This is a genomic window from Embleya sp. NPDC055664 (genome assembly GCF_053618075.1).
The window spans coordinates 547,788-604,752 of sequence record NZ_JBSHGZ010000001.1 but is presented as its reverse complement, the minus strand read 5'-3'; the positions used below and the strand labels follow the sequence as shown (position 1 = coordinate 604,752).

Sequence of the window (56,965 nt, the reverse complement as noted above, 5' to 3'; positions counted from 1 at the left end):
GCCAGTCGGCTGGGGATCGCCTTCGGGTCCACGGTGTAGAAGTTGCGGCCGGTCGGCAGCACGTTGACCAGTCCGCGCAGCGGCGAACCGCTGGGCCCGGCCGCGACGTAGCCGCCCTCCAGGGCGTGCAGCACCGCGCCGATCTCGTCCCCGGTGCGGTCCAGGCGCGGCACGATCTCGGTCGCCGCGAACGCCAACACCTCGGCGACGGCGGGCGATTCGCCGCCCAGCACGTCGGCGGTGACGGCCGGCGCCCGGGTCGGGTCCCAGTCGGCCGCCTCCATCGCCGCGACCAGCCGATGCGCCCGGTCCTCGGCGTCGTCGGTCTCGGTGCGCGAGGCGCCGCCGCCCTCGACCAGGCCGAGGGATTCGCGCAACCCCGGCAACGCGGCGGCCCGTCCGCCCCACACCTGACGCGCCCGCAACATCGCGGTGACCAGGTTGATCCGGCCCTCGCCGGTGGGCGCGCTGCCCAGGATGTGCAGGCCCTCGCGGATCTGCGCGTCCTTGACCTCGCACAGCCACCCGTCCAGGTGCAGGATCAGGTCGTCGAACTCGGCCTCGTGCGGCCGGTCGGTGATGCCCAGGTCGTGGTCCAGCTTGGTGGCCTGGATCAGCGTCCAGATCTGGCTCTGCAGGGCCGGGCCCTTGGCGGGGTCGAGCGCCTGCACGTTGGCGTATTCGTCGAGCAGTTGTTCGAGCCGGGTCAGGTCGCCGTACGTCTCGGCGCGCGCCATCGGCGGCACGAGGTGGTCGACGATGATCGCGTGCGCGCGCCGCTTGGCCTGCGCGCCCTCGCCCGGGTCGTTGACCAGGAACGGGTACACCAGCGGCAGATCGCCCAGCACCGCGTCGGGACCGCACTCCGCGGACAACCCCAGGTTCTTGCCCGGCAGCCACTCCAACGTGCCGTGCTTGCCCAGATGTACCAGGGCGTGTGCGCCGAAGCCGCCCGGCCCGGCGGGCGCGTCCAGCCACCAGTAGGCGGCCAGATAGTGATGGCTCGGCGGCAGGTCCGGGTCGTGGTAGATGGCGACCGGGTTCTCGCCGAAGCCGCGCGGCGGCTGGATGATCAGGATGACGTTGCCCGCGCGCAGTGCGGCGAGCACGATCTCGCCCTCCGGATCGCGCGAATGGTCCACGTACAGCTCGCCGGGCGGCGGGCCCCAGTGCTCCTCGATGTTCGCGCGCAGCCCCAGCGGCAGGGTGGCGTAGCGCTCGCGGTAGGCGGCGGCGGAGATCCGGACCGGGTTGCCTTCGAGCTGACCCTCCGTCAACCACTCGGGGTCCTGGCCGCCGGCCGCGATCAGCGCGTGGATCAGCGCGTCGCCGTCCGGGGGTTCCAGGCCGGGCAGCGCGTCGGCACCGGCCGGCGCGCCGACGTCGTAGCCGGCCGCGCGCATCGCGCGCAGCAGCGCGACCGCCGAGGCGGGGGTGTCCAGGCCGACGGCGTTGCCGATCCGGGAGTGTTTGGTCGGGTACGCGGAGAGCACCACGCCGACCCGCCGCTCCGCGGCCGGTACGTGCCGGAGCAGGGCGTGTCGTACCGCGATCCCGGCCACCCGGGCGGCCCGTTCGGGGTCGGCCGCGTAGTGGGTGAGGCCGTCCGCGCCGGTCTCCTTGAACGAGAACGGGACGGTGATCAGCCGGCCGTCGAACTCGGGTACGGCCACCTGGGTGGCCGCGTCCAGCGGCGACAGGCCCGCGTCGCCGGCCTCCCACTCGGCCCGGCTGGTGGTCAGGTTGAGCGCCTGGAGGATGGTGATGTCGAGTCCGGCCAGCGCGCCGACGTCCCACTGCTCGTCGTCGCCGCCCGCGGACACCTCGGCGGGCTTGGCCCCACCGGCGCCGCCCGCCGCGAGCACGGTGACCAGGAGTGCGTCCAATTCGCCGAGCGCGGCGAACAACGACTCGTCGGCGCCGCGCAGCGAGGCGCACCAGATCGGTACCGGACGGCCGCCCGCGTTCTCGATCGCCGTGCACAGGTCGGCCACGAACGCGGTGTTCCCGGCCAGGTGGTGCGCGCGGTAGTACAGCACGCCCACCGCCGGACCGTCGCCGGCGGACGCCGTGCGGTCGAGCCGGCCCCAGGAGGGCACCTCGACGGGCGGCTCGAAGCCGAAGCCGGTGAGCAGCAGCGTGTCGGACAGGAAGCGGTACAGCTGGGTCAGGTTGGCCGGGCCGCCCTGGGCGAGGTAGGCGTGCGCCTGCGCGCTCACCCCGGCGGGCACCGTGGCCAGTTCCATCAGCGCCGCGTCGGCGGCGAGTTCGCCGCTGACCACGACCACCGGGCGCGGTCCGGCGAGCAGCGCGTCCAGGCCCGCCTCCCAGGCGCGTCGGCCGCCGAGCAGGCGGACCACGACGAGGTCGGTGCCGTCGAGGAGCGCGGGCAGGTCCGCCACGTCGACCCGGGAGGGGTTGGCCAGGCGCCAGTCGCCCTCGCTCGCCTTGGCGCTGAGCAGGTCGGTGTCGGAGGTGGAGAGGAGGAGGATCACCGGGAGCCTCCGGCGGGGACGATGCCGCGGGCCGACCGGCGGGGCGTGTGGCCGCCGGGCGTGGGGTGGGCGGGCGTGTGGCCGCCGGGCATACGTCGGCTGGGTGTACGTCGGCTGGGTGTGCAAGAACGCCGGCAGGACGAAATCGTCACCTGGAAGCGCCTCTCCGGGGTCCGCGCCCCATCGGACTCGGGGTGAGACGCGCAGTTCCTGACTCCCGGTCGCGCCGTGGTCGACGTCGGTCGACGTCGTACGGCGGAGCCGGTCACAGTGGCGGGACCGTCCCGGGATCACACCGGGTTCCTGCCACGCCCTCCCCGCGCCGGTAGGGCCGGCGCGGGGCCAGCATTGCTCAGTGGCCCGCCTTGACGCAACATGCCCGGATCGGCGTGGGCGGCGGGGGTGACACATGTCACCGACGGCCGCCGGGCGGCTCGCCCGCCGCGCCCGCGCTCAGCCGCTCTTGCAAACCCGCTCCACGAACGCGCCGAACTCGTCGGCGACCTCGTCCTCGGTCCACTCCAGGGCGGGTTCGGCGACGGTGATCTCCGTGTACGACAGGCCCGGCGGCCCGGGCTCGGTCCAGCGGCCGGTGAGCCACACGCCACGCTCGACGGCGTACTCGACGTTCACCCGGTTGAGCAGTTCGGCCGGGTACGGCAGCCACGCCTGGAACTGGTGGGTGTGCGGGACAGCCGGGAACACCCGGGTCTGCGGCACCCGGGCGAGGCCGGCCGCCACCGTCGCGGCATGCCCGACGCAGGTCGCCAGCCGGGGCAGGGTCTCGGTGAGCGCGGCCAGCGCCTCCAGCGCCATCGGCCAGGCCTGGAACGGTCGCCCGCCGTAGCGGTGGCGCCACGCGTGTGCCTCCTCGATCAGCTCGGCGTCGCCCGCGAGAGCGGCCCCTGCGCTCGCGCCGAGACCCTTGTAATAGGACACGTACACCGAGTCGAACAGGTCGACGATCTCGGTCAGCCCGTGTCCGAGCCCGGTGGCGCTCTCCCACAGCCGGGCGCCGTCCAGGTGCAGCGCGGCGTCCCGATCCCGGGCGGCCTGTACGACGGCGATCAGGTCGTCCCAGGCGGGCAGGACGAAGCCGTGGTCGCGCAGCGGGAGTTCGTAGAAGAGTGTGCCGAACCGCTCGGCGCTGCTCCGGACGTCGTCGGCGGTGATCTGCCCCGGCCCCTGGGCGAGCACGAGCGGCCGGAGCCCGGACAGGACGGAGATCGCATCGCGTTCGTAGGTCAGCGGATGAGCGCGGGGGTGGATGCCGACCACGTCGGATCCCGTGGCTCCGGCGTGGATGCGCAGCGCGACCTGCTGGGCCATCGTGCCGGTGGGGAAGAGCAGCGCGGCCTCGGTGCCGAGCAGCTCGGCGGTCCGGGCCTCAAGGCGGGCGACCGCGCCGCCGTCGCCGTAGGTGTCCGGCCATTCGTCGGGGTCGACGTTCTCCCGCGCGTAGGCGTCGAGCCGGGCCAGCCGCTCGGCGACCGTGGCGGGCCGTACCCCGGACAGGATCCGGCCGCATGCACGGATCACGCGCATGCGGCCGACGTGCTCGTCGTTGCCGATGTATGCCATGGGGGCATCATGCAACGCGCGGGTTCGCTCCGGTACGCACACACGGCCCGCCCCGGGAAGGGACGGGCCGTGTGGGTGGTGCGGCGTGGATCAGACGGTGATGTTCTCCGCCTGCGGGCCCTTCTGGCCCTGCACGGAGTCGTAGGTGACCTTCTGACCTTCGGTCAGCTCACGGAAGCCCTGCGACTGGATCGCCGAGTAGTGCGCGAAGACATCCGGGCCGCCGTCGTCCGCCTGGATGAAGCCGAAGCCCTTTTCCGCGTTGAACCACTTCACGGTTCCAGTAGCCATACAAATCTCCTTCGTGGTGCCGAATGCGGATGTGCACACATGCACATCCACAGGCCGCAACAGCAATTCACTCTTCACACGAATCCGGTTCTGGATAAACAAAAAGCGCCCGACGGTCACGACCGTAAGGCGCTCACAAAATTCATGGGAACCACTACTGCAACTGCCTCGAGGCTAGCACGGAAATGTCGCGGGGCTCGGGAGGCGGAGAAATATTTCCGATCGAGGACCGCGTGTCGGCTACTCGCGGGGCGCCTTCGGCTCGGGTTCCGGCTGCGGTTCCGGCTTCGGCTTCGGCTCGGTGAACCCCAGCTCCGCGAGGATCGCCTCCGTGTGCTCGCCGACCGCCGGGATCGGGCCCATCGCCGGCTCGCGGCCGGCCACCGTGACCGGCGGCAGCAGCGCGCGCAGCGGGCCTGCCGGGGAGTCGACGGTGCGCAGTCGGTCGCGGGCGGCGAGTTGCGGGTGGTCGGCGAATTCGGCGACGGTACGCATCCGGGCGTTGGCGATGCCGACCGCATCCAGGCTCGCCACGATCTCGTCGGCCGTACGGTCCGCGAAGGCCGCCTCGATCAGCGCGGTCAGCCGCTCGTTGGCCGCGACCCGCAGCGAATTGCTGCGAAAGTCCGGATCCTCGATCAACTCCGGCCGCCCGAGCACCCGTTCGCAGAGCGCGGCCCACTCCCGGTCGTTCTGCACACCCACGAAAACCTGCCCGCCGCCACCCACCCGGTACGGCCCGTAGGGCGCGATCGCCGCATGCCGGGCCCCGGTTCGCGGCGGGGGTGTGCCGCCGTAGGTCGCGAAGTAGTACGGGAACCCCATCCACTCGCCGAGCGCGTCGAGCATGGAAACCTCGAACGAGCTTCCCTCACCGGTGAGTTGCCGCTCGTAGAGCGCGGTGAGCAGTCCGGTGAACGCGTACATCGCGGCGGCGATGTCGGCGATCGGAATCCCCGCCTTGGCCGGCTCCTCGGCGGTACCGGTGACCGACAGCAGTCCCGCCTCGCACTGCACGAGCAGGTCGTACGCCTTCTTGTCCCGATAGGGTCCCGCGGTCCCATAACCCGATATTCCGCAAACGATCAGCCGGGGAAATCTGGCCCGCAATTCCGCCGCGCCGAGCCCGAGCCGATCGGCCGCGCCCGGAGCCAGGTTCTGGACGAACACATCGGCCCGGGCAAGCAGTCGATCCAAAATCTCCGGCGCCCGCTCGTCCTTCACGTCGAGCGTCAGACTTTCCTTCCCCCGATTGGCCCAGACGAAGTGGCTGGACAAACCCTCGACGGTCTCGTCGTACGCCCGGGCGAAATCTCCCGCGCCGGGCCGCTCGATCTTGATCACCCGGGCACCGAGATCCGCCAGTTGGCGCGTGGCGTAGGGCGCGGCGATGGCCTGTTCGAGCGAGACGACGGTGACACCCGTGAGCGGTAGGAACACGCCCCCATCCTGACAGAGCCGGGCGCGCGCACGGCCTGTCGGCGGCGGCGAACCCTTCGGTCCGGGCCGAAGCGTCCCGGGGTGATGATGGCGGCATGGACTCGATCGCACGTGCCTCCGATCCGGATTCGGTGCCTCGCCTCGCCGCGCTCGCCGCGCTGCTCGCGGACGAGACGCGGGCGGCGGTGTGCCTGGCCCTGCTGGATCGGCGGGCCTGGACCGCCGGCGAGTTGGCCCGGCACTGCGGGGTCGCGCCGTCCACGATCAGCGAGCACCTGACCCGCCTCGTCGAGGGCGGCCTGCTGGTCGAGGAGCGGCAGGGGCGGCACCGGTATGTGCGGTTGGCCGATGCGGGGGTGGCGCGGATGGTCGAGGATCTGGCCGCGTACACGACGCCGGCGACCCCCCGGCCGGCGGCGTCGCTGCGGGCGCACTCGGCCGGCGCGGCCCTGGCCCGGGGGCGTACCTGCTATGACCATCTGGCCGGCCGGCTCGGCGTGGCAATCACCGACGCGCTCACCGCCCGGGACCTGATCCGCCAGGACGCCGGCTTCGCGATCACCGACGCGGGCCTGACCTGGCTCACGGACCTCGGTGCCGACCTCACCACCTCCGGCAAACGCCCCCTGGCCCGCCCCTGCCTGGACTGGACCGAACGCCGCCACCACCTGGCCGGCACGGCCGGCGCCGAACTGTGCCGGCTGTTCCTGTCCCGTGGCTGGACCGAACGTGTCGGCACGGGCCGCGCGGTCCGAGCCACCGAGACCGGCCGCATCGAACTGGGCCGGATGTTGGGCATTCGGCCGGAGGAGTTCGAGGTGACGGCGGGCGGCACGGCTCCGGCCCGAGCGGAAGTCGGCGGCCTCACACGCGCGTGAACGCCGCCCGGTACCCGCTGGGCGTCAGGCCGGTGCGGCGGAGCAGGTGTTTGCGCAGGGAATCCGTGGTACCGATGCCGCTGTTGTGGGCCACCTGTTCCATGGTCGATGCCGGCGGACAGGCCGGCGGAGGTCAGGATCGGCCCGTCCTCGACGTACAGCACGTCGGGTCGCAGGTCGACGGCCGGGAAGCGGCGGCGGAAATCTTCGGTCATGGTCCAGTACGTGGTGGCCGCGCGCCCGTCGAGCAGACCGGCCTGAGCCGGCACGAAGGCTTCGTGGTCGTCCCGAACGTGCTCGTCGGCACCCCGGCCGCGCTCCCCGACGACCTCGACGCACCGCAGAGTTGGTCCTACAACGGCGACGTCGCCCGCACCCTGGTCGCGGCGGCCCGCTCCCCCGAATCCTGGGGCCGCGCCTGGCACGTCCCGTCGTCCACCGCCTCCATCCGCACCCTGACCACCCACTTCGCCGCTCCGACCAACTCCCCGCCCCCGACCCTGACCCTGTCGATCGACGAACTACACGCGCTGGGACGGGAGAACCCGATCATCGCCGAGTTCGAGGAAATGCTCTACCTGACGGACGGCACCTCCCACCTGGACGCAACAACAACCACCAAGCTCCTGGAGGTCACAGCCACCCCCACGGAAACCGCCCTCATCGAACTGGCCACCTCCACAACCAGGTAGCCCGGCGGACAGCGCGGCGACGAGGGAAGCCCTCCGGGTCCCGGGGGCCGAGTCGCGATACTGAGCGCCATGACACGCACCCCGCTCCCGGACCCGACGGCGGTCCCGTTCTCCCGGATCAAGGTCCGGGTCGGCGCCCTCGTCTTCTGCGGCGCCGAGATCGCCCTGATCCGACGTGACCGTTGCGGCTCCCCGCTCTACGTCCTGCCCGGCGGCAACGTCGTGGACGGCGAGGATTTCACGACGGCTCTACGCCGCGAGCTCGCCGAAGAACTCGACCTCGACGTAGAGCGGGCCGAGGGCGGCGAGCTGTTGTGGATCCTCGACCAGCGCGTCAGCCGCCCGGGTCGCACCCCGCCGCCACGCAAAATCCACCTGCTCCACCGTCTGCACATCACCCCCGAGATCCGCGCCCGCCTCGCGGCGCACGAGCGGGACGAACTCCCCGACGGAAGCCACGAAGTCGGCACGATCGTATGGATCGATTACCGCGAAACCGCCGAACTCCCCGTCTTCCCACCGATCACCGGGCCTCTCACCGCCCTACCCACCCCACATGCCCCCACCACCGACGCCGCCCTGCCCCCGGTGACCGACGAGACATACACCTGGCTCTGACCACCGCCCCACCCGTCGCACGACGATCGCTCCGCTCGGTGGGTGGCGCGTATACCTTCGGCGTATGCGGGCTTGGGGTGGGCGCGGGTGCGTGTGGGTGGGGCTCTTCGTGGTTGTCCTGGTCGGTGGGTGTGGTTTGGCCGGGGGCGATGCGGACGAGGTTCGGCCTACGGACACGAAGGGCTTGCCGGCTCCGGTGCCGGGGCGTGGTGGTGGCTTCGTGGTTCGTTATGAGGAGCCGGCTTTCGCAGATCGGGGGGATGCGGAGTTTCTGCGTGCTCGACGGCCCATGGAGGCGGCGGTCGAGGTGCTCGGGGCATTCGTCGACCCCGGGCGGGAGATCGTCGTCGTCGGGCGTTCCTGTGGTGGGGAGGGCTCCGCGTACGATCCCGAAACCCGTCGGATCGAGGTGTGTTACGACGACGTCGCGGACGAGCGTGGCCTGTTCGAGCGTGGTGGCCATCGGCCGGCCGATGACGAGGTCGTCGCCGTACTCATGGAGACCCTGTACCACGAGGCCGGCCACGCGCTCGTCGACGTCCTGCGGTTACCCCTCGACGAACGGGCCGAGGAGGATGCGGCGGATCGGTTCGTCGCGCTGATGTTGCTACGCCAAGGGGTGGGCGGGGAGCGGCAGTTGCGGGCGGCCGTGGAGGAGTATCGGCTTTCGGCGGCGGAGGCGGGCAGGGCCGAACGCGATGCGAAGGACGAACACGCACCGGATCTCGTGCGCGCCGCCGATCACCTCTGCCGGCTCTACGGCGCCGCCCCCGACCGGAATCCCGACCTGGCGAACACGAGCCTCCTCCCCCGGGAACGCGTCGCCGGCTGCGCGGCCGAGTGGACGAGTGCGCGTGACGCCTGGCTGAAGGACCTCGCGCCCATCTTCCGCCGATAGCGTCGGAGCCCGCCCCGTGGCCGGGTCCGTTGCCGCTCGCAACGCACGACGCATCGACATGGCACCGCCCCGTGGGAATCGTCGATCGAAGACATCCGCGTCGTGGCCCCGTCCACCTGGTTCGGTTCGGCCGTCGCCATCGCCGGCGGCGTTTACGCAACTACCTTGATAGTGAGGGCAGTTGATCGACGCCGTCGCCCGCCGCGCCGTCTCGGGTCAGGAGAAAAGGGCGTGGAGCCTGGGGAGGAGTCGGGCTCGGGTGATGTCCGTGAGGCCGTCGTCCGGTGGGTTCGGATCGGCCGGGAGGTCGATGTCCAGGGCGTCCAGGGCGTCTTCCAAGCCGTCCTCCTGTCCCGTTCGCGCCTCGTACGCCTCTGCGGCGACGTAGGCCAGTTCCTCCCACTGCGGCCATTCGGCGTCGGACCAGGATTCGAACGGCCGGCCGGCCAGACACCGCACCTCCGGCAGGTCGGCGAGCGCGTCCGGGTCCGCGACCACCCGCTCGTAGGCGTCGCGACCCAGGCCGATCACCCAGGGTTGGAAGTACCAGAAGCCGTCGTCGGAGCAGAATCCACCCATGATCCGCGCGGCGGCGGCCCATGACACGCGCGTGTCCAGCGGCCGACGCACCTCGTCCAGACCGATCCGGAAGCCCACGATCTCCGACAGCGGAAGGCCCGAGAGCCGATCGCACAACACGCGCAGGCGTTCGTTCGGGTCGGAGCCGGTCCGGCGGGCTTCCTCGATCAGGTTCCACACGTCGTCTCGATGCACGATCGCCACCCTGCCGGCCGGGTCCGACACAGCGGCCACGACGCCGCCGCGGATGGCCGGTCGGATCGAATCTGCGAGGCCTGTGGCGGAAACATCCTGGCATCTGCAAGGATGACGCTCCGCAGGCGACGGCCCGGCCGCCGCCTGCGTACATCGGCTTCGCTCCGACGGGAGAGGCGCGCGTGACTAGGATCCGGCCGTGAACACGTTCGGGATCGGTGACGCGGCGGCTCTGCTCGGTGTGAGCGCGGACACGGTGCGGCGATGGGTGGACTCCGGTCGACTCGACGCGCGGCGGGACGAGAACGGCCGGCGGGTGGTGGACGGTGCGGCGTTGGCCGCGTTCGCCCGCTCGACGGCTGCCGGCGACGCCCGCGCGGACAGCGAACGGCTCGGCTGGTCGTCGGCGCGCAACCGCTTCCGCGGCATCGTCACCGACGTCCGCAAGGACACGGTGATGGCCCAGGTCGAGATCCAGGCCGGGCCGTACCGGGTGGTCTCGTTGATGAGCGCCGAGGCCGCGGACGAACTCGGCCTGCGGGTCGGCGTACTCGCCACCGCGGTCGTGAAGTCGACGAATGTCATGGTGGAGCGGACCGAGGGCGCGCGCGAGCACTCCCTCGAATAGCTGGGAGTGGGCACAGTGGGCGCAATCGGGATGGTGCGAGCCAGACGGGCGATCGCGGCGACGCTGCTCGCGGGGGCGATGGTGACCCTCGCCGCGTGCGGCAGCGACGACGATGAGAAGAAGAGCGACAAGGCCGTCCCGCAGGCCCCCGGCAGCACGCCCGCCGCCGACGCCAAGCCGCTCAAGGGCACCGTCACCGTGTTCGCCGCCGCCTCACTGACCGAGACGTTCACCGCGCTGGGCAAGCAGTTCGAGGCCGCCCACCCCGGCGTCACCGTCAAGTTCAACTACGGAGGCAGCTCGGCGCTCGCCGCGAGCATCAACCAGGGCGCGCCGGCCGACGTGTTCGCCTCCGCCGACGAGAAGAACATGAAGCTCGTCACCGACGGCAAGAGCGCCGACGGCACACCCACCGCGTTCGCGAAGAACACTCTCCAGATCGCGGTGGCGCCGGGCAACCCGAAGAACATCAAGTCGCTCGCCGACCTCAAGCAGGACGGCCTCAAGGTCGCCCAGTGCGCCCCGCAGGTCCCGTGCGGCGCCGCCGCCAAGACCGCGCTCGACGCGGGCGGCGTCAAGCTCACGCCGTCGACGCTCGAACAGGACGTCAAGGCCGCGCTGACCAAGCTCACCCTCGGCGAGGTGGACGCCGCGCTCGTGTACCGCACCGACGTCAAGGCCGCGGGTGCCAAGGTGGTCGGCGTGGACTTCCCCGAATCCGCCCAGGCGGTCAACACGTACCCGATCGTCCCGCTCGCGAAGGCGCCCAACGCCGACGCGGCCAAGGCGTTCGTCGCCTTCGTGCTGGCCGAGCCCGGCCGCACCGCGCTGACCGCGGCGGGTTTCCAGGCCCCGTGATCGGCTCTCCCCGGGTCCGCCGCGGCTTGCGGGCCGAACGTCCGCGCCGCGGCGGCGCGCCCCTGGCCCTGCTCGTCCCCGGCCTGATCGGCCTGGTGTTCCTGGTGTTGCCGCTGCTCGGACTGCTGATCCGGGCACCGTGGAGCGACCTGGGGAGCCAACTCGGCAGCGGCGAGGTCCGCGAGGCGCTGAAGCTCTCGCTGTTCACCGCGACCATGGCCACCGGCATCGTGCTCGTGCTCGGTGTGCCGCTGGCCTGGCTGCTCGCCCGTACCGACTTTCCCGGGCGGCGCCTGGTCCGGGCGCTGGTCACCCTGCCGCTGGTGTTGCCGCCGGTGGTGGGCGGTGTGGCGCTGCTCCTGGTGCTGGGCCGCCGGGGCATCGTCGGCGAGTGGCTGGACGACACGTTCGGCTACACGCTGCCGTTCACCACCACCGGGGTGATCGTGGCCGAGGCGTTCGTGGCGATGCCGTTCCTGGTGATCAGCGTCGAGGGCGCGCTGCGGGCGGCGGATCCGCGGTACGAGGAGGCCGCGGCCACGCTGGGCGCGTCCCGCTGGACCGCGTTCCGCCGGGTCACCCTGCCGCTGATCGCCCCGGGCGTGGCGGCGGGCGCGGTACTCGCGTGGGCCCGCGCGCTCGGCGAGTTCGGCGCCACCATCACCTTCGCCGGCAACTTCCCGGGCAAGACCCAGACGATGCCGCTCGCCGTCTACCTCGCGCTCGAAACCGATCCGGAGGCGGCGATCGTGCTCTCCCTGGTGTTGTTGGCGGTGTCCGTGCTGATCCTGGCGGGGCTGCGCGAGCGTTGGATGACCACGTCGTGACCGGCCTCGACGAAGCACCCGACGCGACGCCCGACCCGGCACCCGACGCCGCACCCGACGCGACCTCCGGTCTCGACGCGCATCTCGTGGTCGCCCGCGACGCGTTCCGCCTGGACGTACACCTGACCGCCGCGCCCGGCGAGGTGGTCGCGCTGCTCGGCCCCAACGGCGCCGGCAAGACCACCGCGCTGCGCGCCCTGGCGGGCCTGACCCCCCTCGGCGGCGGGCACACCCGGCTCGCCGGCGTCGACCTGGAGGATCCGGGCCGACGCCGCTACACCCCGCCCGAGCGGCGACCGGTGGGCGTGGTGTTCCAGGACTACCTGCTCTTCCCGCACCTGTCCGCGCTGGACAACGTCGCCTTCGGCCTACGCTGCCAGGGCGTCGGCCGGCGCGAGGCGCGCGCCGCCGCGGCCGAGTGGCTGGAGCGGGTCGGCCTGGCCGAGCACGCCGGCGTCAAGCCGGGTCGGCTCTCCGGCGGCCAGGCGCAGCGGGTCGCCCTCGCCCGGGCACTGGCCACCCACCCGCGGCTGCTGCTCCTGGACGAGCCGCTGGCCGCCCTCGACGCGCGCACCAGGGTGGAGATACGCGCCACGCTGCGCCGGCACCTCGCCGACTTCGACGGCGTCGCGGTGGTGATCACCCACGATCCGCTCGACGCGATGGTGTTGGCCGACCGGCTCACCGTGATCGAGGCGGGCCGCGCGGTCCAGGACGGCACCCCGGCCGAGGTGGCCCGGCATCCGCGCACCGACTACGTGGCCCGCTTGGTCGGCCTGAACCTGTACCGCGGCGCCACCTCCACCGGCGGCGTCGAGCTGGCCGCCGGGCAGCGGCTGGTGGTCGCCGAACTCCCGGACGCGGCCGAGGTGTTCGTGGCCTTCCCGCCGTCGGCGGTGACGCTGTACCGCAGCCGCCCCGACGGCAGCCCGCGCAACCTGTGGCAGGTCGAGGTGGACGGCATGGAACTGCACGGCGACACGGTGCGCGTCGAGCTGACCGGCCCGGTGCCGCTGCTCGCCGACGTCACGCCACTGGCCGTCGCCGAACTCGAACTCGCGCCCGGGAAGCCGGTATGGGCGGCGGTGAAGGCCACCGAGGCGCGTGCGTACCCGGCCTGAACACCGTTGCCGCGCGCAATGACGGTGCGAGCGTGCACCATGGTCCCCGTGACGAGCCTGACCACCACCGATGCGACCCGTGCCCGAATGAGTCGCCAACGCAGCAAGGACACCGGCGTCGAGGTCGCGCTGCGCCGCGTCCTGCACGGCATGGGACTGCGCTACCGGGTGCACCGCCGCCCGCTCAAGGGCATCCGCCGCGAGGCCGACGTCGTCTTCGGCCCGGCCAAGGTCGCCGTCTACGTCGACGGCTGCTTCTGGCACGGCTGCCCGGTGCACGCGACCTGGCCCAAGCGCAACGCCGAGTTCTGGAAGACCAAGATCGAGGGAAACCGCACCCGCGACGCGGACACCGACCGGCGAATGGCAGAAGCCGGCTGGTTGGTCGTGCGGGTCTGGGAGCACGAGGACGCGGCCGTCGCGGCGGCCAGGGTTCGGGATGCGGTGATCGCCAGGCGCGCGGCCGGCTAACCTGTCCGCATGGCACGACCCATCACCATGATCGACCTGTTCGCGGGCTGCGGTGGAATGACGTCCGGGTTCGCCGCCGCGAAGGGGTTTCGGCCGGTCATGGCGGTCGAGTGGAACCTGCACGCGGCCGCGACCTACGCCGCCAACTTCGGCGAGGCGCACATGCGCTGGGGCGACATCGCGGAGATCCCGGACCGGGACATCCCGCGCGCCGACGTGATCATCGGCGGCCCGCCCTGCCAGGGTTTCTCCAACCTCGGCAGCCGCAACGTGGAGGATCCGCGCAACAAGCTCTGGAAGGAATACCTGCGCTTCGTGCGTCGGGCCAAGCCCAAGGTGTTCGTGATCGAGAACGTGGACCGCTTCCAGAAGTCCGCCGAGTTCGCGCTGTTGCTCGCCGAGGCGCAGCCCGGCGGACTCCTGGAGGGGTACGAACTGACCGATGCGCTGCTCCCGGCGGTGGACTACGGCGTTCCGCAGCGCCGCAAGCGGGCAATCGTGATCGGCTCGCGGATCGGCCGGATCGAGGCGCCCGAGCCGACCCACGGCCCCGGCCGCCGGCTGCCCTGGAGCACCGTCCGGGACGCGATCGCGGATCTGCCGCGCGTGCCCGGGACGACCAGCCTGCCCACGTCGAAGACCGAGTTCTTCGGCCGCCCGGTGCCCGGCGTGTTCAAGGAGGCCGACCTGCACCTGGGCCGCACGCCGACCGAGCGCTCGCTGCTGCGCTACGACTGCGTGCCACCCGGCGGCGGCCGGTTCGACCTCCCGGACCATCTGCTTCCCGACTGCTGGCGGAACAAGAAGACCGGCACGACGGATGTGATGGGCCGGATGCGCTGGGGCCACCCGTCGCTGACCATCCGGACCGAGTTCTACAAGCCCGAGAAAGGCCAGTATCTGCACCCGCAATGGAACCCGGACGACCCGGCCGACCGGGTCAACCGGCCGATCACGCACCGCGAGGCGGCCCGGCTCCAGTCCTTCCCGGAGACCTTCGTGTGGTGCGGGTCCAAGACCGAGATCGCGCGGCAGATCGGCAACGCGGTGCCGCCGGGGCTGGCGGAGGCGATCGCCCGGCAGTTGAAGCCGAGGTTGCGCGAGGCGGGGTGATCGGCGGTCGGGGTGGTCGGCGCCCGCGACCGGTCAGGTGGGCGTTTCCTCGTCCAGGGCGTACATCCGGGGCGGTAGCTGCTTCTCGGCCCGGTCCAGGTCGGTCCCGTCCAGGTCGAGCCATACCCGATCGCGGCGCTCGGCAGGGCGGTCGAGGCCGCTCGCGGCCCAGGTGAAGATGCCGCACACGGTGGCCCGCTCCCGGTCCGGCGCCTCGATCTGCGCGGCGAAGCAGACGGCGAGCGCGGTGCGGGTGGGGATCAGGTACTGCTCGTCGTCCGGGTCGGGCCGACCGGTGGTGGCCGCGCGTGGGGGTTCGAGGACCTTCATCCAGGTCAGCGTCGCGCCCGGGGCCTGACCCGCGAAGCAGTCGGTGACCGCTTCGCGCAGCGCGGCCGCCGGGTCGTCGCCGATCCAGTCGAGCCAGGCGTCCTGGTCGAGCAGCCTGCCGAAGTCGTCCCGCGGCGGGCCGTGGTGCGGGTTCTCCCGGTACTCCCCGGTGAGCACCCCGTCGGGGCCGACCAGCCACGCGCCGCGGATCGCCTCGCCGGGCACGTATCCGTTCGGGTCGTCGGCGTAGGTCGGGTCGATCTCGGCGACCGAGCCGCCTGGCGACTGCGCGGCGGCGGCGACGAGTCCGGGGTCGTCCGGGGGCTCGCGTCGTACCACGGAACCGGTCACCGGGGGCTCACCCATGCCTACCACTCTCCAGCGCTCGTCGACGGTGTCGGAGGGCTCGGCTCATCCGCGCGGCCCCGGACAGGTCGGCCATTCTCGCGCACGGCCGTGGGGCGGCCGGCCCCCGGGCGACCCGGTCCGGCGCGCCGCTCAGCGACCCCAGGCGACGGTGATCGCCTTCGTGTGCTCGACCGCCTGCTCCCGGGCCGTGGCCGCCTCGGCCGCCCGGCCCAGTTCGTCCGCCAGTCGGGCCCGGCCCAGCCAGTTGTACGGGCTGCTCGGTCGCAGGTTGACCCGCTCGCTCAGGAGGGTGCGGGCCAGGTCGTGCCGGTGCGCGCGCAGGGCCGCCTCGACCAGGGTCTGCTGGATCGCGTCGCGCTGCGCGTGGCTGCCGCCGAAGGTGTTCAGGCGGTGCCGGATCGGGACGAGGATGTCGACGGTGTCCGGATGGCGTCCCTGTTCGAAGGCGACCAGCGCGCGGCACACCGGCAGGCCGACCTCGGCGGTCATCGTGTGGTTGCTCACCCCGGGGTGCGGGTCGGCCAGCCACCGCTGCCGGTCGTGGACCACCGCCTCGGCGTCGGCGATCCGGCCGGCGCCGAGATAGGCCATCACCGCGTGCACGTCGTTGAAGGCGTAGTACGGACCGTCGGCGCGGGCCGCCCACGCGTCGGCCAGGCGGGCCCAGCGCTTCGGCTGTTCGCCGCCCGCGAGGTGGATGCGCCACAACAGGGCGGAGGCGTCCAGGAGTTCCATCGCGGCGCCGATCGAGCGCTCGTTGTGCAGCACGGCGTCGTAGATCGCCAGCGCCCGGTCGATCGCGCCGGCCTCGATCGCGTACAGGCCGTAGTGCCACCAGTTGTGCACGTTGAGGTAGTTGCCGCCGGACCAGTCGCCGACCCGGGCGTCCAGGAAGCGGATGCCCTCGGCGAAGCGGCCCTGCATCTCGTACGTGTGCACCACCGCGTGGATCGCCCACACATCGCGCGGGTGCGCGGCCACGGCGGCCAGTCCGGCCTGTTCGGAACGCTCGTAGTGGCCGGTCTCCTCCAGGCCGAACGCGGACATCCCGAGCAGGGGCCCGTAGTGCGGATCGTCCGGGTCCCACGCGCCCAGCGCGCCGCCGACACGGTCGCGCAGCCGGGTCGCGTCGCCGGTGAAGAAGTCGATCTGATGGCCGATCGCGAGCGCGAGCGTGTCCCGGGGATGCGCCACGACCAGCTCGCGCAGGATGTCTCCGGCCCGGTGGATGTCACCCGCCAACCACGCCTCGGCGGCCTCGAGGTGGGCCGACTCACGCGCATCCCCCCGCACCCCGCCGGCCGCGAACGCCGCAAAACGCTCCCGCGCGGCGGCGGCATCGGCCGGCTCGGTACCAAGCAGCCCGAGATAGGCGGCGAACGCATGCCCCATCGGCGCCTCGGGAGCCGCCGACAACACGCCCTCCACCTCGACGGAAACCTCAGGCCGAAAGAACAACAACGCATCAAGCCCACGCTCGAAGTGCCCGGCCGCCTCCACTCCCATCCCGGACAACCCGAGCCCCTGCCGATCCACCACGCCCACCGAGATTCCTTCCGCCACACCCGAGCCCGAGCCCCACCCCGATTAAACACGCCGCGTGTGCCCGAGCCGGAGCCCATCGGGCGATTTGTCGGGATCGATGCCTTCGTTGCTTCGGGTGGGTCGATCGGATCGGACTCGGGTGAACCGGCGAGACCAATGCCCACCGTCGGCCGTATCGGGTGGATCGTGGGCGCGGCGAGGCTGGGGGCGACCCGGTGTCGGCCGGGACCAGGTCGGCCTCGGGACGTTGCCCATGTTCAGGAATGCTCTTCGTACGCTTGCCGCGCAGCGCATGCGCTTGGCGCTCACCGTGCTGGCGATCGTCTTCGGTGTGGCCTTCGTGGCCGGTGTGCTCACGCTCAAGGACACCATCACGGAGGCCGCCGCCACCTCGGCCGCGGACGACTTCGCGGGGGTGGGCGTGGGGGTTCGCGCCGACTCGGAGCACGGCGCCGGCGATCCCGCGGCCCTCGGGCCCCGGCTGGTGGAGCGGCTGCGTGGGCTGCCCGGCGTGGCGGCCGTGCGCGGCTCCGTCACCGGACCCGCCGTGGTGGTCGACCGCGACGGGGACCTGGTCGGTCGGGTGGAGGAGTCCGCCGGTACCAACTACGCGCCCGGGCCGGAGGGTTCCGATCCGCTCTACCGGCTCGCCGAGGGCCGCGCGCCGAGCGCCGCCGGCGAGGTCGCCCTGGACGAGGCCGGGGCCCGGTCGGCCGGCTACCGGATCGGCGACCGGCTGCGCGTGGTCGCCGGCGGCGGCACCCTGGACGCCACCCTCGTCGGCACCGTGCACGCCGTCGACGCCCGGATCCGGCTCGGCGCCACCCTCACCCTGTTCGACACCCCCACCGCGCAGCGCCTGTTCGCCGCCCCCGACACCTACGACCTGATCACCGTCGCCGCCCGCCCCGGCACACCCGACACCGCGCTCCTGGACGCCGTCCGCCCCCTCGTCCCCGCCGGCGCCGAGGTGGTCACCGGTGCCGCGCTCACCGCCGAGCGCCGCGACCTGGCCTCGGCCGGGACCGCCGGACTGGCCACCGGGCTGCTGGTGTTCGCCGGCATCGCGCTGTTCGTCGGCACGTTCATCATCACCAACACCTTCACCATGCTGATCGGCCGCCGCACCCGCGAACTCGCGCTGCTGCGGGCGGTCGGCGCCACCCGGCGGCAGGTCACCGGCTCGGTGCGCCTGGAGGCGCTGATCACCGGCCTGGTCGGCGCGTTGCTCGGACTGCTGCTCGGGGTCGCGCTGGCCGCCGGTCTGCTCGCGCTGCTGCGCGACACCGACGCCGCACCGCCGCGCGGCCCGCTCGTGGTGCGGCCGGGCACGATCCTGTGGTCGCTCGTGGTGGGCATCGGTGTGACCGTCGCCGCCGCGTGGCTGCCCACCCGCAAGGTGGCCCGGATCGCTCCGATGGCGGCGCTGCGCGCGAATCCGCCGAGCCCGGCCGGGCTGTTCCGACGCAATCTGGCCGGCCTGCTCCTGATCGGCGTGGGTGTCGGCGGCGGTTATGCCACGGTCGAGGCCGCTCCCGGCGGCAACGGCGAGCCGGTTCTGGTCACGGTGTGCGGCGTGGTGGCCGTCACCGGCGTGCTGATGCTGATCCCGCTGCTTTCGGTCGGCGTCATCGGGGTGCTCGCGCGGCCGCTGACCCGGGTGTTCGGGGTGACCGGGACGCTGGCGAGCCGCAACGCGCTGCGTGATCCGCGCCGCACGGCCGCGACCGCCTCCGCGCTGATGGTCGGCCTGTTCCTGGTCACCGGCCTGACCGTGATCGGCGCGTCGCTCAAGGACAGCCTCGACCACGCGGCGGCGCGCGGGCTGACCGCCGACTACGCGGTGTCCACCACGCTGCGCGACCCGATGGCCGCCGCGACGGTGGACCGCATCGGCCGGTTGCCGCACGTCGAGGCGGCGAGCGTGTACCGCACCGTGACCGCGCGGATCGGCGACGCCGAGCAGGAGGTCGCCGCGCTGGACCCGATCGCGGGCCCGAAGGTGATGCGCCTCGACTTCGTCGCGGGCGGCCCCGAGGCGCTGGGCACGGACCTGCTCGTGGAGCGGGTCGAGGCCCGGTCGCGGGGGCTGGGCATCGGCGCGAGCGTGCCGGTGACGTACCCCGACGGCACGTCCGGCACCCTGCGCGTCGGCGGGATCTACCGGGCGAATCCGATCGTGCTCCCCTACCTGGTCTCCACCCGCACCCTCGACCCGCACCTCGAACGCCCGATCGGCCGCCAGGTGTTCGTCAAGAGCACACCGGGCGAGGCCCGGGCCCTGGAAGCGACCCTCAAGGACGCCTTCGGAGCCGATCCGGCCCTGCGCGTGCAGTCGAAGGACGAACTGCGCCGGGGTCTGGGCGCGGCCATCGACCTGCTCCTGAACATCGTCTACGGGCTGTTGGCGATGGCCGTGCTGATCGCGGTCATCGGCATCGTCAACACGCTGGCGATGTCGGTGCTCGAACGCACCCGGGAAATCGGCCTGTTGCGCGCGATCGGCCTGGACGCCCGCCGGGTGCGCGCGCTGATCCGCCTGGAGGCGGCGCTGATCTCGCTGTTCGGCGCGCTGCTCGGGGTCGGGCTCGGCACCACGGTGGGGGTGCTGGCGGTGCGCGGGATCGACCTGGGCAACGTCCCGCTCGGCGCGACGATCCCGTGGCTGCGGATCGCCCTGTTCGTGCTGGGTGCGCTGGGTGTCGGGTTGCTCGCGGCCGCCTGGCCCGCGCGGCGCGCGGCGCGCATGTCGGTGCTCGGTGCGCTCGGGTCCGAGTGAGGTGCCGGTCCGCCCCGGTCGGTGTGCGTCCCCGACTCCCGCCGACTGGCCGGACGCCTGGACGGCTGCCGGTACCTTGGCGAACGTGCACCCGCCACCACCCGCGACGATCGCCCGCGCCGTCGTGTTCGACGTCGTCCTGGCCGGCTCGGTCGCCGTGGTGGCCGGACTGCTCCGCGCGCTCGGCTCGTTCGACGGCGACGGGGTGCATCCGCCGCATCCGCTGCCGTGGTGGGGAGTGCTCGTCCAGGTCGCCGCCGGCGCCGCCCTCGTCCAGCGGCGGCGCCGACCGATCGCCTCCGCCGGCGTCGTCTTCGTACTCTCCCTCGGCGACCCCGTGCTGGCCGGGCCCTTCGCGATCTACGCGCTCGGCGCCTACGCCCCGACCCGGCGCGCCGCGTGGGCGCTCGCCGCCGGGCTCGCGGTGACCATGTGCGAGCCGTGGCGGGCGCAACCGGGGTCGGACGTGTTCGTGGAGCTGTTGGCCGTCGTCACGCCGCTACTGCTCGGGAAGTACCTCGCGTCGCGGCGCGGCCTGATCCTCGCGCTGGCCGAACGCGCCGAGCGGGTCGAGCGGGAACAGGCCGAACGGGACCGGCAGGCGCGGATCGAGGAACGCCGCCGGTTGGCGGGCGAGATGCACGACATGATCACCCACCGGGTCAGCCTGATGGTGCTTCAGGCGGGCGCGTTGCGCACCATCGCCGAACGGGACAACGTGCGTTCGGCCGCCGAGGAGTTGCGGCTGACGGGCTGTCAGGCGCTGTCCGAGCTGCGCGAGTTGGTGGCCATCCTGCGCGATCCCGACGATCCGACGCCGACCGGTACACCCGCGCGGGCCGCGGAGCCGGCCGGTCTGGACGTGTCCGACCTGGTCGCCGACTCGCGGGCGGCGGGCATCGAGGTCGACCTGACGGTGACCGGATCGGCGCCCGCCGACCACGCGCCGGCCGCGGTGCGCGGCGCGCGGCGGGTGGTCCAGGAGGCGCTGACCAACGTGCACAAGCACGCCCCCGGCGCACACGTGACCGTGGCCGTGCGGCACGAGCCCGAGGGCATCGCGGTGACCGTCGCCAACAGCGCCGGTACCCGGACCCCCGACGTCGACCTGGGCACGGGCGGCACCGGCCTGCTCGGGCTGCGCGAGCGGGTCGAACTGCTCGGCGGCCGGTTCCGGGCCGGGCCGGGCGACACCGGCGGGTTCACCGTCGAGGCGCTGATCCCGGTCGGCGAATCCGCCGACGCCCCGCCCCGTCCCATCGCCCACCCCGTGCCCGACGAAGGTGCCGCATGATCCGACTGCTGCTCGTGGACGACGAACGTATGGTGTGCGCGCACCTGCGCACCATCCTCGGCGGCGCCGAGGACATCGACATCGTCGGCGAGGCCTACGACGGCGCCGAGGCCCTGGAACACGTGGTCCGCCATCGGCCCGACCTGGTGCTGCTCGACCTGCACATGCCGGGCGTGGACGGGCTCACCGCGCTGCGCCGGATGGTCCGGCTCGACGCGCCGCCCAAGGTCGTCGTGCTGACCACGATCGACACCGACGACCACGTGCTGCGGGCGCTGCACACCGGCGCCGTGGGTTTCCTGCTCAAGGACACCCCGCCCGAGGATCTGGTCGCGCTGCTCCGGGTGGCCGTCGAGGGCAACACCGTGTTGTCCCCGGCGGCGGCCCGCAACCTGATCGGGGCGAGCGCGGCCCGCGAGACCGCCCGCCGCGAGGCCCGCCACACGATCCGCGACCTGACCGAGCAGGAGACCCGAATCCTCGCCTGCCTGGGAGAGGGCATGTCCAACGCCCAAATCGCCGCCCGGCTGTACCTCACGGAACCGACGGTCAAGGCCTACGTCTCCCGCACCCTGACCAAACTCTCCTGCACCAACCGCACCCAGGCCGGCCTGATCGCCCACAACGCGGGCCTGACCCCCGACTGAACCCCAGCCGCAGCCGCACCTGGACGGTTTGGCCGCCGACGGCGCCCATTCACTAGCCGAGGCGGTCGGTCAGCCAGTCGCCTGTGTCGGGCAGCCAGGCGGCCCGGGTGTTGCAGAGCAGGTGGTCGCCGTGGGGGATCAGCAGGATCTCCGCTTCGGGGGCGTCGTGGGTCACGTGGGCGGCCGGCACTACGCCGGGGGTGATGTCCTCGCCGCCCTCGACCACCCGAAGGGGTGCGTCGATGCGGTCGGCGATGCCGGTGAGGTCGATGTGACGGGTGAACTCCTTTGCGGCGGCCCGGCTTCCGGTGCGTACCGTGAGCGTTTCCCGGACGAACAGCGGGAGTTGCGGCCAGTCCAGGCGGTACGGGCCGCTGACCGCGACGACGGCCGCCACGCGGGGTTCGTGGGCGGCGGTCAGGAGTGCGTAGAAGCCGCCCAGGCTCAGGCCGATCAGTCCGACCCCGCCGCGCGTGTCCAGGTCCGCCCGCGCGTCGAGGGCGTCGATCACCCGGCTCACCACACGGTGGTAGTCGGCCCGCGGCGCGGTGTCGACCAGCACCCCCTGGCCCGGGCCGTCGAAGGAGAAGACGGCCAGGCCGCGGCGCAGCAACGCCTCGTCCACGGCGTGGAATTCCTCCTTGCCGGAGTTCAACCCCGGCGCCACCACCACGACCCGGGGCGGCAGTGCCGCGTCGACCGGTCGGCGCAGCCATCCCGCGAACCCCTTCCCCTCGATCCGCACCGCGCCCGGATCCAGGTATGCGAACGCCCGCCGCATCGCCGCATCGGCCGCGCGCGCCGCCACGATCGTGCCCGCGTGGTCGGCGGCCGGCGGGAACGTCGCACAGTGCAGCCACCGGGCGGCGGTCCGGAACGCCTCCCCCGCCGACACCTCGTAGCCGCTCGCCGCGCACCGCTCGCCCACCCTCAGGTACGCCTCGCCGACCCGGCGGAACGCGGCCGGCCACTCGGCGAGCGTGTCCGGATCGGTCGCCGTGACCCGGTCGTACTCGTACGGGTCCAGCCCGCAGGCGATCGCCCGCGAACGGTTGCCGGCGACGAACTGCGGAAGAAATTCCGGGATTTCGAAGACGGTGGAGACATCGGGGAGTGCGTTCGTGGATGCCATGGTCGTCGTGATCGCCTTTCGGGCGCTGTGTGCGGATGTGGCGGGGTGGCGGCGATTCGGTGGACGTCAGGCCGCGACGACGTGGTTCGGGAACAACACGCGACCCGTGTGGCCGGTGTCCGCGTACTCCCGTACCGACACGATCCGGCCGTCCGCCACCTCGAAGATCCCGAGGCACCGGTTGTGGTATTCGACGCCGCCGACCGTGACCGCATCCGACGTCCATTCGGCGAACACCACGTCGCCGTCCGCGTGGATCGACACCAGGCGGATCCGTACGGTCTCCGGCCGCAGCAGCGCGCCGACGTCGCCGAGGAAGTCCTCGATGATCGTGTCGCGGCCGACCCAGGTGCGGGAGATGGGTAGTTCGCCGGGGTAGGTCCAGGTGGCGTCTTCGGCGAAGCTCGCCCGGATCGTGGGCAGATCGCCCTCGGCGACGGCCTCGACGTAGCGGGTGACGACGGCCTTGGGGGCGGTGGTGGTCATGACGTACTCCTGGGGGTGTGGATGGGTCAGGCGGGTGCGAGGGCAGGCGGGCGGGGTCACGACACCGTCAGTACCGCCTTGCCCCGCACGCGCCGCTCGCGCAGGTCGGTGAGCACCGCGGCGGTCTCGGACCAGTCGGCGACCAGGCCGAGTTCGGGGTTCAGTCGGCCCTCGGCGACCAGTCGCACCAGCGTGCCGAGGTCGGCGGCGAACGGCGTGTCGGAGTCCATGTAGTGGAAGTGGCGCAGGGTGGCCGACTCGGGCCCGGCGAAGAAGTCGAAGAAGTCGAGGGTGACCGGGGTCCGACTGGCCTGGCCGAACCAGATCAGCAGTCCCCGCCGGCGCAACTTGGCCAGCGCTCGGGGCAGTTCGGTGCCACCGGTGGATTCGAGCACCACGTCGTACGGTCCGACCGCTTCGCCGACGTCGTGTACGACCGCCGCCGCGCCCAGTTCGACCAGGCGGCGGCCTCGTTCCGGGGACCGGGTGACCGCGGTGACCTCGGCCCCGGCCGCGGCGGCCAGTTCGGTGACGTAGTGCCCGACGCCGCCGGACGCTCCGGTGAGCAGCAGTCGGCGGCCCGCGACCGGCCCCGCCGTACGCAGCAGCCGCACCGCGGTCAACCCGGCCAGTGGCAGCGCGGCGGCGACGGTCGCGGCGATCGATTCGGGGAGCGGCGCGAGCGCGGAGGTCGGCACGGCGACGTACTCGGCCCAGCCGCCTCCCATCGGGTGCCCCACGACGCGGGTGCACACCGCCGGCCCCGAGCCGTCCGCCGCGGCCTGGACCACCAGCCCCGCCACGTCCTTGCCCGGCCGGTGTCCCGCGCGCGGCTGCTCCAGCAGGAAGGTCTCGCCCCGGTTCACCGCGAACGCCTCCACCTTGACCAACGCCTCGTCGGGACGCGGCCGGGGCTGCGGGACCTCCTCGGCGACGACCCAGGACCCGATCCCGCCGCTCGGCGTCAACGCCTTCATCTCGATGTCCTCTTCTCGCCGTGTGCCGGGCCGCGGACTCCCCCGGTCGGGTGCGCCGACCCGGCCTCCCCGTCGGGATCAACACAACGCCGCCGCACGCCGGTCGGTCCAACAACCGACCGGCCCACCCGACAACCAACGGTTGTCACCTATGGTGAGCGGCATGGATCTGGACCTCGCCCAGGTGCGCGCATTTGTCGCGGTGGCCGACCTGCGGCACTTCGGCCGCGCCGCCGAGCAGCTGACGATCACCCAGCAGGCGCTGTCCAAGCGGCTGGCCCGCCTGGAGGCCGAGTTGGGCTCCGCGCTGGTCGACCGCGCCGGCGGCCGGGGCGTCACCCTCACCGAGGCCGGCGCCCGTTTCCTGGACCCGGCCCGCCGGGCGCTGGCGGCGGGCGAACTCGCGGTCGGCGCGGTCCGGGACGCCCGGCCGGCGCTGCGTCTGGACGTGTGGGGGCACCTGTACGCGCCGATGCGCACCGTCGCGCGGGTGCTCGACGCCGCCCCCGGCCTGAACCTGGAACCGAGCGCCGGGCGCGACCTGCCGTCGGTGGCCTCCGCGATCCTGCGCGGCGACGTGGACGCCGGCTTCGGCCGGGTACACCCGCTGCCCGGACGCGCCCCGCTCGGGCTGACCCATCGCCTGGTCCGCCTCGAACCGGTGGACGCCGTCGTCGGCCCCGACCACCCCCTGGCCGACGCCGCCGAACTGCGCCCGAGTCAGCTGCGCGACAGCGTCCTGTGGTGCCCGGCAGCGGTGGACCGGCTGGACTTCCTGGCCCGATTCGCCGCCGCGTTCGGGATCGTCGAGTGGGCGGCCGGACCCAACCTGGGCCTGACGCCCTTCCTGGAGCACCTGCGCGACGACCCCACGTGCTTCGCCCTGCTGCCCGCCGACGGCCCGCTGCCCGAGGGCCTCGCCGTGCGGTCCATCCCGCTGGTCGCGCCCACCCCGCTGTACGCGTGGTCCCTGCTGTGGCACCCGGACCGCCCACACCCACGGCTGGACGCCCTGCTCCGCGAGTTCGGCCGGGTGGGCACCGCCCACCGCTGGCTCGACCACGACCCGTCCCGGGACTGGCTCCCGGGGCCCGACCACGCGTGAACCCGCATCAGGACACCAGGTCGCGCCAGAACGGGACCGTCGGCTCCGCGTACTCGATGCCGCCGTCCAAAAACTCCGCGGTGAGGTAGTTGGTCAGGTTCGCGCCGTACACCACGATGTCGGTCTGCATCATCGACAACACCGGATGCCCCCACTGGCCCTCGGTCCCGGGCAGGTAGCGGTGGCCGTACACCGGCACCATCCGCGGTACCCGCGCCAGGTGATACCGCGCCGACTTGAGCGCGTGTTTGAGCTGCGCCGGCCGGGCGCCCCACGCGTCCGGCCAGAACGCGTTGTGCTCGACGTCGAACAGCACACCCTCGGCGGGCAGGGCCAGGCGGGCCTTCAGGTCGCGCGCGCCGCCGTAGCGCCAATTCGGCCACCCCTTGCCGGTCGGCAGCGCGGCCGACAACATCGACCTGTGGTCGGCGGCGAAGCGGAACCCGAGGTCCTGCTCCACGGTCTCGAACTCGGCCCCGGTCAGGCCGGGCAGGAGGTCGGCGCCGGTCCGCTCCAAAAGCAGGCGGAAGTCCCGCTCGGTCGGTCGATCCGGGGGCGGTGTGCTGGTCATGGCCACCGAGCGTAGTCGGCGCCGGTCGCCGCGCCGGGACCGCCGGGGCGGCACGCGGCCGGATTTTATCGGAACCGGCCCGGCAAGCACCTGAAAGTCGGCTGACCGGTGTTCTAGCATGAGCGCTCGATGCTGGGATGAAGTGCTGATTGAACGGTGCTGGTTGAACGGTCGGGGGACCCGTTGATCGACGAAGTTCGGCATGCCCCGCGGGCCGCCCGATGACGGTTCCGCTTCTCGCCGCCGTCGCGGCCCTCCTCGCCTTGGTGGCCGCGCTGATGTGGTTCGGATTCCGGCGCAGGCCCGCCTCCGTGGCGGCCCGCGCCGACACGCTGTTGGCCCAGGCCGAAGGGGCGCATCGGGCGGGACGGCTCGCCGCGGCCGATCGCGGCTATCGACGCGTCGCGGACGCGCTCGGCAAACCGGGCGCGCCGACCGACCTCGCCGCGACGCGGGGCCGGGCGCTGGTCGGCCTCGGCGAGGTGGCGAGCCGCCAGGGGCACTCGGCCGACGCGCTCGCCGCCTTCCGGGCCGCGTTCGCGCTGACCACGCTGCCGCCCGGCGCGCTGGAGCTGACCGCGGCCGACGCGACCCGGCGGGCCGATCCCGGGCCGCTGGAGGTCGCGTTGTGCGTCGACCTGGTCACCCGCACCGACACCGACCCCGACCATCCCGCCTACGACTTCCTGGAGGCCAGGTGTGTGGTCGCCCCCGGGGCGTCCGAGGCCGAGCTGATCGCGGTGGAGGCGCTGGCGGCGCGGATCGAGGCGGGCGCGCCGCGGCTGGAGTGGGCGGTCTACGGCCGCGCGTGCGCGCTGCGCGACCTGGGCCGTAGTGCCGAGGCGATCGCCGCGTTCGAGCGGGCCGACCGGCTGGTGCCGCGCGCGGCCACCGGGTACGAGCTGGGCCGGCTGCACCGCGACGCGGGCCGCCCGGACGAGGCGCTGGCCGCGTTCGAGCGTTCGCTCACCATCGAGCCGGAGCGGCCCGAGGTGCTGTACGCGATGGCGCTGACCCACCTGCGCCGCACGCCCGCCGACAAGGCGCAGCGCGTCGCCGCCCTGGAGGCCGCCGTCGGCCTGCTCACCCGCACATGCACGCTCGCCCCCACCCACGCCCAGGCCTGGCTGGGCCTGGGCCGGGCGCAGCACGCGCTCGGCCACGACGACGCGGCGTTCGAGCCGCTGCGCCGGGCCTGCGAGTTGATGCCCGAACACGTCGACGTGCAGATGGAGTTCGTCGACCTGGCGCTGGCTCGGGGGCAACGGGCCGCCGCGATCCCGGTGTTGCGCCGCGTGGTGGCCGGCCGGCCGCGGCATGTCGCGGCCAACCTGATCCTGGGCACGCTCCACGACGAGGACGGCGACTTCGTCGCGGCGGCGCCCTGTTTCGAGCGGGTGGTCGCGGTCGAACCGGGCCATGCGCGGGCCCGCTTCGGCCTGGGCCGGGCGTTGTTCGAGCAGGGCGAGGCGCAGCGGGCGATCCCGCACCTGGCCGCGGTGCCCGAGCGGGACGCGGCGCAGCACCACCTGTTGGCGCGGGCGTACAGCGCGGCGGGCGAACCCGCGGCGGCCGACGCGGCGTTCTCGGCCGCGATCGAGGCGGGCGACGACAGCGCGATCGCCCACCACCGGCAGGCCTGTGTGCGGTTGCGACGCGAGTTGCGGCAGGACGCGATCGCCTCGTTCTGGCGGGTGTTGGACCGGGCGGACGACGATTCGCCGTTGGCCGCCGAGGCGTTGCTCTTCCGCGGCATCGCATATCGCGAGGAGGGCGACCTCGGCGCGGCGCGGGCCGACGCGGACGCCGCGGTGGCCGCCGCGCCGCGCGACGCGCGGGCCCACTACGCGCGTGGGCAGTTGGCCGTTGTGGAGGACGAATGGGCCACCGCGAGGGGCGCGTTCGAGACCGCCGTGCGGCTCGATCCGGACTATGCGCCGGCCCGGTTCGGGCTGGGGCTGGTCCGGGAGCACGCGGGCGAGCACGAGGATGCGGCGGAGGCGTACGAGCAGGGGTTGGCGCGCCGGGCGGACTGGACACCGGCCGTGGTGCGGCTGGGGGCGGCCCGGATCGCGGCGGGGCGGCTCGCGGACGGCATCGAGGTGCTGGGGCGGGTGCGCGGCGAGCCGACCGGGTCGGCCCGCTTCCATCTGGCCCTGGGCTACGCCCGGCAGGGTCGGGTGGAGCGCGCGGACGAGTTGTGGGCGGCGCCGGGCGGGGTCAACGACGCGATACGCGCGCACAATGTGGCCACCGCGCGCGATCTGCTGGCCCGGGCGGCGCTGGCCGCCGGGGACCACGCGCTCGCCCGGGAGCACTGGCAGGCCTGTCGGGACGCGTTTCCCGAGCACGACGGCTACCGGACCGCGCTGGCCGAGACGTTGTTCCGCGAGGGCGCCGAGTTGTTGCGGTTCGGCCGCGACGGGGGCGCGCACCTGGCCGGCGCCCGGGACCGGCTCGGCGCGGCGGGCGCGCTGGTGCCGGGTGATCGCCGGGTCCGGCTGCACCTGGCGGTCGCGGCGTTGTACGCGGGCGAACCGGCGCTGGCGGTGCGGTTGTCGGCCGCGCTGGATCCGCTGGCCGATCCGCGCGTGGGCCATCTGGCACCGCTGGCCCGGCTGGCGCTCGGCGCGGGCACGGTGTCGCTGGGCGCGCTGGTCGAGGCGGAGCCGGCGGCGTGGGCGGTGCGCGGGATGCACGCCGCGCGGGGTCGGCGGTGGGCGGACGCGGCGGAGGCGTATCGGCAGGCGCTGGTGGTGCCGGGGCCGGTCGAGCCGGAGCCGCACGCCGCGGTCTGCGAGGCGGCCGAGTGCACGGCGTCGGCGCGGGCGGGGTGTGGGCAGTGCGGGCGGGCGTATTGCGCCGAACACGGCGTCCTGGTCGCCGCGTTGCCGGCCCGCTGCGGGACGTGCGTGGATGCGGTCCTGGCCGCGTTGGCGTCCTGTGCGCACCTGGCGGGCACGGGGGCGGCGGCGGAGGCCGAGGCGAACCGGTGGGCGGGCGACGGGGGGCGGGCCGCCGCGCATCACCTGCTGGCGCTGTTGCGGGCGCAGCGGGGCGACCACGACGCGGCGCTCGCCGGTCTGGAGCGGCTGTTGGCCGGGCCGATGGCGAGTGACGAGGGCCGGCTGATCGCGGCCCGGGTGTATCTGCGTCGGGCCGCGGCGCACAGCGAGGACCTGGTCGCCGCGTCGGCGGACGTGGAGCGGGCCGCGCGGCTGGTACCGGAGTTGCCGGAGGTGCGCCGGGCCCGACCGCTGCTGCGCTCGTGGCAGGCGCTCGCCCACGCGCTGGCCGGCAGGCACGGGGCGTCGATCGAGATCCGCCTCGAGTCGGAGCGGATCGACCCGACGGATGTACGCAACCTGCAGTGCCTGGCACTGTCCGCGCTGCGCGCCGGGCAGGCGGGCGACGCGGGGCACACCACCGGGCTGTGGCGGCTGGTCTGCGGGACGTGGGCCGCGGTGTTGTACAGCCCGAGGTTTTGGCTCGACCTGGAGGCGCGGACCGGGCGGGAGATCTCCGCCGAGCAGATCCACGCCGCGCGGCAGGAGCAGATCGAGCGGGTGTACCGGGAGTTGCGCGAGCGCGCCGCGCACAGCGAGGGCTCGGTGGCCGCGCTGTATCGCCGGCTGGACCTGCACTGGGCGTGGGAGGTGGCCGCGACCGAGCGGGTGGCGGCGCTGGATCCGGCGCCGGCGCCGATCGTGTGCGGGCCGCTGTTCCTGGCGCGGGTGGCCGATCCGGAGCAGGGCTCGGACGCGGGTCGGGCGTTGGCCGAGGCGGTGCGCGCTACCGCCGATCCGCATACCGGCGACCTGCTCGGGCCGCTGGGGATGTACCACCACCTGATCGACGTGGGCCGCTTCGACGAGGCGGTGGCGGGGCTGACCGGCCTCGCGGGGCTGGCCGGGCCGGACGCGACGCCGGGGGTGGCCGCGCTGTTGGCCCGGGCGCATCTGGCCCGGGCGCGGGATCTGGGCGGGCGCGGGGAGTGGGCACGGGCGCTGGGGTGCCTGGAGCAGGCCGCGCCGATCCCGGCGGAGGCGGTGGAGCTGGCGGCGGAGGTGGGAATTCGCGCGGCCGAGACGGTACTTGCCGCCGATCCGGCCGAAGAGGAGGAGGCCGCGCGGCTGTTGGAGCGTGCGTGGGCGCTGGCTCCCGACGGGCCGGGCCTGCGCGGGGAGTTGGCCGGGGCGTACGCGCGACTGGCCCGGCGGGCGCACGAGGGCAGGCGGCATCGGGACGCGATCGCGCTGGTGCGGCAGGCGCTGGAGCTGACCCCGGCGGACCCGGCGACCCGGGCGCTGGCTGGCGCGGCGTTGCGCGGGCTGGTGATGGAGCTGCTGGCGGCCGACACCGACGCGGCGGCGGCCGAGGCGGTCGGGGCGATGCGCGAGGCGTTCGCGCTCGACCCGGGCGAGGCGAGCCGGATCGGGTTGACCAACGCACTGTTCCTGAGCGCGGAGCGGCTGGCGCTGCGCGGGGGCGCCCGCGAGCAGGCGGTGGCGGCGATGGCCGAGGCGATCGCGCTGGCCGACCCCGACGGCGAGAGCGACTCCGTGGCCGCCGAGGCCCGCCGGCGGGTGGCCGCGCTGTTGGTGGAGACGGCGGGGGCGAGCGAGCGGGACGAGGACTTCGACCGGGCGATCACGCTCCTGGAGGAGGCCCGGCACTACGGCGACGACCCGCCCACCCGCCGGGCGTTGGCGTTCAACCACTACTACGCGCGGCACTACGAGGTCGCGGAGCGGTTGTTGCGGCAGGAGATCGACGCCGGCCTGGAGATCGACACGCTGCGCGAGGCGTGGGTGGTGGTGGCCGTCGACTGGGGCTACGACCTGCTGGCCAAGGGCCGTGCGTACGACGCGATCGAGGTGCTGTCGGCGGCGCTGCGCGAGCACGAGGAGCCGAGGCTGCGGGACGCGCTGGTGGCGGTGTACCTGGGCGAGGAGCGCTACCAGGATGCGATCCGCACACTGGAGGCGATCGAGCTGACCCCGGAGAACACCCGCCTCCTGGCCCTCGCGCTGCACAACGAGGGGGTACGGCAGGCGAACATGGGTCACAACCACACCGCGCTGGTACACCTGGAGCGGGCCCACGAGTACCACCCGACGGACGGCACCCGGGAAATCCTGGACGAGGTCCGCTCCCGAATCCACGGCTACTACTGACCCACGCCGCACTTTCCGGCGCACCCCATCGCCCCCCACCGCGCCCGATCGCACCCCGACCTCTTCGGAGCCCCGAACCATGCCCGCAGTCGAGCCCTCCCCATACGACGTCCTCGGCATCACCCCGGCCGCCACGCCACCCGAGGTACACGCCGCCTACGAGCGCGCGTTGGCGTCGGCCACGGGCGCCCCCGCCCGCGAGGCCTGCACCACGGCCTACCTACACCTGCGCAACACCGGCCGCCGCCTGGGCGCCGACATCCTGGAGTACGCCGCCCCCGACCCGTCCACCACCGCGCGCGAGGCCTTCGCGGGCGTCGCCGAACAACGTTTCCTCCCCCAGGACGCCCCGGCCCCACCGATCACGACCCTGGTCGTCCTGCGCCGCTCCACCACCGCCGAGGACCACCGCGAACCCCCACCCACCGACACCACCTTCGCCACCCCGGCCCGCTTCACCGCCACGGCGGAGGTATTGCCCCCGGTGGACATCCCCCGCTGAAGCGGGGCGGGCATCCGTCGCCGTCGCCGCTGGTGCGTGCGGGGGGCGTGGGCGGTCCGGTCGGGTCGGGTCGGGTCCACCGGATGCGGTTTCGAGTGGGCCGGGCGCTTTCGGCGCACGTTGCGCGTCCGATTGCGGGTGGCCGGTGCGGGGGTGGTCAGGGTCGGTGGTGGGCCGCCGCCGGCGTGCGGGGCTCCGAGACGTGGGGCTCCCGACGAGACGGGCGCCTTGCTTGGTGAAACCGGCCGGCAGCGGCGGTGAGGGAGGGCGCTCGGGTCGAGTCTGCCGGCGAGCCCAGGGCATATCGAGGTGCGATGGGTGTGTGTTGGGGGCGGGAGTTCACGAAACCGGACGGCGTGGGGTGCCGCAGTCTCGGCGCGCGAGAAAACCGCAGGTCAGCGGGAAGGGAAGCCGTTTCGAGTGCCTCGGGATCCGGTTTCGGCTCCCACTGGCCACTTTCGGTCGGCTCGACGGCCTCAGCCAGGTCGCAGCGCCCGAAGCCGACCTCGACCGGGCAGTTTCGGTCTCCGCACCGGCGTCGAAGAGGCCGAAGCACACGAAACCGGCACCCGACGCCCGACTTTCCACCCCGCCCCCACAAAACCGCAGGTCACCGAAACCCGAAACCCACAACCATCGACCGCGATCCGGATTCGAGCCCAACTCCCCTCCAAACAAACCCGAAACACCCCGACCCCCTCGAGAAAGCCACCCTGAGGACCCGACCCGAGCACCCTCCTGTTCCCCCGCTGCCGGCCGATTTTCGCCGAGCAACACACCCGCCTCGCCGGGAGGCCCGGATCTTGGAGCCCCGCACGCCGGCGGCGGCCCACCACCGACTCTGACCACCCCCGCACCGGCCACCTGCAGCCACCAGCGCAACGCTCGCCCAAAACACCCGACCCACCCGGGAACGCAAGCCCGGCGAACCCACCCCGAGCCCCCTCCCCGCCCGCCGCTGCTGGTCGCTTTTTCGCCAAGCAAGGCGCCCGTCTCGCCGGAAGCCCCAAGTCTCGGAGCCCCGCACGCCGGCGGCGCCCACCACCGACCCTGACCACCCCCGCACCAGCCGGCCCGCAACCACCAGCGCAACCCCCCGCCGAAACCCCCCAACCACCCGGGAAGCCCCCCGGCGGACCCCACCCGACCACCCACCCTCCCCGCCGCCGCCCGGCCCCCACCCACCGCCTCGCCGGCAAGCCCGCTCCGCGGCCCGGATCGTTCCCCGTCTCGATCTCCAACGGGTGGGATTTCGCGTTCTGATGGTTGACCTAGTCCACTGTTGTGAGGATGGTGGCAGGCAGTTGTCCGGATCAGGGGAGGGACGCCGTGGCCAAGCGGTTCGAGGGACGTAGGGCATTGATCACCGGGGCCAGCAGGGGAATCGGGGCGGCGTTGGCGGTGCGGCTCGCGGCCGAGGGAGCCGATGTGGCGGTCACCGCGCGTACTGTGCGGCAGGGGAATCTGGCCGGGTCGTTGGAGCGGACGGAGACGCTGATCGCCCGGCACGGTCGGCGCACCGCCGTGGTGCCGGCCGACCTGTCCGACGAGACGCAGCGGGCCAGGATCGTGCCCGCCGCCGAGGAGGGGCTGGGCGGGCCGATCGACATCCTGATCAACAACGCGGCGATGGCCTCGTACGCCTCGCTTCGGGTGTACCCGCAACGCCGCGCGCGGCTGCACTTCGAGGTGAACGTGCTGGCCCCGATGGAGTTGTGTCAGGCCGTGATACCGGCCATGGCGACGCGTGGCGAGGGCTGGATCGTCAACGTGACCAGCGGCACCGCCCGGCCGTGGGCGGGGCCGCCGTTCGAGTTGGGGGTGCTCGGGACCAAGAGCGCGGTGTACGGGGCGTCCAAGGCGGCGTTGAACAGGATCACCAACGCGCTGGCCGCGGAGCTGTACGGGACCGGGATCCGGGTGAACACGATCGAGCCCCGGGCCGCGGTACTCAGCGAGGGCGCCGAGGAGTTGGTCGGTGGGCAGTTGCGGCCCGATCAGATCGAGACGATGGACCAGATGGTCTCCGCCACGCTGGAGTTGTGCGACGGGCCGGCGGCGCGCACCGGCGGCGAGTACGTGAGCCTGGACCTGCTCTCCGAGTTGGGCATCAAGGTCTGACCCGACGCCGCCGAGCCGCCGAGCGGCCGAGCGGCCCGGCCCGATCACCCCGGCAGGCGCAGCAGCAGCGCCGCGAGCAGGCGGGTCTTCGGGTCGGCCCAGTCCAGGCCGGTCAGTTCGCCCGCCCGGCGGATCCGGTAGCGCAGCGTGTTCGGGTGGATGTGCAGCGCCGCGGCGGCGGCGCGCACATCGCCCAGCGCGTCCAGCCAGGCCAGCACCGAGTCCGCGTACTCCGTGTCGTGCTCGCCGTCGTGCGCCCGCAGCGCGATCAGGCGCGGGTCGCGAATCTCGCGGTGCTCGGCCAGCAGCGCCTGGACCTCCCCGTGCAGCACCTCCGGGCGTACCTCCGACAATGCCGCGACCTCGGCCGACACCCCGCCGGTCGCCATCGCGTCCAGGACCCGGTCGGCCGACTCCCGGGCCGCGACGGTACGCGCCAGGCTCGGTGCCGGATCGCCGACCGCGCCGCGCACCACCAGGTCGAGGTGGCCGTGCGCGGCGGCGGCGATCTCGTGCGCCCAGCCGAGCGCGACCGCCTCGGTCGGCGGCGCGGACAGCAGCACGTAGACCCTGGAGCCCAGCGGCGCGACCCGGGCGTGGCTGTGTCGCGCCGCCGCGTACACCGAGACCAGGTTCGCCAGTTCGGTCCGGGCCAGCTCCTGCGCCGACTCGTCGGGGACGTCCGCCCGCACCGCGAAGCCGAGCACGAGCACCGGCCGCACCGGGTCCAGGCCGAGCTGCGCGGCGGCGGCCCGAGCCGCGATCGAGCCGCCGAGCAGGCCCGCCACGCTCTCCCGGGTCGGCCCGGCCTCGGCGGCCGACCTGGCCCGCCGGCGCACCAGGTGCAGCGTGGCCACCCGCGCCGCGCCGACCAGCACCTCCTCGGCCCGATCGGCGAGCGGCCGGCGGCCCTCCTGGACCCAGATCGTGCCCAGCCACCGCCCACCGGCGTGCACCCCGACCGCGAGCCGGCGCCGGATGCCCAGGTCGGGCCGCTCCTCCACGGCGACCACCTGTGTGGTGGTGCGCAGCCGGTGGAACACGCCCCAGTCGCGCAGCCGGGCCATGTACTCCTCCGGCCCCTGCCACCCCAGGATGGACAACCGCCGCAACTCGTCGGCCTCGTCCGGCCCGGTGGCCCGCGAGTAGGCCAACACGCGGTTGGCGCTGTCCTCGATGCTGACCCCGCCGCCGGTGAGCATCGCGGTGGTCTGGGCGAGCGAGAACAGGTCGCCGCCGTCGGGCGGTTCGGTGTCGGGCCGCTCGTCGAGGGCGGCGTGCGCGAGTGCGGCAACCTGTTCCCAACGGGCCTCGGGGCGCACCGACAGCAGCACCACGCCCGCCGCGTCGGCCACCTCGCGCAGCGCCGCGCTCTCGCCCTTGACCGCGATCGCCGTCGCGCCGGCCGCGCCCGCCGCCCGCACCGTGCCGGTCGCGGCCCGACCGCGCAGGCCGACCGCGAGCAGCAGGTCGCCCGGCATCACGTGCGGCTCCTCCTCCGGATCCAGGATCGACACGTGCCGGACCGCCGCCTCCAGGCCGCCGGCCGCCGCCGCGACCCGGATCGGGCCGTCACCGACCGGGCCGCCGAGGGCGGCGAGCAGTTCGCGCAGCGGGACGCCGGATTCGGGCACGTTCGGCCCCTTCGTGGATGTCGCGGGCGTTGGCCGATGAGCCAAGCGGGGAGTTTCGAGTTTAACCGATCGGATAAACACCCGGCGGCGGTCGCGGCCTACCGTTGACCACGAGATCCGTGTCCGCACACGGCCGTACGGCGTCACCCGGCGTTGCACACGGCCGCACCGCACGGCACCCGCACCCCGCCGCAGATCACCGAACAGGAGCGCCGTCTTGGACGCTGTGACCCAGGTCCCCGTCCCGGTCAACGAGCCGGTACACGACTACGCCCCCGGCACGCCCGCCCGGGCCCGCCTCGAAGCGAAGCTCGCGGAACTGGCCGCGGCCCCGGTCGACCTCCCGATGACCATCGGCGGCAAGCGGCGCATGGGCGCCGGCAAGCGCGAGGACGTGGTCCAGCCGCACAACCACGCCGCGCGCCTGGGCACCTTCGCCCACGCCGACACCGCCGACGCGCAGGACGCCGTCGACGCGGCGCTCGCCGCCGCGCCGGGCTGGCGCGACCTGTCCTTCGACGACCGCGCGGCGATCTTCCTCAAGGCCGCCGACCTGCTCGCCGGCCCGTGGCGCGAGACGTTGGCCGCGGCGACCATGCTCGGCCAGGGCAAGAACGCGCAGCAGGCGGAGATCGACTCCTCGTGCGAGCTGATCGACTTCTGGCGCTTCAACGTGCACTTCGCCCGCCGCGCGCTGGCCGAGCAGCCGATCAGCAGCCCGGGCGTGTGGAACCGCACCGACCACCGCCCGCTCGAAGGCTTCGTCTACGCGATCACCCCGTTCAACTTCACCGCCATCGCGGGCAACCTGCCCACCGCGCCCGCCTTGATGGGCAACGTCGTGGTCTGGAAGCCGTCGCCGACGCAGACCTTCTCGGCCGTACTGCTGATGGAACTGCTCGAAGAGGCCGGGCTGCCCCCGGGCGTGATCAACCTGGTCACCGGCGACGGGATCGCGGTCTCCGAGGTGGCGCTGCGCCACCCGGATCTGGCGGGCATCCACTTCACCGGCTCCACCGCCACCTTCCAGCACCTGTGGCGCACGGTCGGCGAGAACATCGCGGGCTACCGCACCTACCCGAGGATCGTCGGCGAGACCGGCGGCAAGGACTTCGTGGTCGCCCACCCCAGCGCCGACCCCGCCGTGCTGCGCACCGCCCTCGTCCGCGGCGCGTTCGAGTACCAGGGCCAGAAGTGCTCGGCCGCGTCGCGCGCCTACATCCCGCGCTCGATCTGGGAGTCCGACTTCAAGGCCGACTTCCTGGCCACCGTCGACGGGCTGTCGATGGGCGACCCGACCGACCTGAGCCACTTCCTGGGCGCGGTGATCGACGAGCGCGCGTTCGCCAAGAACAAGGCCGCGATCGACCGGGCACACGCCGACGAGACGGTGGAGGTCGCGGCCGGCGGGACCTACGACGACAGCGTCGGCTGGTTCGTCCGCCCGACCGTGCTGGTCTCCGCGAACGCCGACCACGAGATCTTCAAGGACGAGTACTTCGGCCCGATCCTGGCCGTGCACGTCTACGAGGACGACGCCTACGACATGATGCTGGCCCAGATGGAGTCGGTCTCCGCGTACGGCCTGACCGGCGCGATCATCGCCCAGGACCGTGAGGTCATCGCGCACACCGCGCACGTGTTGCGGTTCGCGGCGGGCAACTTCTACATCAACGACCGACCCACCGGTGCGGTCGTGGGGCAGCAGCCGTTCGGCGGCGGGCGCGCGTCGGGCACCAACGACAAGGCCGGCGCGATGCAGAACCTCACCCGCTGGATCAGCTCGCGCTCGATCAAGGAGACGTTCGTCCCGGCGACGGACCACCGCTACCCGCACATGGGCTGACCCCACCCCACCGGTACTTCGGGAGAAGAAGATGCTCCGCAGCCCCATCCTCGCGGCGGCCCGCTCGCCGCGGACCCGTTCCCTGGTCGAGCATCTGCCGCCGACCCGGGCCATCGTGGACCGCTTCGTCGCGGGCGACGTGCTCGACGACGCCGTTCGGGTCACCCGCGAACTCGTCGAGACCGGGCGCAAGGTGACGCTCGATCACCTCGGCGAGGACACCACCGACCGCGCGCAGGCGGACGCCACGGTGGACGCGTACGACGCGCTGCTCGACACGCTCGGCGAGACCGGCCTGGCCCGCGACGCCGAGGTGTCGGTCAAGCTGTCCGCGGTGGGCCAGTTCCTGCCCGGCATCGGCGAGCGGATCGCACTGGAGAACGCCCGGCGGATCTGTACCGCCGCCGCGCGGGTGGGCACCACGGTCACCCTGGACATGGAGGACCACACCACGACCGACTCGACCCTGGGCATCCTGCGCGAGTTGCGCGTGGACTTCCCGTGGGTGGGCGCGGTGCTCCAGGCCTACCTGCGGCGCACCGAGCAGGACTGCCGGGACCTGGCCTACGAGGGCTCGCGGGTGCGGCTGTGCAAGGGCGCCTACCAGGAGCCGGAGTCGGTCGCGTTCCAGGACAAGGGCGACGTGGACCGGTCCTACGTGCGCTGCCTGCGAATCCTGATGGAGGGCAAGGGCTACCCGATGGTGGCCTCGCACGACCCGCGCCTGATCGCCATCGCGAGGCACCTGGCGGACCGGGCGGGGCGGGCGCCCGGAAGCTTCGAGTTCCAGATGTTGTACGGCATCCGCCCCGAGGAGCAGACCAGGATCGTCGAGCAGGGCGATCTGATGCGGATCTACCTTCCCTACGGCGCCGAATGGTACGGCTACTTCATGCGCCGACTCGCCGAACGCCCCGCCAACCTGACCTTCTTCCTGCGCGCGATGGCCACGAAGAGCTAGGCAGGACCGGGCAGGGCGGTTCGCACGGGCGCCGGATGGGAGCACTTTCTCCCGTCCGGCGCCCGCCGTCGTTTCGGGCATCGCGCGACGTCCGCGGGATCGGTGTTCGGGGCGGCCTGACAGCATGGGCCCATGGATGCAGTGGGCCTCGGCGACTTCACGGTGCGCCGCGCGAACGAGTCGGACGCGGACATGTTGGCCGGGATCGACGCGATCGCGAGCACGGGTGACGCCGAGCGTCGGGCGAACATCGCGAGGTGGTGTCGGCAGGGCTCGGCGACGGTGGCGGAGGACGCGTCCGGCCTGCTCGGCTACTGCGTGGTGGAGTACACGTTCTTCGAACAGGGATTCGTCGCGATGTTGATGGTGGCGCCGTCGGCTCGCGGGAGGGGTGTCGGGCGCGGGTTGTTGGACGCCGTGGCGGCCTCCTGTACGACCCCGAAGCTGTTCACGTCGACCAACGTCTCCAACCAGCCGATGCAGCGACTCCTCGGCCGAGCCGGCTGGAGCCCGGTGGGCCTGGTACACGGCCTGGACGAGGGCGACCCCGAACTGTTCTACCTCTGCGGGCAGCGGGGTGAGCCGACACATCGGTGACCGGTGACCTGGTGGGTCGGGTCAGACCTGGTTCTCGCCGCCGTCGATGTACAGGTGTTGGCGCCGAGGATAAAGCTGCTCTGCTCGAAGGCGAGGAACGCCCAACCGACAGCGGGGGGGAGGGTGAAGGGTCGGGTCGAGTCCGCCGAGGGGCTTCCGGCGAGAGTCGCGCCTGGGTCGGTTGTGCGGGGCGGGCCAGAGTCGCCGAGCGAGGCCGCCGCCGGCGTGCGGGGCTCCCGGACTCCGGGTTCCCGACAACACCACCGCGTTGCTCGGCGGAAAACCGGCCGGCAGCGGCGGGCAGGGTGAAGGGTCGGGTTGAGATCGCTGAGGAGCCTTGCGGTCGGTTGGGGCGTTTCGGGGGCGTCTGGGGAGAGGCTGGGGTTCGGAACCGGATCTCGGTGGGTGGTTAGGGGTGTCGAGATTTCGGTGACCTGCGGTTTTGTGGGGTCCGGAGGGAAAGCCGGGTGTCGAGTGCCGGTTTCGTGTGCTCCGGCCCCCTCGGCTCCGGTATGGAGACCGAAACCGCACGGTCGGAGGCGATCTCGGGCGCTGCGGCCGCTCGAAGGCCGTCGAGGAGACCGAAACCGCCCTGTGGGCGTCAAACCGGATCCCGAGGCGCTCGAAACGGCAGCCGCAAGCGCTGACCTGCGGGTTTCCCTCGCGTGCAGGCTGCGGCACCGCACGGGATCCGGTTTCGTGAACCTCCTCCACCCACATGCCCACCGCACCCCGAAAACACCCGCCTGCCGACCCACCCGGGAAGCCTCCCCGGCAGACTCGACCCGAGCCCCACCCTCCCCGCCGCTGCCGGCCGCCTTTCCGCCGACCAACACGGCGGTCTCGTCGGGAGCTTCGAGTCTCAAAGCCCCGCACGCCGGCGGCGGCCCACCTCGACGACTCTGACCAGCCCCGGACCAGCCCTCCGCAGCCAAGGACGTGACCATCACCGGAAACATCCGACCCACTCGGAAAGGCCCACCGGCGGATTCGACCCGAGCGCCTCCCTGCCCGCCGCTGCCAGCCGGTTTCCGCCGACCAACGCACCCGTCTCGTCGGAAGCCCTCAGTCTCGGAGCCCCGCACGCCGGCGGCGGCCCACCACCGACTCAGGCCGCCCCGCACCAGCCACCCGCAACCAGCCAACTCGGTCAACAGGTCCGGCAAGGTCTGTGCGAGAAGGGCATACTGCGACGCAAGTCGCCGTTCAACGGCCGTGTCCACTGCCTTCCGGAGTTCGGGCAGCGCCCGGATCGGCCCGTCCTCCGGCATGTCGTAGCCGTCGATCGCAGCGCGCATCGCAGGCAGTGCCGCACTTACCCGACTGTCCCTCGTCTCGCGGATTCCGAGCAGGCGATGGATGTCGACCCCGAGTGCGTCGGCCAGGTTCGACAAACCGTCGTCGGACGGGTACCTCGTTCCCTGTTCGATCTTGCGGAGCATGCTCAGCGACATGCCTGCGGCCCTGGCCAACGCCACCTGCGTCATCCGGCGTCCGCCTCGAGCCGACGCGACACGGGCGCCCAATCCGATTTGCGAGGATGGCGGCATGTCTTGCACGCTACCCTCGTCGGTGCGCTCGGGATGGTGATTCGTGTGGTTACCGCCCGATGAGGTTCGCGATTTCGGACAGCGAATCGATCGTCCAGTCGGCGCGATTCATCTCTGGATCATCCGCCCACAAGTAACCCCAAGGGCCACGTCGCACCATGGCCGTGCGCAACCCGGCCCGGGCCGCCGGGACGTGGTCGTTCGCCGGATGGTCGCCTACATACAGGATCTCGTGGGGCTCCCCGGGGGCCCATGCGCGCAACCGCGCGAAGAAGGCATCCTCGGGCTTGGCCACGCCCCACTCCTCGGACACCGCCACCGCGTCCACCGGCAGATCCAAGGCGCGCAACAGCTCGCCCGCTCGCCGTGTCTGGTTGCCCGCAACCCCCACCCACACGCCCGCCGCCAGCAACTCCGCCAGCGCCGGGCGCACATCCGGATACAGGTCCGACTCCTCCAGCACCTCACCGATGCCGGCCGCCTCGCGCGCAGCCCGCTCGGCATCCACGTCGAAACCCGGCCGGATCCGACGCAATGCCTCCGCGTTGTCCATCCCCAGGGCCGTCACCGCCCCGACCAGAGCCGACATGGTGTGCGGCGGAACTCCCACCCACTCAGCCCAACGCCCCCAGAACCGGGCATCGTCGGTCAGGGTCTCACCCACATCGAAAACGACACTCCTGATCATGTGGCCCAGGCTATGGCGCGACCACCTCGTCGCCGTCCCGAAGGCTCGCCGCCGAAGCAGGCAAACCGCTTTGGTGGCCGATCAGATGGTGGACGGGTGCTTGTCCTGTGGCGGCGTCGCGGGAGCGGGGACCTGGGTCTGTGCCTGAGCCCGGCGGATGGCCGCTATGTGGTGGAGCAGCGTGATCGCGGTGATGGCGGCAGCCACGTAGCCGAGTTGGGGCGGGGTCAGGGACGGCCACTGTTGGGCCAGGCCGCCGAGGGCGCCGCCCAGGGCGATTCCGGTATAGATGGCGCAGGAGTTGAGGCCCAGGAGTATTGGTGCGGCGGTGGGGTGTAGGGCGATCAGGCGGTGTTGTTGCGGGACGACGATGATGCCAACGGATCCACCCCAGATCATGGCCCACACCATTGCCGAAGCCAGGGCGTGTACGGCGACGGGGGTGAGGGCCAGCGCGACCGTGGCCGACGCAAGCGCGACGGTGAGGACTCGGGTGGGGTCGCGGCGGTCTACCAGGCGGCCGGCTGTGAGGTTGCCGGCCAGGGTGCCGGTGCCCCAGGCCGTGAGGATCAGGGTCAGCCGTGCGTCGGAGCCGTTGGTGGCGTCGTCGAGTGCGGGGGCGATGTACGTGTAGAGCGTGTAGGAGGCCAGGAACGTCATCGCGGTGATCGCCAGGAGGCTCAGGACGCGACGCTGCCGCAGTGGGCGTAGGCGGTCGGCCAGGGATGCCGCCGGCAGGACCACCTTGGGCAGGCCGAGGGCCACGCCGACCGCGGCGAGCAGGCCGAGGGCGGCGACGGCCCACAGGGTGATGCGCCAGTCGGTGCGGCCGATCAGCGTGCCCAGTGGCAGGCCGACGGCGGTGGCCAGGGTCAGGCCGCCGAGGACGAACGCCAGCGCCCGGCCCCGGCGTTCGGGCTCGACGATGGCGGCGGCCGTGCCGGACGCGGTCGAGGTGATCGTGCCGGCGCCGATCGCGGTGAGGACGCGGGCGGCCATGACCACCTCGTAGCCGGTGCCGACCGCAGTGAGGGCGTTGCCGACGACGAACACGCCGAGTGCCACGAGCAGGGCCGTACGGCGGTCCAAGGCTCCGGCCACCGCCGCCATGACGGGTGCCGACACGGCGAGGACCAGGGCGAAGACCGTGACCAGCTGCCCGGCGGCGGGCGTCGAGACATCCAGGTCGTCGGCGATGGACGGGAGTAGACCGGCGATGACGTAGCTGTCGGTGCCGACGGCGAAGGTCGCCAGCGCCAACGGCGCGAGACGTTTGAACATGGGCGGTACTGCCTTCCGGTGCGGCGGATCGCAAAGCGGATCGCATGGCGGACCGCCCAAGCGGACCGCCCAAGCGGAACGCCAAAGCGGACCCCAAGAGCGGACCGCAGCAGCGATCGCAAGAGCTGACGAGTCGGCAGCGTAGGCAATGCATGGATGCTTGTCCATGTATCAATGTGTCGGATAGACTCGCCCCGACGCGATGAGCATCAGCAGCACGAGGCAGGAGACAGGAGGCGGACGATGCGCGAGGTGTCACAGCCGGCCCGGGACGCCATCCGGCTCGTGGACGTGCTGCGGGCGCTCGGTGATCCCGTGCGGCTCGAACTCGTGCAGCGGCTCGACCGCACCGGCCCGGACAACTGCTCCGCGGCCGGCGAGGAACTCGACGTCCACCAGACGACGTTGTCCCACCACTACCGGGTGCTGCGCGAAGCCGGGGTCACCTGGACGACCATCGAGGGCCGGACCCGCCTCGTCCGGGTGCGCCGCGACGACCTGGACGACCTCTTCCCCGGCCTGCTCGATTCGGTCCTGGCCGGAGCACGCCGAGCCCGGCCGGCCGTCGACCGCTGACCCCCACCCGCGCTGTCGCACGGTGAACAGGTTCATTCACCCGGAATACCGAAACCGACCCTCCCGGACGGCTGTCGTCCAGGAGGGTCGGTGCCGAACCAGCCGTCATCGCTTCAACGCGGCAGGCCCAACTCCCGCGCGATCAGCATGCGTTGCACCTCGCTGGTGCCCTCGCCGATCTCCAGGATCTTGGCGTCGCGCCAGAAGCGGGCCACCGGGAACTCGTTCATGAAGCCGTAGCCGCCGTGGATCTGGGTGGCGTCGCGGGCGTTGTCCACCGCGCTCTCCGAGCTGTACAGCTTGGCCAGCGCGGCCTCCTTCTTGAAGCCCTCGCCGTGTACGAGCAGCGAGGCCGCGTGCCGCCAGCCCAACCGCGAGTTGTGCGCCCGCAGTTCCATGTCGGCGAGCTTGAACGCGATCGCCTGGTTGGCCCCGATCGGCCGGCCGAACGCCTCGCGCTCACCCGCGTAGCGCACCGACTCGTCCACGCAGCCCTGGGCCAACCCCGTGGCCAGCGCCGCGATGGCCACCCGACCCTCGTCCAGGATGGACAGGAACTGGGCGTAGCCGCGCCCGCGTTCGCCGAGCAGGTTCTCCGCCGGGACGCGCACGTCGGTGAACGACAACTCGCGGGTGTCCGAACAATTCCAACCGACCTTGGAGTAGGGCGGTGCGACGGTGAAGCCCTTCGTGCCCGCCGGCACGATGATCGTGCTGATCTCCTTGCCGCCGTCGCCCTTGGTACCGGTGACCGCGGTGACCGTGACGAAGCCGGTGATGTCGGTGCCGGAGTTGGTGATGAAGCACTTGCCGCCGTTGATCACCCACTCCCCCGTCGCCTCGTCCAGGCGGGCGGTGGTGCGGGTGGCGCCCGCGTCGGAGCCGCCGCCGGGCTCGGTCAGGCCGAAGGCGCCCAGCATCTCGCCGCTGGTCAGCTTGGGCAGCCAGGTCTGCTTCTGCTCCTCGGTGCCGAAGCGGTAGATCGGCATCGCGCCCAGCGAGACGGCCGCCTCCAGGGTGATCGCCACGGAGGAGTCGACCCGGGCCAACTCCTCCAGGACCAGGCCGAGCGCGAGGTAGTCGCCGCCCATGCCGCCGTACTCCTCCGGGAACGGCAGGCCGAACAGGCCCATCCGGCCCATCTCGCGGATGATCGTGTACGGGAACTCGTGCTTCTCGTACAGGTCGCCGATCGCGGGCGCGATCACGTCCTTGGCGAACTCGGCGACCGTGCGCCGCAGTTGCTCGTATTCCTCGTCGAGGCGGTGGTCCAACATGATCCGGGCTCCCGGGTTCGGTGGCGGGGGACGGACCGGGCCGCTCGTGGCGGCTTCGGTACGTCGGAGGTGGTTCGGTCGGCGGCCGGGCGGGCGGTCGCGGCTACGCGTCGGCGGTGGTGCCGGCGGCGGTGGCGGTGGTCGGGTCGGCGAGCACCAGGCCGTGCGCGTCCACCCGCTTGCCGATCAGCGCCTGGACCGCGCGCGAGGGGCTGGGGCGCCCGAGCAGGTCGGCCATCCAGGCGCTGGTGGCCACCAGCGCGCCGAGGTCCACGCCGGTCTCGATGCCGAGGCCGTGCAGCATCCACACCAGGTCCTCGGTGGCGAGGTTGCCGGTCGCGCTCTCCGCGTACGGGCATCCGCCCAGACCGCCCGCCGACGCGTCCACGGTGGTCACCCCGAAGCGCAGCGCGGCGAGGGTGTTGGCCAGCGCCTGGCCGTAACTGTCGTGGAAGTGCACCGCGATGCGCGACGCCGGCACGCCCGCCTCGGCGAACGCGGTCAGCAGCGCGGTGACGTGTCCGGGGGTGGCCACCCCGATCGTGTCGCCCAGGCTGAGTTGCGAACAGCCCATGTCCACCAGGGCCTTGCCGACGCGCACCACCTGGTCGAGCGGGACGGGCCCCTCCCACGGGTCGCCCCAGCACATGGACAGGTAGCCGCGTGTGTCGATCCCGGCGGCGCCGGCCCGCTCGACCACGGGGGCGAACATGGCCAACGATTCGGCCACCGTGCGGTTGAGGTTGCGCCGGGCGAAGGTCTCGGTGGCGCTGCCGAACACCGCGATGCGGTCGGCGCCCAGCTCGACGGCGCGGTCGAAGCCGCGCTCGTTGGGCACCAGGACCGGCAGGCGGCGATCGCCGGCGGTGATCTCGGCGTCGGCCCGGACCGCCGCGAACACCTCGGCAGCGTCGCCGAGTTGGGGCACCCATTTGGGCGGTACGAAGCTGGTCACCTCGATCGTGCGCAGACCCGCACGGGCCAGCCGGCGAACGAACTCGATCTTGGCCTCGGTCGGCACCACGCCGGACTCGTTCTGGAGTCCGTCCCGGGCACCCACCTCGTGGATGAACACCCGCTCCGGCAACCCGGGTTCGCGGCGTACATCCGGCAGTCGACGCGTCATCGTTCCGTCGCCTCTCCTTCGGCCCCCGCCGCCGCTTCCGGGTCGGCCCCGTCGGGGTCCGGCTCCACCACCGCCAGCGTCTGGTCCATCGCCACCGACGCGCCCACCACCGCGCCCAGTTCGGCGACCACGCCGGCGAACGGCGCGGTCAACGCGTGCTCCATCTTCATCGCCTCCACCACGACCACGGTCTGTCCGCGGGCGACCCGGTCGCCGACGGCGGCCTTGACCACCGTCACCGTGCCCGGCATCGGCGAGGTCAGCGCGCCGGTGTGCGCCGCGCCGCCCGCCGCCTCGGCCCGTACGGTGTCCACCTCGCTCACCCGCCAGGTGTCCGGCCCGTAGGCGAGCCAGCGCACGCCCGACGACTCGGCGACGTAGTCGAAGCGCCGGGTCAGCCCGTCGTACCCGACGGAAAGCCCGCCCGGCACCGCCGAGACCGAGGCCGACACGGCCGGGCCGCCGTCGACCGAGACCTCGCCGTCGCGCACCCGCACCTCGATCGGCTCGCCCGGCCCGATCCGCAACACGTGCGTGTCCCAGGCCGGTCCGCCCACCCGCCAGCCGGTCTGCGCCGCGAACGGGTCCGCCCAGCCGTCGGCCGACACCCGCTCGGCCCGCGCCGCGAGCGCCGCGGCGACCGCCACCTCCGGCGGCGCCGGATGCCCGGTCAGCGCGTCCGTCCTGGCCTCCACGAGGCCGGTGTCCAGGTCGCCCGCGAGCACCGCCGGGTCGCCCAGCAGGCGGTACAGGAAGCCGAGGTTGGTGGTCACCCCAAGGACCCGGGTCTGGGCAAGTGCCGCCCGCAGTCGGCTGATCGCCGTCGCCCGGTCGTCGCCGTAGGCGATCACCTTGGCCAGCATCGGGTCGTACGAACTGCCGACCTCACCGCCCTCGCGCAGCCCGGAGTCGACGCGGACGCCTTCGAGTTCCGGCTCACACACCGTCAACACCCGGCCGCCCGTGGGCAGGAAGCCCCGATCGGGATCCTCGGCATAGATCCGCGCCTCGACCGCGTGCCCGTGCATCGACACGTCCGACTTGCCGATCGCGGCGCCCGCGGCGATCCGCAGTTGACTCTCCACCAGGTCGACGCGGGTGACCAGTTCGGTCACCGGGTGCTCGACCTGGAGGCGGGTGTTCATCTCCATGAAGTAGAACGAGCCGGGATCCTCCGACGGCACGATGAACTCGATCGTGCCCGCGCCGACGTATCCGCAGGCCCGGGCGGCGCGCACGGCGGCGGCGCCCATCGCGGCCCGGGTGTCCGCGTCGAGCAGCGCCGACGGCGCCTCCTCGATGATCTTCTGGTGCCGGCGCTGCAGGCTGCACTCGCGTTCGCCCAGGTGCACGACCGTGCCGTGGGTGTCCGCGAGCACCTGGATCTCGATGTGCCGGGGGCGGTCGATCCAGCGCTCGATCAACAGCGTGTCGTCGCCGAACGCGCCCTTGGCCTGGCGCCGGGCCGCGGCGATCTCGTCGGCGAGCAGCGCGCCGTCGTGCACCAGGCGCATGCCCTTGCCGCCGCCGCCCGCCGACGGCTTGATCAGCACCGGGAAGCCGATCTCCCGGGCAATGTTCACGAGTTCGGCGTCGGTCATGCCCGCCGCGCCGCCGCCGGGCACCACCGGCACGCCGTAGGCGGCGACCGTCTCCTTGGCCCGGATCTTGTCGCCCATCAGCTCGATCACGCCCGCCGGCGGGCCGACGAAGACCAGCCCGGCGCGCGCCACGGCGGCGGCGAACGCGGCGTTCTCGGACAGGAATCCGTAGCCGGGGTGAACCGCCCCGGCGCCGGCGCGCACGGCGGCCGCGACCACCGCGTCCACGTCCAGGTAGCTCGGTACCTCGACCGCCGCGTCGGCCTCGCGCACGTGCCGCGCGGCGGCGTCGCCCGGCCCGTACACGGTGACCGCGCGCACGCCCAGGCGGCGCAGCGTGCGGATGACCCGGACCGCGATCTCGCCTCGGTTGGCGACCAGTACTGCGTCGAACACGTCGTGACCCCTCTACATCCGGAACAGACCGAAGCGCGGCTCGGCCAGCGGCGCGTTGGCGCACGCCGTCAGGGCCAGGCCCAACACGGTGCGGGTGTCGAGGGGGTCGATGATCCCGTCGTCCCACAGGCGCGCGGTCGCGTAATAGGCGTTGCCCTGCCGCTCGTACTGCTCGCGGATCGGCTGCTTGAACTCCTCCTCGCCGTCCCAGCTCTCGCCGCGCGCCTCGATCTGGTCGCGCTTGACGGTGGCGAGCACGGTGGCAGCCTGTTCGCCGCCCATCACCGAGATCTTGGCGGTGGGCCACATCCACAAGAAGCGCGGACTGTAGGCACGTCCGCACATCGAGTAGTTGCCCGCGCCGTGCGAACCGCCGATGACGACGGTCAGCTTGGGCACGCGGGTGGTGGCCACCGCGGTGACCATCTTGGCGCCGTGCTTGGCGATGCCGCCGTGCTCGTAGTCCTTGCCGACCATGAAGCCGGTGATGTTCTGGAGGAACAGCAGCGGGATGCCGCGCTGGTCGCACAGTTCGATGAAGTGCGCGCCCTTGACCGCGGATTCGGCGAACAGGATGCCGTTGTTGGCGACGATCCCCACCGGGTGGCCGTGGATCCGGGCGAAGCCGGTGACCAGCGTGGTGCCGTATTCGCCCTTGAACTCGTGGAAGCGCGAGCCGTCGACGATGCGCGCAATCACCTCGCGCACGTCGTAGGGGGTGCGCGCGTCGGGCGGCACGACCCCGTACAGCCCGGCCGGGTCGACGGCCGGCGGCTCCACTTCCCGTACATCCCAAGGCAGTTGCGGCCGGGCGCCGAGGGTGCCGACGATGTCGCGGACGATCCGCAGCGCGTCCTTGTCGTCGGCCGCGAGGTGGTCGACGACGCCGGAGATGCGGGCGTGTACGTCGCCGCCGCCCAACTCCTCGGCGCTGACCACCTCGCCGGTGGCGGCCTTCACCAGCGGCGGGCCGCCGAGGAAGATGGTGCCCTGGTTACGCACGATCACCGTCTCGTCGCTCATGGCCGGCACGTACGCGCCGCCGGCGGTGCACGAGCCGAGCACGGCGGAGATCTGCGGGATGCCCCGGGCGCTCATCTGCGCCTGGTTGTAGAAGATCCGCCCGAAGTGCTCCCGGTCCGGGAAGACCTCGTCCTGCATGGGCAGGAACGCGCCGCCGGAGTCGACCAGGTACAGGCACGGGAGTCGGTTCTCCAGCGCGATCTCCTGGGCCCGCAGGTGCTTCTTGACCGTCATCGGGTAGTAGGTGCCGCCCTTGACCGTCGCGTCGTTGGCCGCGATCACGCACTCGCGGCCGGCGACCCGGCCCACGCCCGCGATGATCCCCGCGGCCGGCGCATCGCCGCCGTACATCCCGTCGGCGGCCAGCGGCGCGATCTCCAGGAACGGCGTGCCGGGGTCCAACAGGGTCTCCACCCGGTCGCGCGGGAGCAGCTTGCCCCGCGCGGTGTGCCGTTCCCGGGCCCGTTCGCCGCCGCCCAACGCGGTGGTCGCCAACCGGGCGCGCAGTTCGCCGACCGCGCGTTCGTGGGCTTCCGCGTTGGCCCGGTAGGTCTGCGACCCCGGGTCGGCGGCTGTGCCGAGCACGTTTTCCATGACACCGCCTCGAGTTAACCTTCGTTCACCTGCCCCCGAGGTTAACCACGGTTAATCCGAGTGTCTAGCATGGACACATGACCGTGAGCCGTCGAGACCAGATCCTGCAGGTGGCCGCCCGGCTGTTCGCCGAGCGCGGCTATCACAGCGTGGGCATGGACGACATCGGCGCGGCGGTGGGCATCAGCGGCCCCGCGCTGTACAAACACTTCCGGGGCAAGGAGGCGATGCTCACCGAGCTGCTGGTCGACATCAGCGAGCAGCTGCTGGCCCGGGGCGAGCTGCGGGCGTCGATCGAGGACCCGGCGCAGGCGCTGGCCGCGCTGATCGAGGGCCAGGTCGAGTTCGCGCTGCGCCACCCGGACCTGATCACGCTGCACGACCACGCGCTCAACCAGGTCCCCACGGCCGAGCGACACCGGATCCGCCGCGTCCAGCGCGCCTACGTGGAGCTGTGGGTCGAGGTGGCGATGAAGGCCCACCCGAACCGCCTGGACGACCGCGAGGCCCGCGCCGCGGTCCACGCCGCCTTCGGCCTGATCAACTCCACCCCCCACACACTGCGCACCCCCCAACGCATCCTGGCCCCGATGCTGAGCCGAATGGCCCTGGCGGCGCTGGCGGCGGCAACGGGGTAGGCGGGCGTGCGGCGAGGTGACCTCGAAGCCGCGGTCTGCGGCCGGATGGGTGGCGGGCGGGCCGTCCGCTGCGTCGGCGCGGAGATGGCCGAGGCCCCCGCGCGTTCGGGTCGCGGGAGCCTCGGGTGTTGCGGTTAGGTCAGGCGTTCCACTGTCCGGTGTTGGTTGACATCATGCTGATCTGCAACTGGATCGTCGTGATCTTTGCGGCGGTGGGCACCTCATAGGTGACGAATCCGAGCCGGACACCACCGGGCGGGATGCTCACGCTCGACGGGAACGCGGGGCCGGCGCTGGTCTCACCGAAGCTGCTGCCGAACTGCTGACCATCGGCGCCGATCAGACGGGAGCCGAAGTTCTGCGTGTCGCTGATCGGCTGGTCACCGCTGCTGACGATCTTCCACTGGATCGCGACGTACCGGTTGCCCGCTTTGGGCTTGAGGTATCGGTCCGACGACCCGGCCGGATCGACGCCTTTCACCGGGGTGACGTCGACCGGGACGCCCTTGGTGTTGGTCAGGGTGAGCGTGTCACCGACCTTTGCGGCGGGCAGGGCACCGGGCTTGGTCGAGGCGGGTGCGACTCCGGCCCGGGCGGCCGGGGCGGTTGAGGCCCCCGGGGCGGCAACCGTCGGCGACACGGTCCCACCGGGCGGTTCGCTGACGGACTTGTCGATGATCATCGGGTTGTTCGCCTCGGCAACGACCTTGTCGTCGCGTTCGCTGCAGGCGGCAAGTGCAAGCACGCAGGCGACGGCCAAGACGGCGCCGATGGTGCGAGCGTGCATGATCCCCACACAGTTCTGGTCCGGGGAGGTTACGCCCGCCCGCACTGGCGACGTGGCCGCGTTCACACACTCGTGACGTACGGCTCGCGCCGACCGGGATACCCGCGCACCCGGGCTCCCCCCGATCCCCTCGGATCCACGTCACGGCTACCACGGGCCGCCTCCACGGTTCACCCCCACGTGTGTGGGGACTTCGCATCCGGGGCACACGCGAGCATGCTCAACGGCGGTTCACCCCCACGTGTGCGGGGACTTCTGCGGGAGCTCCAGCGGCGAGAGTGTGTCGCTCGGTTCACCCCCACGTGTGTGGGGACTTCGCGGGACGCCCCGCTGACCCACCGCCACAACCCGGTTCACCCCCACGTGTGTGGGGACTTCTCTTGCTGACCTGCAGGTCCTCTGGGTCTTTGCCATTTCGTGATGAGGATTGGGCAATTGAGGCAGAGATTCTTCCTGAATGTGGTCTGACCAGGGCCTCTTCTCGGTCCAGGGCCCGGCAAGGGTTTCAGTCTCCCAGCAATGCCGGGTGCTTCCGCAAGGCTCGCTGCGACTGTCCCGACGGTCGCACGGCCGGTGATCTTGCAGGCGTGGCGGACAACAACCTCTCGAATCCCGGTCGGTGCATGCGCAGACCTGCGGTTCGATCCTCCGGTGCTTTGAGCATGGCGGTGACGACTCTCCTCGACTGAGTCGCTTGGGGCCGCATCCGGCTCAGAGCGGACCTTATTTACTGGTCTGTCGCTTCGGTGAGGGGATGCCCGTTGAATAAGGAGGCCCGGGGGTGGTTGCGGGTCGTCGTGGTTCGCTCGGGTTTCTGTCGGGGAGATGCGGTCACGTTTTCAAGCCTTTTCAGGGCTCGGACGCCAATTTGTCCTCTTCGTTGCCCCGGCGGGGTGGGCTCAGGCGAAGTTGCCCGTTTCGGCATCCTGTTCGGGTCGCGCTTCGGCGTACGCTGGCAGGACCTGATTTGCTTCGCCCGGGTACGGCGCGGCGTGCGTTGCTCGGCAGGAGCGCGACACCGAGCGTGTCGCCGGCTCGGGTGGGCCTGCTCGGAGGGATCCCAGGTCATGCCCACGGACCACGACGAGACGCCGACGATCGAGCACAACGGCTCCCGATTGGCGGCGGCCCGTGCCGCCCGAGGCTGGACGCAGAGCCGCCTCGCGATGGAGGCGAACTTCAGCCTCGCCGCCATCAAGGCATACGAGCGCGGTGCCCGCAGCCTGGACCGACCCGCGAACATCCTGACCCTGGCACGTGCCTTGAAGTGCCACCCGACCGACATCACCGGAGCCCCGTACTACGTGCCGGGCTCGGACGACGGAGCGGTGTCCGCGATCAAGCGCGAACTCCTGCGCTACAACCGACCGCCTCGCCCAACAGACACCCAAATCCGCGAGGTCGACCTCGCCGACCTGCGCCTTCGTGTCGCCGAGGCAAGCGCTTGGCGGCAGGCCGCAGCGATGACCCGGACCGGCGAGGTGCTGCCCGACCTGCTGCGTGACACCCGAATCGCCACGCACGTGCTGGAAACGCACGAACAGCGGGAGGCGTACGGCCTGTTGTGCTCGGCTTACGAGGCCGCGATGCAATACCTCTACAAAATGGGCCTGATCAGCGACGCGACCCTCGCGACCGAGCGGGTCCTGTGGGCCGCCGAGCGCACGGAGGATCCGCTGCGGATGTTGGCCGCCCGCTGGTACGAGTCGGGCGAGTACATCGGCATCGGCGAGCACGAGGAGGCAGCGGACATCCTCGATGACGGCCTGACCGAGCTGTCCAAGCCTCGGTATCGCGACGACCCGATGTCCCTGTCGCTCGCGGGCGCCTACCATCTGAAGGCGTCGCTCAACTCGGCACGCGGCTACGACGGTGAGGCCGCCTGGGCGCACTGGGCGAAGGCCGAGCAGGCGGCGACCGAACTCGGCCGGGACCGCAACGACTTCGAGTTGGTCTTCGGTCCGACGAACGTCGCCATCTGGGGCGTTTCGCTGCCGGTCGAACTGGGCCGTGGGCGCGACGCGGTCCGCCGGTTGGAGCGAATCATCCTGCCGAAGGACTACAGCAGGGAACGCCGCAGCCACTTCCACATCGACGCGGGCCGCGCACACTACCTGGCGGGCGACCACGACTCGGCCTGGGAGGCGTTCGAACAAGCGGAGAAGCTGGCTCCCCAACAGGCGCGCATGCATCCGGCCGTGCGCGAGAACGTGCGCCTGATGACGGCGAAGTACCGCAGGAGCGGGCATCGAATGGAGTTTGCGAGGCGTGTGGGCGTGGCCTGACGCAAGCCTCGGAAGGGATACAGAACGTAGTCCTCACGTCACTGGACGGCCCCTAGCGTTGTGACCACCAGGTTTCCAACGCTAGGGGCCGTCGTCATGTCCTACTCCGTAACCATCCAACCGTCCGGCAATCCGGACCGAGCAGTCCGCATCACGGCACCCGGTCGTGATCCGCTCGATGTGACGCGGGCGGAGTTGACGGCTCTGGTGCATGAGGCGCGGGTGTATTTGATGCGGACCTTTCCGGCGCCGTTGGTGGGGCGCGGTTTGGACTCGGGCGGCTGAGCCACGCCCGATGCCGCCCGCTCCGACCGTTTCCTGCGGGCGGCACCCCCCCGGTCCTGCGGCCACCGGCGCGGCTGCGGGACCGGGGGCTCGATCCCTTGTCCGGCTGGGTGCCTGAAGACCCCCGCACAACCGGCCGGGCCGGGCCGTCCGCCGATCCACCACCGAAAGCAGGTCCGTGTACCCGCCGCTTCTTGAACGTCTCGGTGCAACCGCCCCCGAACGCCATCGACTTGCGGGCCGCCGGCCCGACCCCGCGACCGCCCCACCGCATCGGCAGCGCGCCCACCACCGGCACTGCCGCGCCGCCGGGGCCGCGTTGCGGGGCGCCGTGGCCGATGCGTATCGAAGCGGCATGTCGGTGGAGGTCATTGCCCGCGCGACCGGGTTCTCCCCGGGCTACGTGCGCATCATCGCGCACCGAGCGCCGCGTGCCGAAGTCCCCGACCCCGTCGCCCCGTTCCATACGCAAGGAGAGACCATGACCGACACGCCCACGCCTCCCTGGGCCATCGGCGAACCCCTGTGGCGCAAGGTCGACCACCACGCGCGACATCACCACCTCGGCACCATCACCCGCATCTGGCACGACGGGGACCGGTGGATGGTCGAATACGCATACGGCGCACGCGCCGACAGGATCACGACCGCACCCGCCGCCGAGATGTACCGCGAAGGGCCCATGACCCGGCCCGTCTGACCGGCGGGCGGTCTCGTCAGCCGGCGGCGGCGAGCTTGGCCAGGTGGTGGAGGGAGTTGGGGAGGTGTTCGGGGCCGAAGGGTGGGAATTGGAAGCGCTCCCGGGCGGGTTCCGACGCCGCCGACCAGTCGTAGGTGAGGGTGACCTCGGTTTGTGACGCGTCGAGTGGCTTGAGGTCGTAGCGCCAGGTCCAGCCGCCGAACTGCAGGCCGCCGTCGGCCTGTTCCATCCCGGGCGCCCAGCCGATGGCGTGCGGCGCGTCGAGGACGCGGACCTGGTTGGCCATCCGGTAGTCGCCGTCCGGGTGCTTGGCGTGATACATGGCCATCCGGAAGACCTGCCCCACCTCGGTCAGCGGCGCCCGGTCGACGCACTCCTGGACCCAGCCGGTGCCATCGATGGAGGCGTGGGTCGTCGGGTCGGCCAGCACCGCGAACACCTTCGCGGCGGGCAGGGCAATGGTCAGGGTGGCGCTCACGGATTCCGCCTGCTTCATGGTTCCCACGCTCCGCACGCTCCTCGTCGTCTCGTCTCCCCCTGGAGACCGTGCGGAGCGGGGAAACTCATCGGTCATGCGTCGTGCGTCCAGGCGAGAGTGATCCGCATTTCGCTGAAGCGCCAGCCCTCCCGGGTCCGCACGGCCGTTGCGGCTACGCGCAGGCCGCTGGTCCGGTGCGGCGGTTCGCCCTCGTGGTGGAAGTACACGAGTTGGTTCGCGGTGGCCTCGGCGCGGTCGCCGTCGACGCGCACCAGTACGTCGCCGTGGACGTGTTGGGTGTGCACTCCCTCGACGTGGCTCTCCTTCAGGAGGGTGGTCAGCGCGTCGAGGCCACGCAGTTCGCCGCGCGGCCCGCGCACCACGGCATCGGCGTGGTAGACGCTGCCCGCGTCGTCGTAGCGGCGTTCGTCCAGCAGATTCGCGAGGTGGGCAAGCAGATCGGCAACCTCGAGACGGTCGGCAATCAAGGCGGCGGTGGCATCGGCAGTGGTAGCGGACACGGCGGCACAGCTCCTTCACTCTCACGACTTCAATGTTGGTGACACCAACACTACTCACATATGTTGGTCATACCAACATCGATACAGTGATCCACATGGACGAAACCCCCCGGCGCCTGACCACCAAGCCGAGCTGGCTGATCACCCAACTCGCCGTGCATGCCCGCCGGTTGGTGAACGACGGGTTCACCGCCGCCGGGGCGCGCGGCTACCACTACCGGATCCTGGCCGCGCTGCACGAGTTCGGGCCGGCGAGCCAGGCCCAGCTCGGCCGACGGTGCCGCGTCGACCGCAGCGACATCGTGGCAGCGGTCAACGCCCTCGTCGAGGAGGGCTTCGTCGACCGCTCCCCCGACCCCGGCCACGGCCGGCGCAACCGGGTCACCCTCACCGAGAACGGCCTGCGTCAACTGCGCCGCATGGACGAACTGCTCGATCGGGCCCAGGACGACCTCCTCGCGCCGCTGTCGGCCGAGGACCGGCAGACCCTGACCCGCCTGCTCGGGCAGGTACTCGCCCATCACGAACCGGGGTAAGGCCCTACGACCCGGCAGGCCGCCGCCCCGACGCCCGGATGGTGATGTTGAGCCGGCCGCCCGCCAGGCCCGTCGCCGGGTCGCCCGTGCCCGGGCGGATCCTCGGCACGCCGTGGTACGCGAGCCGGGACGGGCCGCCGAACACGATCAGGTCGCCGCTGTACAGCTCCACGTCCGTCCACGGACGGTTCCGCGTCTCGGTGTTGCCGAAGCGGAACACACACCTGTCGCCGATGCTCAGCGACACCACCGGCGCCGGCGACGCCTCGTCCGCGTCGCGGTGCAGGCCCATGCTCGCCTTGGCGTCGTAGTGGTTGACCAAGCCGATGTCGTACGGGTCGGCCGGAACCGTCCCGTACACCTCGACCACCGCCCGCCGGGCCAACTCGCCCAGCAGCGCCGGGAACGGCTTGACCGGCGTGCCGTCCGGCAGCAAATCGCTGTAGCGGTACGGCTCCCAGTGCAGCCCGAGGCACACAGTGCGCACGCTCATCACCCCACCCGAGGGCATCACCACCTGCCGCATGCCCGCCGGCGGCGCGGCCCACGCGCGGGCCGCGACCACCAACTCCCGCTGCTCGTCGAGCGAAAGCCAGTCCGGCACGTGCCAGGCCCCGGGAGCGAGTTCGACCCGCTCCCGGGGCACCGGGAAGAGCTCACCGGTCACGTCCCGGCAACTCCCGCCCGGCCACTCACGGTTACGCACAGCACCGGATCCGTCACCTTCCCACTCCGCCCTCGCTCACCCACTTCGGCGCCCGCTTCTCCCGAAACGCCGCCATGCCCTCCGTCGCGTCGGCCGAGGCGAACAATTCCGCCGAGCGCCGGGCCAACTCCCGCCCGTCCCGGTCGAAACCGGCCTGCAACGCACCGATCGTCAACTTCTTCGACTCGACCAACCCCTGCCGCGAGCACAGTCGGAACGACGCGACCAGCGCCGCCACCGCCTCGTCCGCGCCCTCGGGCCCGTCCACCGCGCGGGTCAGCAGGCCGATCCGCTCCGCCTCCGCGCCGTCGAACACGTCGCTGGTGAGGTAGTACCGCGACACCGACCGCGGATCCATCCGGGGCGCGGTGGTCAGCGAGATCACCGCCGGGCTGAGCCCGAGCCGCGCCTCGGTGAACGCGAACGTCGCCTGCGCCGGCGCGATCGCCAGATCCGCCGCGCCGACCAGGCCGATCCCGCCGGCGCGCGCGTTGCCGCGCAGGTGTGCGACCACCGGCACCGGCACCTCGACCACCAGGCGCAGCAGCGCGAGCAGTTGCTCCGCGCCCTGGGCCATCCCGCCCGCCGCCGCCTCGCGCAGGTCCATGCCCGAACAGAAGGTCGGCCCGGTGTGGGTGAGCACCACCGCCCGCACCCGCTCGTCCACGCCCGCCTCGGCGAGGTGGTGGCGCAGCCGGGCGACCAGGCGCGCGGACAGCGCGTTGCGGTTGGCGGGCGAGTCCAGCGTGATGGTGGCGATGCCGTCGTCCAGCGTCATCCGGACCGGATCGTCGGTCGAGTACGGGTGGCCGGGCTTGTCGTCCAGGCTCGTGCGTACCGGCTCGGGCTCCACGGTGTACCTCCGGGTTCGGGGCGATCGGCGCGGGGACTCGGGGGTGGCCCGGACCGCGCGCCCGGTGCCGCGTATGTTGCCGGTCGCGGCACCCGCGTGTGTCGTCGGCCCCCCGTTCGGTCGACCGAGGCCACCACCTCGATCGGCACGCGCGAGGGCCCGCCGCGCTACCTCGATCCTCACATGCGGGGGTCGGCTTCGATCGAACCGCGTCGCATTCATGTTCCTTTCATGTCGAGCGCGCACATTGGCACGACACGCTTTGTACCGAGTCCACACGGAAGGTGTCCGCGTGCGACCGTGGGG

49 protein-coding genes and 1 riboswitch (1 of these 50 running past the window's edge) are annotated in these 56,965 nt (G+C 72.5%); of the genes, 25 read left to right on the top strand and 24 right to left on the bottom strand.

What is annotated here, in order from left to right; all coding sequences use genetic code 11:
• From cobN to ACWGR4_RS02545, 4 genes are all read right to left on the bottom strand, one after another.
• Positions 1-2,495, bottom strand: the 5' portion of a protein-coding gene (gene cobN, locus ACWGR4_RS02560; protein ID WP_452129554.1) for a cobaltochelatase subunit CobN. The gene continues 1,153 nt to the left of window position 1, outside the view; the window shows 2,495 of its 3,648 coding nt (coding positions 1-2,495); the start codon lies at positions 2,493-2,495; its stop codon lies beyond the left edge, outside the window.
• A 204-nt stretch (positions 2,496-2,699) separates the two neighbouring features.
• Positions 2,700-2,801, bottom strand: a riboswitch (cobalamin riboswitch).
• Between the two features lie 147 nt (positions 2,802-2,948).
• Complete coding sequence (locus ACWGR4_RS02555) at positions 2,949-4,076, bottom strand: threonine aldolase family protein (RefSeq protein WP_452129553.1); 1,128 nt, start codon at positions 4,074-4,076, stop codon at positions 2,949-2,951.
• Between the two features lie 90 nt (positions 4,077-4,166).
• Positions 4,167-4,367: a cold-shock protein gene (locus tag ACWGR4_RS02550; RefSeq protein ID WP_379996997.1), complete on the bottom strand. Its 201-nt coding sequence runs from the start codon at positions 4,365-4,367 to the stop codon at positions 4,167-4,169.
• A gap of 240 nt (positions 4,368-4,607) precedes the next feature.
• Complete coding sequence (locus ACWGR4_RS02545; RefSeq protein WP_452129552.1) at positions 4,608-5,807, bottom strand: CaiB/BaiF CoA transferase family protein; 1,200 nt, start codon at positions 5,805-5,807, stop codon at positions 4,608-4,610.
• A gap of 95 nt (positions 5,808-5,902) precedes the next feature.
• On the opposite strand from ACWGR4_RS02545, the gene ACWGR4_RS02540 reads away from it, so the two are divergent.
• The 4 genes from ACWGR4_RS02540 to ACWGR4_RS02525 all read left to right on the top strand — a co-directional run bounded on the left by ACWGR4_RS02540 (position 5,903) and on the right by ACWGR4_RS02525 (position 8,893).
• Positions 5,903-6,685 (top strand): ArsR/SmtB family transcription factor, encoded by a 783-nt coding sequence (locus ACWGR4_RS02540; protein ID WP_452129551.1) that lies wholly within the window; start codon positions 5,903-5,905, stop codon positions 6,683-6,685.
• 50 nt (positions 6,686-6,735) lie between these two features.
• A complete protein-coding gene (locus ACWGR4_RS02535; RefSeq protein ID WP_452129550.1) occupies positions 6,736-7,377 on the top strand; it encodes a hypothetical protein in 642 nt (213 codons plus the stop codon).
• Between the two features lie 69 nt (positions 7,378-7,446).
• Positions 7,447-7,995, top strand: a complete 549-nt coding sequence (locus ACWGR4_RS02530; protein ID WP_452129549.1) for an NUDIX hydrolase — start codon at positions 7,447-7,449, stop codon at positions 7,993-7,995.
• 64 nt (positions 7,996-8,059) lie between these two features.
• Positions 8,060-8,893 carry a DUF4344 domain-containing metallopeptidase gene (locus tag ACWGR4_RS02525; RefSeq protein WP_452129548.1) on the top strand — a complete coding sequence of 278 codons (834 nt, stop codon included), beginning with the start codon at positions 8,060-8,062 and terminating at the stop codon, positions 8,891-8,893.
• A gap of 216 nt (positions 8,894-9,109) precedes the next feature.
• Here ACWGR4_RS02525 and ACWGR4_RS02520 read toward each other — a convergent pair whose 3' ends face one another.
• Positions 9,110-9,667 (bottom strand): DUF4240 domain-containing protein, encoded by a 558-nt coding sequence (locus tag ACWGR4_RS02520; RefSeq protein ID WP_452129547.1) that lies wholly within the window; start codon positions 9,665-9,667, stop codon positions 9,110-9,112.
• A gap of 199 nt (positions 9,668-9,866) precedes the next feature.
• On the opposite strand from ACWGR4_RS02520, the gene ACWGR4_RS02515 reads away from it, so the two are divergent.
• Genes ACWGR4_RS02515 through ACWGR4_RS02490 form a run of 6 tightly spaced genes read left to right on the top strand, consistent with a single transcriptional unit; the run spans position 9,867 to position 14,685 of the window.
• Entirely contained in the window at positions 9,867-10,295 is a 429-nt protein-coding gene (locus ACWGR4_RS02515) for a TOBE domain-containing protein (protein ID WP_078974592.1), read from the top strand.
• A 30-nt stretch (positions 10,296-10,325) separates the two neighbouring features.
• The gene (modA, locus tag ACWGR4_RS02510; RefSeq protein ID WP_452129546.1) at positions 10,326-11,153 is read left to right on the top strand and encodes a molybdate ABC transporter substrate-binding protein; all 828 of its coding nucleotides are present in this window, start codon (positions 10,326-10,328) and stop codon (positions 11,151-11,153) included.
• Positions 11,150-11,980: an ABC transporter permease gene (locus ACWGR4_RS02505; RefSeq protein WP_452129545.1), complete on the top strand. Its 831-nt coding sequence runs from the start codon at positions 11,150-11,152 to the stop codon at positions 11,978-11,980. Before modA ends, ACWGR4_RS02505 begins: the two co-directional genes overlap by 4 nt.
• Positions 11,977-13,101: an ABC transporter ATP-binding protein gene (locus ACWGR4_RS02500; protein WP_452129544.1), complete on the top strand. Its 1,125-nt coding sequence runs from the start codon at positions 11,977-11,979 to the stop codon at positions 13,099-13,101. Before ACWGR4_RS02505 ends, ACWGR4_RS02500 begins: the two co-directional genes overlap by 4 nt.
• Before the next feature lie 39 nt (positions 13,102-13,140).
• Complete coding sequence (locus ACWGR4_RS02495; RefSeq protein WP_452129543.1) at positions 13,141-13,572, top strand: very short patch repair endonuclease; 432 nt, start codon at positions 13,141-13,143, stop codon at positions 13,570-13,572.
• 9 nt (positions 13,573-13,581) lie between these two features.
• Entirely contained in the window at positions 13,582-14,685 is a 1,104-nt protein-coding gene (locus ACWGR4_RS02490) for a DNA cytosine methyltransferase (protein ID WP_452129542.1), read from the top strand.
• Positions 14,686-14,718: 33 nt separating this feature from the next.
• Here the strand turns inward: ACWGR4_RS02490 and ACWGR4_RS02485 are convergent, their stop codons facing one another.
• Together ACWGR4_RS02485 and ACWGR4_RS02480 are read right to left on the bottom strand one after the other, a co-directional pair.
• A complete protein-coding gene (locus ACWGR4_RS02485) occupies positions 14,719-15,381 on the bottom strand; it encodes a hypothetical protein (protein ID WP_379996977.1) in 663 nt (220 codons plus the stop codon).
• Positions 15,382-15,513: 132 nt separating this feature from the next.
• Positions 15,514-16,929, bottom strand: coding sequence for a tetratricopeptide repeat protein (locus ACWGR4_RS02480; protein ID WP_452129541.1), 1,416 nt, complete (start codon positions 16,927-16,929; stop codon positions 15,514-15,516).
• Between the two features lie 253 nt (positions 16,930-17,182).
• Here ACWGR4_RS02480 and ACWGR4_RS02475 point away from each other — a divergent pair, with 253 nt between their 5' ends.
• From ACWGR4_RS02475 to ACWGR4_RS02465, 3 genes are all read left to right on the top strand, one after another.
• A complete protein-coding gene (locus tag ACWGR4_RS02475; protein WP_452129540.1) occupies positions 17,183-19,708 on the top strand; it encodes an ABC transporter permease in 2,526 nt (841 codons plus the stop codon).
• 85 nt (positions 19,709-19,793) lie between these two features.
• Positions 19,794-21,002 carry a sensor histidine kinase gene (locus tag ACWGR4_RS02470; protein ID WP_452129539.1) on the top strand — a complete coding sequence of 403 codons (1,209 nt, stop codon included), beginning with the start codon at positions 19,794-19,796 and terminating at the stop codon, positions 21,000-21,002.
• Positions 20,999-21,649, top strand: a complete 651-nt coding sequence (locus ACWGR4_RS02465) for a response regulator (protein WP_452129538.1) — start codon at positions 20,999-21,001, stop codon at positions 21,647-21,649. The genes ACWGR4_RS02470 and ACWGR4_RS02465 overlap by 4 nt, the downstream gene beginning before the upstream one ends.
• A gap of 52 nt (positions 21,650-21,701) precedes the next feature.
• Here the strand turns inward: ACWGR4_RS02465 and ACWGR4_RS02460 are convergent, their stop codons facing one another.
• The 3 genes from ACWGR4_RS02460 to ACWGR4_RS02450 all read right to left on the bottom strand — a co-directional run bounded on the left by ACWGR4_RS02460 (position 21,702) and on the right by ACWGR4_RS02450 (position 24,244).
• Entirely contained in the window at positions 21,702-22,781 is a 1,080-nt protein-coding gene (locus ACWGR4_RS02460; protein ID WP_452129537.1) for an alpha/beta hydrolase family protein, read from the bottom strand.
• Positions 22,782-22,847: 66 nt separating this feature from the next.
• A complete protein-coding gene (locus tag ACWGR4_RS02455; protein ID WP_379996965.1) occupies positions 22,848-23,267 on the bottom strand; it encodes a nuclear transport factor 2 family protein in 420 nt (139 codons plus the stop codon).
• A gap of 56 nt (positions 23,268-23,323) precedes the next feature.
• Positions 23,324-24,244: a zinc-binding dehydrogenase gene (locus tag ACWGR4_RS02450; protein WP_452129536.1), complete on the bottom strand. Its 921-nt coding sequence runs from the start codon at positions 24,242-24,244 to the stop codon at positions 23,324-23,326.
• A 163-nt stretch (positions 24,245-24,407) separates the two neighbouring features.
• Here ACWGR4_RS02450 and ACWGR4_RS02445 point away from each other — a divergent pair, with 163 nt between their 5' ends.
• Positions 24,408-25,349, top strand: coding sequence for a LysR family transcriptional regulator (locus tag ACWGR4_RS02445; protein WP_452129535.1), 942 nt, complete (start codon positions 24,408-24,410; stop codon positions 25,347-25,349).
• Between the two features lie 7 nt (positions 25,350-25,356).
• Here the strand turns inward: ACWGR4_RS02445 and ACWGR4_RS02440 are convergent, their stop codons facing one another.
• Positions 25,357-25,920 carry a hypothetical protein gene (locus tag ACWGR4_RS02440; protein WP_379996959.1) on the bottom strand — a complete coding sequence of 188 codons (564 nt, stop codon included), beginning with the start codon at positions 25,918-25,920 and terminating at the stop codon, positions 25,357-25,359.
• 221 nt (positions 25,921-26,141) lie between these two features.
• Between ACWGR4_RS02440 and ACWGR4_RS02435 the strand changes: the two genes are divergently transcribed.
• The 3 genes from ACWGR4_RS02435 (at position 26,142) to ACWGR4_RS02425 (ending at position 33,720) form a co-directional block, all read left to right on the top strand.
• Entirely contained in the window at positions 26,142-31,097 is a 4,956-nt protein-coding gene (locus ACWGR4_RS02435; protein ID WP_452129534.1) for a tetratricopeptide repeat protein, read from the top strand.
• 79 nt (positions 31,098-31,176) lie between these two features.
• Positions 31,177-31,599 carry a hypothetical protein gene (locus tag ACWGR4_RS02430; protein WP_452129533.1) on the top strand — a complete coding sequence of 141 codons (423 nt, stop codon included), beginning with the start codon at positions 31,177-31,179 and terminating at the stop codon, positions 31,597-31,599.
• A gap of 1,329 nt (positions 31,600-32,928) precedes the next feature.
• Positions 32,929-33,720 (top strand): SDR family NAD(P)-dependent oxidoreductase, encoded by a 792-nt coding sequence (locus tag ACWGR4_RS02425; RefSeq protein WP_452129532.1) that lies wholly within the window; start codon positions 32,929-32,931, stop codon positions 33,718-33,720.
• Positions 33,721-33,764: 44 nt separating this feature from the next.
• Here ACWGR4_RS02425 and ACWGR4_RS02420 read toward each other — a convergent pair whose 3' ends face one another.
• Positions 33,765-35,354 (bottom strand): PucR family transcriptional regulator, encoded by a 1,590-nt coding sequence (locus ACWGR4_RS02420; RefSeq protein ID WP_452129531.1) that lies wholly within the window; start codon positions 35,352-35,354, stop codon positions 33,765-33,767.
• 217 nt (positions 35,355-35,571) lie between these two features.
• Here ACWGR4_RS02420 and pruA point away from each other — a divergent pair, with 217 nt between their 5' ends.
• From pruA to ACWGR4_RS02405, 3 genes are all read left to right on the top strand, one after another.
• The gene (gene pruA, locus ACWGR4_RS02415; RefSeq protein ID WP_452129530.1) at positions 35,572-37,200 is read left to right on the top strand and encodes an L-glutamate gamma-semialdehyde dehydrogenase; all 1,629 of its coding nucleotides are present in this window, start codon (positions 35,572-35,574) and stop codon (positions 37,198-37,200) included.
• Between the two features lie 31 nt (positions 37,201-37,231).
• Positions 37,232-38,161, top strand: coding sequence for a proline dehydrogenase family protein (locus ACWGR4_RS02410; protein ID WP_380038195.1), 930 nt, complete (start codon positions 37,232-37,234; stop codon positions 38,159-38,161).
• A gap of 132 nt (positions 38,162-38,293) precedes the next feature.
• Positions 38,294-38,758 (top strand): N-acetyltransferase family protein, encoded by a 465-nt coding sequence (locus ACWGR4_RS02405; protein ID WP_452129529.1) that lies wholly within the window; start codon positions 38,294-38,296, stop codon positions 38,756-38,758.
• Here the strand turns inward: ACWGR4_RS02405 and ACWGR4_RS02400 are convergent.
• From ACWGR4_RS02400 to ACWGR4_RS02390, 3 genes are all read right to left on the bottom strand, one after another.
• The gene (locus ACWGR4_RS02400) at positions 38,719-40,308 is read right to left on the bottom strand and encodes a helix-turn-helix domain-containing protein (protein WP_452129528.1); all 1,590 of its coding nucleotides are present in this window, start codon (positions 40,306-40,308) and stop codon (positions 38,719-38,721) included. The two genes, ACWGR4_RS02405 and ACWGR4_RS02400, sit on opposite strands and share 40 nt — an antisense overlap.
• Before the next feature lie 49 nt (positions 40,309-40,357).
• Positions 40,358-40,996 carry an HAD family hydrolase gene (locus ACWGR4_RS02395; RefSeq protein WP_452129527.1) on the bottom strand — a complete coding sequence of 213 codons (639 nt, stop codon included), beginning with the start codon at positions 40,994-40,996 and terminating at the stop codon, positions 40,358-40,360.
• An 81-nt stretch (positions 40,997-41,077) separates the two neighbouring features.
• Positions 41,078-42,277 (bottom strand): MFS transporter, encoded by a 1,200-nt coding sequence (locus tag ACWGR4_RS02390; protein ID WP_452129526.1) that lies wholly within the window; start codon positions 42,275-42,277, stop codon positions 41,078-41,080.
• Positions 42,278-42,520: 243 nt separating this feature from the next.
• Here ACWGR4_RS02390 and ACWGR4_RS02385 point away from each other — a divergent pair, with 243 nt between their 5' ends.
• A complete protein-coding gene (locus tag ACWGR4_RS02385; protein ID WP_452129525.1) occupies positions 42,521-42,853 on the top strand; it encodes an ArsR/SmtB family transcription factor in 333 nt (110 codons plus the stop codon).
• A 113-nt stretch (positions 42,854-42,966) separates the two neighbouring features.
• Here the strand turns inward: ACWGR4_RS02385 and ACWGR4_RS02380 are convergent, their stop codons facing one another.
• The 4 genes from ACWGR4_RS02380 to ACWGR4_RS02365 all read right to left on the bottom strand — a co-directional run bounded on the left by ACWGR4_RS02380 (position 42,967) and on the right by ACWGR4_RS02365 (position 48,870).
• Positions 42,967-44,130, bottom strand: a complete 1,164-nt coding sequence (locus ACWGR4_RS02380) for an acyl-CoA dehydrogenase family protein (protein ID WP_452129524.1) — start codon at positions 44,128-44,130, stop codon at positions 42,967-42,969.
• A 103-nt stretch (positions 44,131-44,233) separates the two neighbouring features.
• Complete coding sequence (locus ACWGR4_RS02375) at positions 44,234-45,256, bottom strand: hydroxymethylglutaryl-CoA lyase (protein WP_452129523.1); 1,023 nt, start codon at positions 45,254-45,256, stop codon at positions 44,234-44,236.
• Entirely contained in the window at positions 45,253-47,253 is a 2,001-nt protein-coding gene (locus tag ACWGR4_RS02370) for an acetyl/propionyl/methylcrotonyl-CoA carboxylase subunit alpha (RefSeq protein WP_452129522.1), read from the bottom strand. The genes ACWGR4_RS02375 and ACWGR4_RS02370 overlap by 4 nt, the downstream gene beginning before the upstream one ends.
• Positions 47,254-47,265: 12 nt before the next feature.
• Entirely contained in the window at positions 47,266-48,870 is a 1,605-nt protein-coding gene (locus tag ACWGR4_RS02365; RefSeq protein ID WP_452129521.1) for a carboxyl transferase domain-containing protein, read from the bottom strand.
• A gap of 77 nt (positions 48,871-48,947) precedes the next feature.
• Here ACWGR4_RS02365 and ACWGR4_RS02360 point away from each other — a divergent pair, with 77 nt between their 5' ends.
• Positions 48,948-49,508 (top strand): TetR/AcrR family transcriptional regulator, encoded by a 561-nt coding sequence (locus tag ACWGR4_RS02360; RefSeq protein ID WP_379996926.1) that lies wholly within the window; start codon positions 48,948-48,950, stop codon positions 49,506-49,508.
• Between the two features lie 139 nt (positions 49,509-49,647).
• On the opposite strand, the gene ACWGR4_RS02355 is transcribed toward ACWGR4_RS02360, so the two are convergent.
• Positions 49,648-50,295, bottom strand: a complete 648-nt coding sequence (locus ACWGR4_RS02355) for a DUF4352 domain-containing protein (RefSeq protein ID WP_452129567.1) — start codon at positions 50,293-50,295, stop codon at positions 49,648-49,650.
• 1,067 nt (positions 50,296-51,362) lie between these two features.
• Between ACWGR4_RS02355 and ACWGR4_RS02350 the strand changes: the two genes are divergently transcribed.
• Positions 51,363-52,580, top strand: a complete 1,218-nt coding sequence (locus tag ACWGR4_RS02350) for a helix-turn-helix domain-containing protein (protein ID WP_452129520.1) — start codon at positions 51,363-51,365, stop codon at positions 52,578-52,580.
• Positions 52,581-53,346: 766 nt separating this feature from the next.
• Positions 53,347-53,565, top strand: a complete 219-nt coding sequence (locus ACWGR4_RS02345; protein WP_379996916.1) for a hypothetical protein — start codon at positions 53,347-53,349, stop codon at positions 53,563-53,565.
• 16 nt (positions 53,566-53,581) lie between these two features.
• Here ACWGR4_RS02345 and ACWGR4_RS02340 read toward each other — a convergent pair whose 3' ends face one another.
• Together ACWGR4_RS02340 and ACWGR4_RS02335 are read right to left on the bottom strand one after the other, a co-directional pair.
• Positions 53,582-54,061 carry a polyketide cyclase gene (locus ACWGR4_RS02340; protein ID WP_452129519.1) on the bottom strand — a complete coding sequence of 160 codons (480 nt, stop codon included), beginning with the start codon at positions 54,059-54,061 and terminating at the stop codon, positions 53,582-53,584.
• Positions 54,062-54,135: 74 nt separating this feature from the next.
• Complete coding sequence (locus ACWGR4_RS02335; protein WP_452129518.1) at positions 54,136-54,564, bottom strand: nuclear transport factor 2 family protein; 429 nt, start codon at positions 54,562-54,564, stop codon at positions 54,136-54,138.
• A gap of 95 nt (positions 54,565-54,659) precedes the next feature.
• Between ACWGR4_RS02335 and ACWGR4_RS02330 the strand changes: the two genes are divergently transcribed.
• Complete coding sequence (locus ACWGR4_RS02330; protein ID WP_452129517.1) at positions 54,660-55,100, top strand: MarR family winged helix-turn-helix transcriptional regulator; 441 nt, start codon at positions 54,660-54,662, stop codon at positions 55,098-55,100.
• A 4-nt stretch (positions 55,101-55,104) separates the two neighbouring features.
• On the opposite strand, the gene ACWGR4_RS02325 is transcribed toward ACWGR4_RS02330, so the two are convergent.
• On the bottom strand, positions 55,105-55,767 hold the full coding sequence (locus ACWGR4_RS02325) for an alpha-ketoglutarate-dependent dioxygenase AlkB family protein (RefSeq protein WP_452129516.1): 663 nt from the start codon (positions 55,765-55,767) through the stop codon (positions 55,105-55,107).
• Between the two features lie 52 nt (positions 55,768-55,819).
• Positions 55,820-56,659 (bottom strand): enoyl-CoA hydratase family protein, encoded by an 840-nt coding sequence (locus tag ACWGR4_RS02320; protein WP_452129515.1) that lies wholly within the window; start codon positions 56,657-56,659, stop codon positions 55,820-55,822.
• Positions 56,660-56,965 lie beyond the last annotated feature (306 nt).

Excerpts from the sequence above, each read along its gene's own strand:
- ACWGR4_RS02555 (WP_452129553.1), bottom strand. The coding sequence starts at position 4,076 with ATGGCATACATCGGCAACGACGAGCACGTCGGCCGCATGCGCGTGATC.
- ACWGR4_RS02550 (WP_379996997.1), bottom strand. The coding sequence starts at position 4,367 with ATGGCTACTGGAACCGTGAAGTGGTTCAACGCGGAAAAGGGCTTCGGC.
- ACWGR4_RS02540 (WP_452129551.1), top strand. The coding sequence starts at position 5,903 with ATGGACTCGATCGCACGTGCCTCCGATCCGGATTCGGTGCCTCGCCTC.
- ACWGR4_RS02530 (WP_452129549.1), top strand. The coding sequence starts at position 7,447 with ATGACACGCACCCCGCTCCCGGACCCGACGGCGGTCCCGTTCTCCCGG.
- ACWGR4_RS02525 (WP_452129548.1), top strand. The coding sequence starts at position 8,060 with ATGCGGGCTTGGGGTGGGCGCGGGTGCGTGTGGGTGGGGCTCTTCGTG.
- modA (WP_452129546.1), top strand. The coding sequence starts at position 10,326 with ATGGTGCGAGCCAGACGGGCGATCGCGGCGACGCTGCTCGCGGGGGCG.
- ACWGR4_RS02495 (WP_452129543.1), top strand. The coding sequence starts at position 13,141 with ATGGTCCCCGTGACGAGCCTGACCACCACCGATGCGACCCGTGCCCGA.
- ACWGR4_RS02490 (WP_452129542.1), top strand. The coding sequence starts at position 13,582 with ATGGCACGACCCATCACCATGATCGACCTGTTCGCGGGCTGCGGTGGA.
- ACWGR4_RS02485 (WP_379996977.1), bottom strand. The coding sequence starts at position 15,381 with ATGGGTGAGCCCCCGGTGACCGGTTCCGTGGTACGACGCGAGCCCCCG.
- ACWGR4_RS02475 (WP_452129540.1), top strand. The coding sequence starts at position 17,183 with ATGTTCAGGAATGCTCTTCGTACGCTTGCCGCGCAGCGCATGCGCTTG.
- ACWGR4_RS02465 (WP_452129538.1), top strand. The coding sequence starts at position 20,999 with ATGATCCGACTGCTGCTCGTGGACGACGAACGTATGGTGTGCGCGCAC.
- ACWGR4_RS02460 (WP_452129537.1), bottom strand. The coding sequence starts at position 22,781 with ATGGCATCCACGAACGCACTCCCCGATGTCTCCACCGTCTTCGAAATC.
- ACWGR4_RS02455 (WP_379996965.1), bottom strand. The coding sequence starts at position 23,267 with ATGACCACCACCGCCCCCAAGGCCGTCGTCACCCGCTACGTCGAGGCC.
- ACWGR4_RS02450 (WP_452129536.1), bottom strand. The coding sequence starts at position 24,244 with ATGAAGGCGTTGACGCCGAGCGGCGGGATCGGGTCCTGGGTCGTCGCC.
- ACWGR4_RS02445 (WP_452129535.1), top strand. The coding sequence starts at position 24,408 with ATGGATCTGGACCTCGCCCAGGTGCGCGCATTTGTCGCGGTGGCCGAC.
- ACWGR4_RS02440 (WP_379996959.1), bottom strand. The coding sequence starts at position 25,920 with ATGACCAGCACACCGCCCCCGGATCGACCGACCGAGCGGGACTTCCGC.
- ACWGR4_RS02435 (WP_452129534.1), top strand. The coding sequence starts at position 26,142 with ATGACGGTTCCGCTTCTCGCCGCCGTCGCGGCCCTCCTCGCCTTGGTG.
- ACWGR4_RS02430 (WP_452129533.1), top strand. The coding sequence starts at position 31,177 with ATGCCCGCAGTCGAGCCCTCCCCATACGACGTCCTCGGCATCACCCCG.
- ACWGR4_RS02410 (WP_380038195.1), top strand. The coding sequence starts at position 37,232 with ATGCTCCGCAGCCCCATCCTCGCGGCGGCCCGCTCGCCGCGGACCCGT.
- ACWGR4_RS02405 (WP_452129529.1), top strand. The coding sequence starts at position 38,294 with ATGGATGCAGTGGGCCTCGGCGACTTCACGGTGCGCCGCGCGAACGAG.
- ACWGR4_RS02400 (WP_452129528.1), bottom strand. The coding sequence starts at position 40,308 with ATGCCGCCATCCTCGCAAATCGGATTGGGCGCCCGTGTCGCGTCGGCT.
- ACWGR4_RS02395 (WP_452129527.1), bottom strand. The coding sequence starts at position 40,996 with ATGATCAGGAGTGTCGTTTTCGATGTGGGTGAGACCCTGACCGACGAT.
- ACWGR4_RS02390 (WP_452129526.1), bottom strand. The coding sequence starts at position 42,277 with ATGTTCAAACGTCTCGCGCCGTTGGCGCTGGCGACCTTCGCCGTCGGC.
- ACWGR4_RS02385 (WP_452129525.1), top strand. The coding sequence starts at position 42,521 with ATGCGCGAGGTGTCACAGCCGGCCCGGGACGCCATCCGGCTCGTGGAC.
- ACWGR4_RS02380 (WP_452129524.1), bottom strand. The coding sequence starts at position 44,130 with ATGTTGGACCACCGCCTCGACGAGGAATACGAGCAACTGCGGCGCACG.
- ACWGR4_RS02375 (WP_452129523.1), bottom strand. The coding sequence starts at position 45,256 with ATGACGCGTCGACTGCCGGATGTACGCCGCGAACCCGGGTTGCCGGAG.
- ACWGR4_RS02365 (WP_452129521.1), bottom strand. The coding sequence starts at position 48,870 with ATGGAAAACGTGCTCGGCACAGCCGCCGACCCGGGGTCGCAGACCTAC.
- ACWGR4_RS02360 (WP_379996926.1), top strand. The coding sequence starts at position 48,948 with ATGACCGTGAGCCGTCGAGACCAGATCCTGCAGGTGGCCGCCCGGCTG.
- ACWGR4_RS02355 (WP_452129567.1), bottom strand. The coding sequence starts at position 50,295 with ATGCACGCTCGCACCATCGGCGCCGTCTTGGCCGTCGCCTGCGTGCTT.
- ACWGR4_RS02350 (WP_452129520.1), top strand. The coding sequence starts at position 51,363 with ATGCCCACGGACCACGACGAGACGCCGACGATCGAGCACAACGGCTCC.
- ACWGR4_RS02345 (WP_379996916.1), top strand. The coding sequence starts at position 53,347 with ATGACCGACACGCCCACGCCTCCCTGGGCCATCGGCGAACCCCTGTGG.
- ACWGR4_RS02340 (WP_452129519.1), bottom strand. The coding sequence starts at position 54,061 with ATGAAGCAGGCGGAATCCGTGAGCGCCACCCTGACCATTGCCCTGCCC.
- ACWGR4_RS02330 (WP_452129517.1), top strand. The coding sequence starts at position 54,660 with ATGGACGAAACCCCCCGGCGCCTGACCACCAAGCCGAGCTGGCTGATC.